This window comes from Luteimonas soli (assembly GCF_042648865.1).
GTDB classification, from domain to species: Bacteria; Pseudomonadota; Gammaproteobacteria; order Xanthomonadales; family Xanthomonadaceae; genus Luteimonas; species Luteimonas soli.
The window spans coordinates 527,808-585,031 of sequence record NZ_JBHRYA010000003.1 but is presented as its reverse complement, the minus strand read 5'-3'; the positions used below and the strand labels follow the sequence as shown (position 1 = coordinate 585,031).

The 57,224-nt window shown below is 68.5% G+C and carries 44 protein-coding genes (2 of these 44 cut by a window edge); 16 read left to right on the top strand and 28 right to left on the bottom strand.

What is annotated here, in order from left to right:
* Window positions 1–337, bottom strand: partial view of an arsenate reductase (glutaredoxin) gene (arsC, locus tag ACFONC_RS05895; RefSeq protein WP_386742783.1) — the 5' portion only. The gene continues 32 nt to the left of window position 1, outside the view; the window shows 337 of its 369 coding nt (coding positions 1–337); its start codon is at window positions 335–337; its stop codon lies off the left edge, out of view.
* A 177-nt stretch (window positions 338–514) separates the two neighbouring features.
* On the opposite strand from arsC, the gene ACFONC_RS05890 reads away from it, so the two are divergent.
* Both ACFONC_RS05890 and ACFONC_RS05885 read left to right on the top strand, forming a co-directional pair.
* Entirely contained in the window at window positions 515–871 is a 357-nt protein-coding gene (locus tag ACFONC_RS05890; protein ID WP_386742782.1) for a DUF1428 domain-containing protein, read from the top strand.
* 13 nt (window positions 872–884) lie between these two features.
* Window positions 885–1,502: a YceI family protein gene (locus ACFONC_RS05885; RefSeq protein WP_386742781.1), complete on the top strand. Its 618-nt coding sequence runs from the start codon at window positions 885–887 to the stop codon at window positions 1,500–1,502.
* Window positions 1,503–1,556: 54 nt separating this feature from the next.
* Here the strand turns inward: ACFONC_RS05885 and ACFONC_RS05880 are convergent, their stop codons facing one another.
* The 12 genes from ACFONC_RS05880 to purB all read right to left on the bottom strand — a co-directional run bounded on the left by ACFONC_RS05880 (window position 1,557) and on the right by purB (window position 18,530).
* Window positions 1,557–2,816: an RNA polymerase sigma factor gene (locus ACFONC_RS05880; RefSeq protein ID WP_386742780.1), complete on the bottom strand. Its 1,260-nt coding sequence runs from the start codon at window positions 2,814–2,816 to the stop codon at window positions 1,557–1,559.
* A gap of 494 nt (window positions 2,817–3,310) precedes the next feature.
* Window positions 3,311–3,496 carry a hypothetical protein gene (locus ACFONC_RS05875; protein WP_386742779.1) on the bottom strand — a complete coding sequence of 62 codons (186 nt, stop codon included), beginning with the start codon at window positions 3,494–3,496 and terminating at the stop codon, window positions 3,311–3,313.
* A gap of 178 nt (window positions 3,497–3,674) precedes the next feature.
* Window positions 3,675–4,916, bottom strand: coding sequence for a TCR/Tet family MFS transporter (locus ACFONC_RS05870; RefSeq protein ID WP_386742778.1), 1,242 nt, complete (start codon window positions 4,914–4,916; stop codon window positions 3,675–3,677).
* 246 nt (window positions 4,917–5,162) lie between these two features.
* Window positions 5,163–5,756 (bottom strand): LOG family protein, encoded by a 594-nt coding sequence (locus ACFONC_RS05865; RefSeq protein ID WP_386742777.1) that lies wholly within the window; start codon window positions 5,754–5,756, stop codon window positions 5,163–5,165.
* A gap of 405 nt (window positions 5,757–6,161) precedes the next feature.
* Complete coding sequence (gene lpdA / locus ACFONC_RS05860) at window positions 6,162–7,604, bottom strand: dihydrolipoyl dehydrogenase (protein WP_386742776.1); 1,443 nt, start codon at window positions 7,602–7,604, stop codon at window positions 6,162–6,164.
* 192 nt (window positions 7,605–7,796) lie between these two features.
* Window positions 7,797–9,041 carry a dihydrolipoyllysine-residue succinyltransferase gene (sucB, locus tag ACFONC_RS05855; protein WP_386742775.1) on the bottom strand — a complete coding sequence of 415 codons (1,245 nt, stop codon included), beginning with the start codon at window positions 9,039–9,041 and terminating at the stop codon, window positions 7,797–7,799.
* A gap of 45 nt (window positions 9,042–9,086) precedes the next feature.
* Window positions 9,087–11,912, bottom strand: a complete 2,826-nt coding sequence (locus tag ACFONC_RS05850) for a 2-oxoglutarate dehydrogenase E1 component (RefSeq protein ID WP_386742774.1) — start codon at window positions 11,910–11,912, stop codon at window positions 9,087–9,089.
* 239 nt (window positions 11,913–12,151) lie between these two features.
* On the bottom strand, window positions 12,152–13,090 hold the full coding sequence (locus ACFONC_RS05845; protein WP_386742773.1) for a GNAT family N-acetyltransferase: 939 nt from the start codon (window positions 13,088–13,090) through the stop codon (window positions 12,152–12,154).
* A complete protein-coding gene (locus ACFONC_RS05840; protein WP_386742772.1) occupies window positions 13,087–14,298 on the bottom strand; it encodes a JmjC domain-containing protein in 1,212 nt (403 codons plus the stop codon). The genes ACFONC_RS05845 and ACFONC_RS05840 overlap by 4 nt, the downstream gene beginning before the upstream one ends.
* Window positions 14,299–14,467: 169 nt before the next feature.
* Window positions 14,468–15,457, bottom strand: coding sequence for an ankyrin repeat domain-containing protein (locus ACFONC_RS05835; RefSeq protein WP_386742771.1), 990 nt, complete (start codon window positions 15,455–15,457; stop codon window positions 14,468–14,470).
* Window positions 15,458–15,627: 170 nt separating this feature from the next.
* Complete coding sequence (locus ACFONC_RS05830; protein WP_386742770.1) at window positions 15,628–17,064, bottom strand: hypothetical protein; 1,437 nt, start codon at window positions 17,062–17,064, stop codon at window positions 15,628–15,630.
* 95 nt (window positions 17,065–17,159) lie between these two features.
* Window positions 17,160–18,530: an adenylosuccinate lyase gene (gene purB, locus ACFONC_RS05825; protein ID WP_386742769.1), complete on the bottom strand. Its 1,371-nt coding sequence runs from the start codon at window positions 18,528–18,530 to the stop codon at window positions 17,160–17,162.
* A gap of 344 nt (window positions 18,531–18,874) precedes the next feature.
* Between purB and ACFONC_RS05820 the strand changes: the two genes are divergently transcribed.
* A complete protein-coding gene (locus ACFONC_RS05820; protein ID WP_386742768.1) occupies window positions 18,875–20,266 on the top strand; it encodes a class II fumarate hydratase in 1,392 nt (463 codons plus the stop codon).
* Window positions 20,267–20,272: 6 nt separating this feature from the next.
* On the opposite strand, the gene ACFONC_RS05815 is transcribed toward ACFONC_RS05820, so the two are convergent.
* From ACFONC_RS05815 to ACFONC_RS05785, 7 genes are all read right to left on the bottom strand, one after another.
* Window positions 20,273–21,598: a metallophosphoesterase gene (locus tag ACFONC_RS05815; RefSeq protein ID WP_386742767.1), complete on the bottom strand. Its 1,326-nt coding sequence runs from the start codon at window positions 21,596–21,598 to the stop codon at window positions 20,273–20,275.
* A gap of 21 nt (window positions 21,599–21,619) precedes the next feature.
* On the bottom strand, window positions 21,620–22,237 hold the full coding sequence (locus ACFONC_RS05810; protein WP_386742766.1) for a DUF2884 family protein: 618 nt from the start codon (window positions 22,235–22,237) through the stop codon (window positions 21,620–21,622).
* A gap of 38 nt (window positions 22,238–22,275) precedes the next feature.
* Window positions 22,276–23,115, bottom strand: coding sequence for a DUF4097 family beta strand repeat-containing protein (locus tag ACFONC_RS05805; protein ID WP_386742765.1), 840 nt, complete (start codon window positions 23,113–23,115; stop codon window positions 22,276–22,278).
* A 68-nt stretch (window positions 23,116–23,183) separates the two neighbouring features.
* On the bottom strand, window positions 23,184–24,224 hold the full coding sequence (locus ACFONC_RS05800; protein ID WP_386742764.1) for a hypothetical protein: 1,041 nt from the start codon (window positions 24,222–24,224) through the stop codon (window positions 23,184–23,186).
* Window positions 24,221–25,102: an ABC transporter ATP-binding protein gene (locus ACFONC_RS05795; protein ID WP_386742763.1), complete on the bottom strand. Its 882-nt coding sequence runs from the start codon at window positions 25,100–25,102 to the stop codon at window positions 24,221–24,223. Before ACFONC_RS05795 ends, ACFONC_RS05800 begins: the two co-directional genes overlap by 4 nt.
* A complete protein-coding gene (locus ACFONC_RS05790) occupies window positions 25,099–25,470 on the bottom strand; it encodes a GntR family transcriptional regulator (RefSeq protein WP_386742762.1) in 372 nt (123 codons plus the stop codon). The genes ACFONC_RS05795 and ACFONC_RS05790 overlap by 4 nt, the downstream gene beginning before the upstream one ends.
* A gap of 3 nt (window positions 25,471–25,473) precedes the next feature.
* Entirely contained in the window at window positions 25,474–25,935 is a 462-nt protein-coding gene (locus ACFONC_RS05785) for a hypothetical protein (RefSeq protein ID WP_386742761.1), read from the bottom strand.
* 528 nt (window positions 25,936–26,463) lie between these two features.
* Between ACFONC_RS05785 and ACFONC_RS05780 the strand changes: the two genes are divergently transcribed.
* The 5 genes from ACFONC_RS05780 to ACFONC_RS05760 all read left to right on the top strand — a co-directional run bounded on the left by ACFONC_RS05780 (window position 26,464) and on the right by ACFONC_RS05760 (window position 30,621).
* On the top strand, window positions 26,464–27,405 hold the full coding sequence (locus tag ACFONC_RS05780) for an FKBP-type peptidyl-prolyl cis-trans isomerase N-terminal domain-containing protein (RefSeq protein WP_386742760.1): 942 nt from the start codon (window positions 26,464–26,466) through the stop codon (window positions 27,403–27,405).
* Between the two features lie 66 nt (window positions 27,406–27,471).
* Entirely contained in the window at window positions 27,472–28,284 is an 813-nt protein-coding gene (locus ACFONC_RS05775) for an FKBP-type peptidyl-prolyl cis-trans isomerase (protein WP_386742759.1), read from the top strand.
* A 14-nt stretch (window positions 28,285–28,298) separates the two neighbouring features.
* On the top strand, window positions 28,299–29,645 hold the full coding sequence (locus tag ACFONC_RS05770) for a UDP-glucose dehydrogenase family protein (protein ID WP_386742758.1): 1,347 nt from the start codon (window positions 28,299–28,301) through the stop codon (window positions 29,643–29,645).
* A gap of 5 nt (window positions 29,646–29,650) precedes the next feature.
* On the top strand, window positions 29,651–29,866 hold the full coding sequence (locus tag ACFONC_RS05765; protein WP_386742757.1) for a SlyX family protein: 216 nt from the start codon (window positions 29,651–29,653) through the stop codon (window positions 29,864–29,866).
* A gap of 146 nt (window positions 29,867–30,012) precedes the next feature.
* Window positions 30,013–30,621, top strand: a complete 609-nt coding sequence (locus tag ACFONC_RS05760) for a DUF2058 domain-containing protein (protein WP_386742756.1) — start codon at window positions 30,013–30,015, stop codon at window positions 30,619–30,621.
* Between the two features lie 89 nt (window positions 30,622–30,710).
* Here ACFONC_RS05760 and metH read toward each other — a convergent pair whose 3' ends face one another.
* The 3 genes from metH to ACFONC_RS05745 all read right to left on the bottom strand — a co-directional run bounded on the left by metH (window position 30,711) and on the right by ACFONC_RS05745 (window position 35,642).
* Complete coding sequence (gene metH / locus ACFONC_RS05755) at window positions 30,711–33,410, bottom strand: methionine synthase (protein ID WP_386742755.1); 2,700 nt, start codon at window positions 33,408–33,410, stop codon at window positions 30,711–30,713.
* A complete protein-coding gene (locus tag ACFONC_RS05750) occupies window positions 33,407–34,486 on the bottom strand; it encodes a homocysteine S-methyltransferase family protein (protein WP_386742754.1) in 1,080 nt (359 codons plus the stop codon). Before ACFONC_RS05750 ends, metH begins: the two co-directional genes overlap by 4 nt.
* Before the next feature lie 226 nt (window positions 34,487–34,712).
* Window positions 34,713–35,642: an ArsR/SmtB family transcription factor gene (locus ACFONC_RS05745; RefSeq protein WP_386742753.1), complete on the bottom strand. Its 930-nt coding sequence runs from the start codon at window positions 35,640–35,642 to the stop codon at window positions 34,713–34,715.
* A 183-nt stretch (window positions 35,643–35,825) separates the two neighbouring features.
* Between ACFONC_RS05745 and ACFONC_RS05740 the strand changes: the two genes are divergently transcribed.
* The 3 genes from ACFONC_RS05740 (at window position 35,826) to ACFONC_RS05730 (ending at window position 43,069) form a co-directional block, all read left to right on the top strand.
* The gene (locus ACFONC_RS05740) at window positions 35,826–36,974 is read left to right on the top strand and encodes an acyl-CoA dehydrogenase family protein (RefSeq protein ID WP_386742752.1); all 1,149 of its coding nucleotides are present in this window, start codon (window positions 35,826–35,828) and stop codon (window positions 36,972–36,974) included.
* Between the two features lie 226 nt (window positions 36,975–37,200).
* Window positions 37,201–42,171: an NAD-glutamate dehydrogenase gene (locus ACFONC_RS05735; RefSeq protein ID WP_386742751.1), complete on the top strand. Its 4,971-nt coding sequence runs from the start codon at window positions 37,201–37,203 to the stop codon at window positions 42,169–42,171.
* Window positions 42,172–42,286: 115 nt separating this feature from the next.
* Entirely contained in the window at window positions 42,287–43,069 is a 783-nt protein-coding gene (locus ACFONC_RS05730; protein WP_386742750.1) for an NAD kinase, read from the top strand.
* A gap of 122 nt (window positions 43,070–43,191) precedes the next feature.
* Here the strand turns inward: ACFONC_RS05730 and ACFONC_RS05725 are convergent, their stop codons facing one another.
* Window positions 43,192–43,533, bottom strand: a complete 342-nt coding sequence (locus ACFONC_RS05725; protein WP_386742749.1) for a 4a-hydroxytetrahydrobiopterin dehydratase — start codon at window positions 43,531–43,533, stop codon at window positions 43,192–43,194.
* A gap of 189 nt (window positions 43,534–43,722) precedes the next feature.
* Here ACFONC_RS05725 and ACFONC_RS05720 point away from each other — a divergent pair, with 189 nt between their 5' ends.
* A complete protein-coding gene (locus ACFONC_RS05720) occupies window positions 43,723–44,316 on the top strand; it encodes an NfuA family Fe-S biogenesis protein (protein WP_386742748.1) in 594 nt (197 codons plus the stop codon).
* A gap of 27 nt (window positions 44,317–44,343) precedes the next feature.
* Window positions 44,344–46,098: a hypothetical protein gene (locus ACFONC_RS05715; protein WP_386742747.1), complete on the top strand. Its 1,755-nt coding sequence runs from the start codon at window positions 44,344–44,346 to the stop codon at window positions 46,096–46,098.
* A gap of 236 nt (window positions 46,099–46,334) precedes the next feature.
* Here the strand turns inward: ACFONC_RS05715 and ACFONC_RS05710 are convergent, their stop codons facing one another.
* Together ACFONC_RS05710 and ACFONC_RS05705 are read right to left on the bottom strand one after the other, a co-directional pair.
* Window positions 46,335–46,778, bottom strand: a complete 444-nt coding sequence (locus ACFONC_RS05710) for a c-type cytochrome (RefSeq protein ID WP_386742746.1) — start codon at window positions 46,776–46,778, stop codon at window positions 46,335–46,337.
* A gap of 8 nt (window positions 46,779–46,786) precedes the next feature.
* Window positions 46,787–47,194 carry a c-type cytochrome gene (locus tag ACFONC_RS05705; protein ID WP_386742745.1) on the bottom strand — a complete coding sequence of 136 codons (408 nt, stop codon included), beginning with the start codon at window positions 47,192–47,194 and terminating at the stop codon, window positions 46,787–46,789.
* A 230-nt stretch (window positions 47,195–47,424) separates the two neighbouring features.
* Here ACFONC_RS05705 and ACFONC_RS05700 point away from each other — a divergent pair, with 230 nt between their 5' ends.
* Genes ACFONC_RS05700 through ACFONC_RS05690 form a run of 3 tightly spaced genes read left to right on the top strand, consistent with a single transcriptional unit; the run spans window position 47,425 to window position 55,129 of the window.
* Window positions 47,425–48,564, top strand: a complete 1,140-nt coding sequence (locus ACFONC_RS05700) for an efflux RND transporter periplasmic adaptor subunit (protein ID WP_386742744.1) — start codon at window positions 47,425–47,427, stop codon at window positions 48,562–48,564.
* Window positions 48,564–52,052 carry an efflux RND transporter permease subunit gene (locus ACFONC_RS05695; protein WP_386742743.1) on the top strand — a complete coding sequence of 1,163 codons (3,489 nt, stop codon included), beginning with the start codon at window positions 48,564–48,566 and terminating at the stop codon, window positions 52,050–52,052. Before ACFONC_RS05700 ends, ACFONC_RS05695 begins: the two co-directional genes overlap by 1 nt.
* Window positions 52,049–55,129, top strand: coding sequence for an efflux RND transporter permease subunit (locus ACFONC_RS05690; protein ID WP_386742742.1), 3,081 nt, complete (start codon window positions 52,049–52,051; stop codon window positions 55,127–55,129). Before ACFONC_RS05695 ends, ACFONC_RS05690 begins: the two co-directional genes overlap by 4 nt.
* 81 nt (window positions 55,130–55,210) lie before the next feature.
* Here the strand turns inward: ACFONC_RS05690 and ACFONC_RS05685 are convergent, their stop codons facing one another.
* Both ACFONC_RS05685 and ACFONC_RS05680 read right to left on the bottom strand, forming a co-directional pair.
* Window positions 55,211–56,431, bottom strand: coding sequence for a TraB/GumN family protein (locus tag ACFONC_RS05685; protein WP_386742741.1), 1,221 nt, complete (start codon window positions 56,429–56,431; stop codon window positions 55,211–55,213).
* Between the two features lie 100 nt (window positions 56,432–56,531).
* A protein-coding gene (locus ACFONC_RS05680) for an alpha/beta hydrolase (RefSeq protein ID WP_386742740.1) crosses the window boundary here: on the bottom strand, window positions 56,532–57,224 show its 3' portion. 234 nt of this gene lie beyond the right edge of the window; only the last 693 of its 927 coding nucleotides appear in the window; its start codon lies beyond the right edge, outside the window; it ends in the stop codon at window positions 56,532–56,534.

Genomic DNA, 57,224 nt, shown 5'->3' with positions numbered 1-57,224 from the left:
TGTCCGCCGGCCGGCACAGGCGCGCGCCAAGCGGAGTCACCACGATTGGCCGGTTGATCAGGATCGGGTGCGCCAGCATCGCGTCGATCAGCGCGTCGTCGCCCAGGGCCGGGTCGTCGAGGCCGAGTTCGGCATAGGGTTCGGCCTTGGTCCGCAGCACCTCACGCACCGGCACGCCCATCTTGGCGATCAGGCCGGTAAGGGTGGCCCGGTCGGGCGGATCCTTGAGGTACTCGATCACCCGCGGCTCTATGCCGGCGTCGCGAATCAGGCCAAGCGTGGTGCGCGAAGTGCCGCAGGCGGGGTTGTGGTAGATGGTGATGTCGGGCGTCGCCATGGATTTTCGCCTCTCGTGGTCGGGGAGCAGGAGATAGTGTCGGACGGGATGGTGATGAATGCGAGCCGTCGTGGTCGAGAAGTGTCGATTTCCGCCCGCCACGCTCGTCGTCCAGTGGAATCCGGGCAATCCGGCGGTCATCGCCGGCACCCGCCAACCCGCAGAGAGGAGCCAAACATGAGTTACGTCGACGGTTTCGTAGTTCCCGTTCCGGAGCAGAACCTGGCTGCCTACCGCCGCCTGGCCCGCAAGGCCGGGGCGATCTGGAAGGAGTACGGTGCGCTGGAGTACGTCGAGTGCGTCGCCGATGACGTCCAGCCGGGCAAGCACACCTCGTTCCCGCAGAGCGTCAAGCTCAAGCCCGGCGAAGTCGTGGTGTTCTCCTGGATCGTCTACAAGTCGCGCGCGCAGCGTGACCGCATCAACAAGCAGGTGATGGCCGACCCGCGCCTCGCCGGGATGGACCCGAAGAGCATGCCGTTCGATGGCAAGCGCATGATCTGGGGCGGGTTCAAGACTTTCGTGGAACTGTAGGGAGGATAAGGCAATGGCCATTCGATTCCGCTTCGTTCCCGGGCTGTCGGTGCTTGCGGCGCTGCTTGCTGTTGGCGGTACCGCCGCGGCGGCCACGGTCCACTACGACATCGATCCCGAACACACCTTTCCCAGCTTCGAGGCCGACCACCTGGCGGGACTGTCCGTGTGGCGCGGCAAGTTCAACCACAGCAGTGGCAAGGTAGCGCTCGACAGGGCTGCGGGTACCGGGTCGGTGGAGGTGGCCATCGACACGGCAAGCATCGACTTCGGCCACGACGCGCTCAATGAGCACGCGCGGGGCGCGGAGCTGTTCGATGTAGCGAAGTATCCGCAGGCGACCTACAGCGGCCGGCTGGAAGGCTTCGTCGACGGCAAGCCCACGCGGGTGGTCGGCGAACTGACGCTTCACGGGGTGACCCGCCCGGTCGAACTGAAGATCAACAGTTTCAAGTGCATGCCGCATCCGGTGCTCAAGCGCGAGCTGTGCGGCGCGGATGCGCTGGCGACGATCCAGCGCGACGAGTTCGGCATGCCTGCCGGCAAGGACTACGGTTTCAGCATGGCGGTAACGTTGCGGATCCAGGTTGAGGCGATCGCGCAGGAGACGACGGCCGCGCCCGCACGGTAGCCGCGGCTGCCGGTGGGGGAGGGCCCGTCCAGCTTGCCGGACGCGGGGCGCCTTCTAGGCGCAGTCGCGCGCCTTGGCCAGCAGTAGCTCGCGTTCGCGTGCGTTGCGCGTCATCCCGGCGGCGCGCTCGAACTCGATGCGCGCCTCGGCACGGCGGTCGAGCTTGTGCAGCAGTTCCCCGCGTACGCTCGGCAGCAGGTGGTAATGCTGCAACGCGCGCTCGCCGGCCAGCGCGTCCACCGCGGCGAGTCCGGCGGCGGGGCCGGATGCCATGGATACCGCCACCGCGCGGTTGAGTTCCACCACCGGCGACGGCATCGTTTCGGCGAGCGTGTCGTAGAGCGCGACGATGCGCGGCCAGTCGGTCGTTTCGACGCTGGCGGCGCGGGCATGGCACGCGGCGATCGCGGCCTGCAACGCATAGGGTCCGCGAGCACCGCCGAGCTTCGATGCCTGTTCGAGCGCGGCCAGTCCGCGGCGGATCAGCAACTGGTCCCAGCGGGCGCGGTTCTGGTCCGACAGCAGCACCGGTTCACCGTTCGGCCCGACGCGCGCCCTGCTGCGCGAGGCCTGCAGCTCCATCAGCGCCAGCAGTCCGTGTACCTCCGGTTCGCGCGGCATCAGTCCGGCGAGGATGCGGCCCAGGCGCAACGCTTCATCGCACAGGCCAGGACGGAGCCAGTCGTCGCCGGCGGTCGCCGCATAGCCTTCGTTGAAGACGAGGTAGATCACTTCGAGCACCGAGGCCAGGCGTTCGAAACGGTCATCGCCGCGCGGCACCTCGAACGGCACCTGCTTGTCCGACAGCGTGCGCTTGGCGCGCACGATGCGCTGGGCCATGGTCGGCTCCGGCACCAGGAAAGCGCGCGCGATCTCGTCGGTGGACAGGCCCCCAAGCAGGCGCAGCGTCAGCGCGACGCGCGCTTCCCGTGGCAGCACCGGATGGCAGGCGGTGAACACCAGCCGCAGCAGGTCGTCGCCGATGTCGTCGTCGAGCTTGTCGTCGAGTCCGGACGCGGCCATGTCCTGCTGTTCCTCCAGTTCGCGGGCGATCTCCGCGTGCTTGCTCCACTGCAGCTTGCTGCGGCGCAGCCGATCGATGGCGCGGCGCTTGGCGGTGGTCATCAGCCAGGCGGCCGGGTTGTCGGGCACGCCCGTTTCCGGCCAGCGCTCCAGCGCGGCGACCAGCGCGTCCTGGGCGAGTTCCTCGGCCAGACCTACGTCGTGGACCATGCGCGCGAGCGCGGCGATCAGCTTGGCCGATTCGATGCGCCACACCGCCTCGATCGTGCGATGGATGTCGGTTGTCGTCATGGCGAAGGATCAAAGCACCCCCGCTTTTGCGGCGCAAGGCCCGCATGGCCCGCGTCGATTCCGCCATTCCGCTCAGGGATCGGCTACGGCCAGGCGGCGGTCCGCGAGCGCATGCGCCCTTCCTGCTTGTCGGTTCACATGTCGGTTTCCCAAGGGCGCGGGTGGTCGCGCTTCAATGGACATGACGAAACAGGGTTTCCGGAATCGACATAACAGCGGCACGGTGAACACCGGCTGGGCGCAAGAAATTGCGTGGCAACTTTCGAGGCGCTGGAACCGCGAACGGCCCGGTCAACGTTCACTGGTGTCGTTGGCGTTCGGTTCGCCGTCGGAAGCGCAGGCTTCGCGCGCCTCCCGGGCGAGGTCGGCGGAGCGCGCGAATTTCTCCGGCTTCTTCATGGAGACCTCATCGGTGGCGATGCGCGATTGCGCAGGCGGCCGCGGCTCATCCTCACGTGTTGCCCATCACCGGAAACACGATGTCGTTGACGTGCTCAGTCGGACGTCTTGGCGGGAACGAACGGCGAAATCGGATCGCTGGCCGGGAAGGTCTCGTCCAGCGCCTCGTCCTGGTTGTCGCTTTCGTGCTGCTTGCGGTGCTGGCGGTGTTCGGGCGTTTCGGGAGGACAGTTCCTGTCTTCCCCGGTCGGAAGATCCTTGCGATCGCGGTGGTTGCTCATTGCGGTGCTCCGGTATTCTCGTGCCCGGTCCGGGAGCCCGGCCCATGCCCGGACGCTTGCTGCGATCCGTGGCATCAACGTGTACCCGGACGAGGTGGCGCCAATATCCGCCGCCGCCCGTTGCTTCGACGTCAAGGCGCGCACCGGAAACGGTACGCATCTTGAACCGCGGTGAAGCTCAGGGCGCGGTCGCCGTCGCCACGCGCGTGCGCAGCGCCACGCGCCAGCCGATGATTGCTGCGCCGAACAGCACCAGCGACGCGATCAGGAACGCGGTGCCGGGGTGCGGGAACCACGCCTCCGGCCCTATCGAGATGGAGTACACGGCGCCGAAGAACAGCGGCGACAACACGCCGGCGATCGCGCCGACGCTGTTGTTGGCGCCCTGCAGCTGGCCCTGCTCGGACTCGGACACGCGTCGGGTCATCAGCGACTGGATGGTCGGCATCGCCAGGCCCCACAGCGCGTTGGGCAGCATGGCCAGCGTGAACAGCAGCCCGGTCGGCGCCAGGCCCATGCAGGCGATGCCGACCGCGCCGAAGCACAGTCCGGTGATCATCACCCGGCGATCGCCGAAGCGCTTGACCAGCGGCCCGACCAGCGTGCCCTGCACGATCATGTCGAGCACGCCGACCATCGCCAGCAGCACGCCGACCTGCCAGGGGCTCCAGCCGTAACGATAGCCGGCATAGAGCACGAATACCGCCGAGAACACGTGGTGGGCGAAGTAGAGCAGGAAGTTGACGCCGGCAAGTCCGGTCAGTTCCGGGTGCGAACGCAGCAGGCGCAGTGCGCCGAGCGGGTTGGCGCGCTTCCACGAGAAGGCCATGCGTCGTTCCGGCGGCAACGATTCGGGCAGCACGAATGCACCGTACAGGAACGCGATGCCACTGAGGGCCGCTGCCGCCCAGAACGGCGCGCGCGGCGACCATTCGCCCAGCACGCCGCCCAGCAAGGGGCCTGCGACGAAGCCGGCGCTGAACGCCGCGCCGATCAGGCCATAGCCGCGCGCGCGGTGTTCGGGGTCGGTGATGTCGGCCATGTAGGCGAACGCCGTGGTGAAGCTGGCCGAGGTGACGCCGGCGATGATCCGGCCCAGCGCCAGCCACCACAGGTCCGGCGCCAGGGCCATGAGCACGTAGTCGATCGCCAGGCCGGCGGTGGAGATCAGGATGACGGGGCGCCGGCCATGTTGGTCGGACAGCGAGCCGATCACCGGCGAGGCGAGGAACTGCATCAGCGCCCACAGGGCGACGAACAAGCCGTTGATGACGCCGGCGCGGGCGTTGGAGCCGGTGAACTGTTCGATCAGCGTCGGCAGGACGGGGATGACGATGCCCATCGACAGGACGTCGAGCATCGCGGTGACAAGGATGAACGCGATCGCGGCCTTGCTGGCGCGGAAGGCGACAGGGGGCATGGAATGGTTTCCGGGGAATGCGCCGGCTTGCCGACGCGGGGTGCGGATGCACGGAAGATCCCGGGCGATGGCCGGGACGATGGAAACGAACCCGGCCCGTGGGGCAGGGGAAGCGCGAGGCTTCAGGTGCTGGCGACAATCCGCATGGTTGCTGCCCCTCGGCGAACAAGGGGCGCGATGCTACACGATGGCGTGCAGCCTGCGCCAGCGCCGCATGCGGCGGCGTTCATGCGGGGAAGGTGCGCGTCAGCGCAGTTCGCGGCGATGCTTGGCGTCCAGCCACTTGGAGGCCTGCGCCGGCGTGTAGTCGCGCAGCCAGGCGAACAGGCCGTCGATGTCGTCGCCGTGCCACAGGTCGGCGCGCTGGTCCGGGTGCAGGAAGCGCTCGGCGACCATGCGGTCGATCATCGCCAGCAGCGGGTCGTAGAAGTCGTCGACGTCGAGGAAGGCGCAGGGCTTGTTGCCCAAGCCGAGCTGGCGCCAGGTCAGCATCTCGAACATCTCGTCGAGCGTGCCGAAGCCGCCGGGCAGGGCGACGAAGGCGTCGGACAGGTCGAACATGCGCGCCTTGCGTTCGTGCATCGAGCCGACGACCTCCAGCTTGGTCACCCCGCGATGCGCGACCTCCCAGTCGACCAGCTGCTGCGGGATCACGCCAATGACCTCGCCGCCACCTTCGAGCACCGCGTCGGCGACGATGCCCATCAATCCTACGTTGCCGCCGCCGTAGACCAGCGCCAGCCCATCCTTTGCGATCCGCGTGCCCAGCGCTTTCGCGCGCTCGGCGTAAGTCGGGCGGAGGCCGGCGTTGGAACCGCAGTAGACGCAGATGCTTTTCATGGGACGGGATCAGGGGCTAGGGGCTAGGGGCTGGGGGCTAGGGGCTGGGAGTGTTGCGCTTGCTGAAGTTGCGATCGCAATGAGGTGTGTGCACCAGAGCAGTGCCGACGGGGAAACAACCCTCCGGCGTCATCCCCGCGAAGGCGGGACAAGCGCGAAGCGCGCAGAACGGCCGCAGGCCAGCCCGCAGGGCGAGCGAAGCGAGTCATCCAGCGCCTCGAATGCGTGTGGGGCAAAGACGCCGGGTTCCCGCTTCCGCGGGAATGACGATCAAAGGCAAGCGTGTGCTTTTGCCCCAGCCCCCAAGGTGGGGGCGGTTCGCGCCGAAGGCGCGAAGGGGCGGGGATGGCGGCATGCTTTGGGGCCCGTGGCTTGCGCAGCAAATCATGGGCGCAAGGCGAACAATCAGTTCGCTTTGTGGATCGCCCGCTTGTCCACCGCCATCGCCGCGTCGTGGATCGACTCGGACAGCGTCGGGTGGGCGTGGCAGATGCGGGCCAGGTCGTCGGCGGAGCCCTTGAACTCCATCGTCAGCACGCCTTCGTGGACCAGCTCCGACACGCCCACGCCGACCAGGTGCAGGCCGAGTACGCGGTCGGTTTCGGCGTGTGCGATCACCTTCACGAAGCCGGCCGGTTCGGCCATGGCCACGGCGCGGCCAAGCGCGGCGAACGGGAAGCTGCCGGTCTTGTACGGCGTGCCGTCTTCCTTCAGCTGCTGCTCGGTCTTGCCGACCCAGGCGACTTCCGGTTCGGTGTAGATCACGTTGGGGATGGTGTCGTAGTTGACGTGGCCGGGCAGGCCGGCGATCAGCTCGGCGACCGCGATGCCTTCCTCGAAGCCCTTGTGCGCCAGCATCGGGCCGCGCACGCAGTCGCCGACCGCCCAGACGCCGTCGACGCCGGCGTGGCAATGCTCGTCGACCTCGATCACGCCGCGCTGGTCGAGCTTGACGCCGGTGCCTTCGGCCAGCAGCCCCTTGCTCGCGGCGCGGCGGCCGACGGCGACCAGCAGCTTGTCGAAGGTGATCGTCTGCTCGCCGTCCTTGTCGGTGTAGGTGACGACCACTTCCTTCTTCTTGCCCTTGCCGGTGACCTCGGTCTTGCTGACCTTGGCGCCCAGGCGGATGTCCAGGCCCTGCTTCTTGAACTCGCGCGCTGCGGTCTTGGCGACCTCGGCGTCGGCGACGGCCAGGAAGTCGGGCAGGGCTTCGAGCACGGTGACCTCGGCGCCCAGCCGTTTCCACACGCTGCCCAGTTCGAGCCCGATCACGCCGGCGCCGATCACGCCCAGGCGCTTGGGCACCTCGGCGAAGTCGAGCGCACCGACGTTGTCGACGATGTACTCGCCGTCGAACTTGGCGAACGGCAGCTCGATCGAATCCGAGCCGGCGGCGAGCACCACGTTCGCGGCCTTGAGCTCGACTTCCGAACCGTCGTGCTGCTTGACCTTGACCACGTTGCCTGGCTGCAGCTGGCCGAAGCCGTAGAACGGCGTGACCTTGTTGGCCTTGAACAGCATCGCGATGCCGCCGGTGAACTGCTTCACGATGGCGTCCTTGCGGCCGACCATCTTGGCCACGTCCATCTTCGCGTCCTTGAACGTGATGCCGTGCTGGTCAAACAGGTGGCCCATGTTCCAGTACTGGCGCGAGGAATCGAGCAGCGCCTTGGACGGGATGCAGCCCACGCGCAGGCAGGTGCCGCCCAGCGCGGGCTTGCCGTCCTTGCCCAGCGCGGCGTCGATGCAGGCGACCTTCATGCCCAGCTGCGCGGCGCGGATGGCGGCGTGGTAGCCGGCGGGGCCGGCGCCGATGACGATGACGTCGAATTGCTGTTGTTCGCTCATGGTCTCGTTCCTTTTGCTTTTCCTTCTCCCGCCGGGAGAAGGTGCCCGGAGGGCGGATGAGGGTTCGGCGGAGTGGCGTCGGCGCCGGTGGCGGTGTGGATGGTCGGCCGATGGCGGTCGGCACCGTTCGCCATCGCGACTTCGCCGGCCCTCACCCCAACCCCTCTCCCGACGGGAGAGGGGCTCGAAGCACTACATGCCCAGCAGCATCCGGTGCGGATTCTCGAGCTGGTTCTTGATGTCGACCAGGAACAGCACCGCGTCCTTGCCGTCGATGATGCGGTGGTCGTAGCTCAGGGCGATGTACATCATCGGCGCGGCGATCACCTGGCCGTTCTCGACGATGGCGCGCTCCTTGATGGTGTGCATGCCGAGGATCGCCGACTGCGGCGGGTTGACGATCGGCGTCGACATCAGCGAGCCGAAGGTGCCGCCGTTGGTGATGGTGAACGTGCCGCCCTGCAGGTCCTCGAGCTTCAGGCCGCCTTCGCGCGCGGCGCGGGCGTAGCCGTCGATGCCCTTCTCGACGTCGGCGAAGCTCATCCGCTCGACGTTGCGCAGCACCGGCGTGACCAGGCCGCGGTCGGTGGAGACGGCGATCGAGATGTCGGCGTAGCCGTGGTAGATGATGTCGTCGCCGTCGACCGAGGCGTTGACCGCCGGGTACTTGGCCAGCGAGTTGGCCGCGGCCTTGGCGAAGAAGCTCATGAAGCCGAGCTTGATGCCGTTGGCCTTCGTGAAGTCGTCCTGCAGCGCCTTGCGCATCGCCATCACCTTGCCCAGGTTGACCTCGTTGAACGAGGTGAGCATGGCGATGGACTCCTTCGACTGCATCAGGCGCTCGGCGATGCGCTTGCGGATGCGGGTCATCGGCACGCGCTCTTCCGGGCGGGCGCCACCGGACACGCCGGCGGTCTTGCCGCTGGCATAGTTGACCAGGTCTTCCTTGGTCACCGCGCCGCGGCGGCCGGTGCCTTCGACCTGGGACGGGTCGATGCCTTCCTTCACCGCGGTGAAGCGCGCGCCCGGGGGCAGGTCGTCGGTCTTCGAAGGCGTGCCCGTCTTGCCGGCAGCAGCCTTGGGCTGCACTTCCTCGGCGCCTGCCGCCGGCTTCTGCGGCGTGGTCGTGGGTGCGTCGGTCTTCTTGTCGTTGGCGGGCTTCTCGGCCTTGGCGTCTTCCTTCGGTGCTTCGGCGGTGGCGCCTTCCTCGATCACCGCGATCACCTGCTGGCTGGTGACGGTGGCGCCTTCCTCGAACTTGAGCTCCTTGATCACGCCGTCGACGGTGGACGGGACTTCAAGCACGACCTTGTCGGTTTCGAGGTCGACGAGGTTTTCGTCGCGCTTGACCGCATCCCCGACCTTCTTGTGCCACGACGCGATGGTGGCGTCGGTAACGGATTCGGGAAGGACCGGGACTTTGATTTCGGTGGCCATGGTGGGCGGCGTCCTGATGGAAACGTGGAAGGAGGGCGGGGCGGATTATTCGCTGGCGGCTTCGCCGTCGAGCGGATTGACCAGGGCATCGGCGACCAGCTGCTTCTGCTCGGCGACGTGGTCGTTGAAGTGGCCGACGGCCGGGGCCGGCGAGCGTGCGCGGCCGGCGTAGTGCAGCGACTGCTTCGGGGCCAGGCACGCGACCAGGTGGTGGCGGATCTGGTACCACGCGCCCTGGTTGTGCGGCTCTTCCTGGCACCAGACCACGTCGGTGGCCTTGGTGTAGCGCTTGAGCTGCGCGGCCAGCAGTTCGCGCGGGAACGGGTACAGCTGTTCGATGCGGATCAGCGCCACGTCATCGGCGCCGCGCTTGTGCATGTCCTCGAGCAGGTCGTAGTAGACCTTGCCCGCGCACAGCACGACGCGCTTTGCCTTTTTCGGGTCGCTGGTGGTGTCCGCGATCAGGTGCTGGAAGCTGCCGTCGGCCAGTTCGTCCAGCGTCGACACCGCCAGCTTGTGGCGCAGCAACGATTTTGGCGTCATCACCACCAGCGGCTTGCGGGTGTCCATGCACAGCTGGCGGCGGATCATGTGGAAGGCCTGCGCCGGCGTGGTCGGGACGCAGACCAGCATGTTGTCCAGTGCGCATAGCTGCAGGAAGCGCTCCAGGCGCGCCGAGCTGTGCTCCGGGCCCTGGCCCTCGTAGCCGTGCGGCAGGAACAGCGCCATCCCGCACAGGCGATTCCACTTGGCCTCGCCCGAGCTGATGAACTGGTCGATCACCACCTGTGCGCCGTTGGCGAAGTCGCCGAACTGGCCTTCCCAGATGTCGAGCGTGTCGGGGTCGGCGGTGGAATAGCCGTACTCGAATGCCATCACCGCTTCCTCGCTGAGCAACGAGTCGATGATGGTGGCGTCCTCGGGGTTCTTCACCAGCTGCTGCAGCGGCAGGTAGTCGGTGTCACTGTTCTGGTCGTGCAGCACCGCGTGGCGGTGGAAGAAGGTGCCGCGGCCGCTGTCCTGGCCGACCAGGCGCAGCTTGTGGCCCTGGTCGAGCAGGGTGGCGTAGGCCAGGTTCTCGGCGAAGCCCCAGTCGCCCGGCTGTTCGCCGGCGGCCATCTTGCGGCGGTCGTCGTAGATCTTGGCCACGCGCGGGTGCAGCGTGACCTCGTCGGGGATGGTGTTGATCGCCTTGGCCAGCTTGTCGAGCGTGGCGCGCTTGACCGTGGTGTCGACCGGGTCGGACAACTTGCCCGACAGGTACGTCGACCAGTCGATGGTGAACTCGTCGGGCTTCACTTCGGCCAGTTCGGTGGTGACCTCACCCGCGTCGAGCTTGTCGCGGTAGCCGTCGACCAGCTTCTGCGCGTCCTCGCCGGTGACCACGCCGTCGGCCGCCAGGCGCTCGGCGTAGAGTTCGCGCGTGGTCTTGTGCGCGCGGATGGTCTTGTACATCAACGGTTGGGTGGCGGCCGGCTCGTCGGCCTCGTTGTGGCCGTGGCGGCGGTAGCAGACCAGGTCGATGACCACGTCCTTGCCGAAGCGCTGGCGGAAGTCGAATGCCAGCTCGGCGCAGAACACCACGGCCTCGGGATTGTCGCCGTTCACGTGCAGCACCGGCGCGCCGACCATCTTGGCAACGTCGGTGCAGTACAGCGTGGAGCGCGCATCCTCGGCGGCGCTGGTGGTGAAGCCGACCTGGTTGTTGATGACGATGTGCACGGTGCCGCCGACGCGGAAACCGCGTGCCTGCGACATCTGGAACAGCTCCATCACCACGCCCTGGCCGGCGAACGCGGCGTCGCCGTGCAGCAGCACCGGCAGCACCTGCTTGTGCTCGTCGTCGCCGCGGCGATGCTGGCGCGAGCGCACCGAGCCGGCGACCACCGGGTCGACGATCTCCAGGTGCGAGGGGTTGAAGGCCAGCGCCAGGTGCACCGGGCCACCCGGGGTGGCGATGTCGGCCGAGAAGCCCATGTGGTACTTCACGTCGCCGGTGTGGGCGCGGTCGTCGTGGGCGTGCTCGAACTTGCCCTCGAACTCGTCGAACAGCTTGCGCGGCGACTTGCCGAGCGTGTTGACCAGCACGTTGAGGCGGCCGCGGTGGGCCATGCCGATGACGATGTCCTTGACCCCGTCCACGCCGGCGCGGCGGACGACGCTGTCGAGCAGCGGGATCATCGAATCGCCGCCTTCGAGCGAGAAGCGCTTCTGGCCGACGTACTTGGTGTGCAGGTAGCGCTCCAGGCCCTCGGCCGCGGTCAGGCGCTCGAGGATCCGGTGCTTGTCGTCGGCGCTGCGGCCGAAGTCGCCGCCGGCGGCCTCCAGGCGCTCGTAGATCCAGCGCCGCTGCTCGGCGTCGGTGATGTGCATGAACTCGGCGCCGATCGGGCCGGTATAGGTGGCCTTGAGACGGGCGAGCAGGTCGCCCAGCTTCATCCGCGCGTTGCCGCCGACGCCGCCGGTGCTGAACTCGGCCGACAGGTCGCTCTCCGACAGCCGGTGGAAGGCCAGTCCGAGGTCCGGCGCCTCCGGCTTGTCCTGCATCGCCAGCGGGTCGAGGTTCGCGCCCAGGTGGCCGCGCGAGCGATAGGCGGTGATCAGGCGGCCGACGTGGCGTTCGCGCTCGTCGCCGGCGCCCTGCGCGACCACGCCGCGCGAGGCCTGGCGGCCGGCCGCAGCGACGTTTTCCATGATCGCCGAATGGGGGATGTCGCCTGCCTCGCGGCCCTTGAACCCGTCGAACCAGGCCTTCCATTGCGGCCCGACGCTGTCCGGGGTGACCAGGTACTGCTCGTACAGGTCCTCGATGTAGGCGGCGTTGGAGCCGAGTTGGGAGGACTGCGCAAACTGCTTCAGGAGACTGTCCACGTCTGGCGTAATGGGCTCGAAGAGGGGAGGGCAAACGCCTGATTCAACGGGAAATCCACTGGCCCGTGGAATGGCGCGTGAAAGAACATCGATTATAGCCCGCCGCCTTGTCGCGGCGCATCATGGGCGGCTTCATGCGGCAGGGATGCATCATTCCATTCACGTCCCGGGGGCAGGAACGCCCCGCGGGGCACGGCGCTTCCGGATTCCGGAGAAGAAGTCGCGCCCATGGGGCGCTTCTACAGGCCCAGCGTGCGGTATTCGGTGCAGGGGCGAGAGCGTTCCCAGACCGGGCGGAAATGCTCGGCCAGCTGGCGCGCGAGGCCGGGTGCGCCGGTTTCGGCTTCGCCGTCGAGCCGGTGGCCGAGGGCGCGGAAGTAGTAGCCGCCATCGTCGTTGGCCAGGTAGGCGGACGGGTAGGCGCGGTCGACCGGGTCGGCGATTTCGCGGAATGCGATCACGCTCGGCAGCCGCTGCGCCAGCGCCAGCAGCGGCGCCAGCGCGCGTTGCGGCGCGGCCGCATCCTGCAGCAGCACCTGGACCTGGATGCCGTCGCCGCGGGTGCACAGCTCGCGCATCGCATCGAGGACGCGCGGCGCGTCGAGCAGGCCCGGGTCGAGTTCGCGGCTGTAGACGTGCAGCCTGCGCCGGGCATGGCGGACGATGGCGGCCGTCGCGGCCACCGCGGCGTCGGTGCCTTCGATGGCCTGTGGCCGGTCGATCCGGCGCCGCATCGCCTGGTGCTCGATCCCGGCCTCGATGAAGCGCTCGCCGACCGGAACGAATCCGTGGCGCGCGTAGAACGACTGCGCGGATACCTGGGCGTTGAGGACGATGTCGTTCCAGCCACGCTCGCGTGCCTGCCGCAGCAGCGCGTGCAGCAGCGCGTCGCCGACACCGGCGCCGCGCCAGTCGCGCAGCACCGCCATGCGGCCAACGTGTGCCGGCGCGTCGGCCGCGGTGGGCGGCACCAGGCGACCGGTGCCGATCGGTTTTCCGGCGCGGTCGCGCGCGATCGCATGCAGGCATCGAGGGTCGTGCGCGTCGCGTTCTTCCTCGACCGGAACGTTCTGCTCCACCACGAATACCGCTTCGCGCACGGCGAGCAGTTCGCTGCAGGCATCGGCGAAGGCGGCCGTTTCCACCCGGAACGGCCCGTACGGCCGTGCGGCGTTCACGACGCCCCGCTGCCGGGCTCGACGAGATGGTAGTGGCCGCCGAGCAGCAGATCGTAAACTGCGTCGCGGCCCTGGTCCGACAGCCCGGCGTAGGCCGCGCCATCGAAGGCCGCTGCGGCGGCGATGGCGCGCGCATCGCGCGCGGGCAGGGCGTACGCCTGGCCGCCTGCGTACAAGCGGGCGCCCTTGCTGGCACGTCGCCAGGCCATGCGCGTCCAGGGATGGCGATGCAGCACGTGTCCCTGCTGCAGGTCCCATTCGATCTCGATCCGCGAACGGCTTTCGTCGGCCGGCACCGCCTGGCCCGCGCTGCGGTACAGGGTGATGAAGCGGCCGAACCAGTCGCCGAGGCGGTCGGGATCGTTCATTCGCAGCGCGTTGAGCGCCTGGAGCACGCGCTGCATCGCCGCGGCGTCGATTTCGTTGGCGTCCTTCGCCGGCGCCAGGTCCGGGTCCACGTAGCGCAGGCCGTCGTCCGACTCGGCCGCCAGGGTGTCGACGAAATCGCCCAGCAGCTCCGCCGCCGACGGGGCGCGCATGCCGACGGAGAAGGTCAGGCACGGATCCTCGGCCACGCCGTGGTGCGGCACGCCCGGCGGCAGGTAAAGCATGTCGCCGGGGGCAAGCACCCAGTCGTGGGTCGGGGCGAAGCGCTGCAGCAGCTTGATCTCGGCATCCTTGCGGAAGTGCAGCGGCGGATCATCCTGCGTGTCGACCTGCCAGCGCCGGTGGCCGAGCGCCTGCAGCAGGAACACGTCGTACTGGTCGACGTGCGCACCGACGGAGCCGCCGGTGGCCGCGAAACTGACCATGATGTCGTCGATGCGCCAGCGCGGCAGGAAGTCGAACTTCGGCAGCAGCGCGGCGATATCGGCGTCCCACTTGTCGACATCCTGCACCAGCAGCGTCCAGTCGCGGTCGCCGAGGCCGGGGAATTCCTCCTCACGGAACGGGCCGTGGCGGACCGTCCAGGCATCGCGTTCGCGATCGTGCCGGATCAGGCGGGACAGCGCCGCGTCCTCACAGGCCAGGCCGGCGAGGTCTTCCGGCTCGATCGGCGAGACGAAGCCGGGGAATGCGTTGCGGATCAGCAGCGGCTTCTTCTGCCAGTAGTCGCGCAGGAAGTCGGCCGCGGGCATGCCCAGCGGCTGCTTCGCGGAGCCTTCGACCTCGATGGGCGTTTCCGCCGGCTTGGGCTTCCTGGTCATGCGGCAGGGATCGCGTCGTGGCGGGCGTGACCGCGCCTTGCAACGCCGGCTTCCGGGGCGCGTGGATTCCTTGCGGCCGCAAGAATGGGCGCTTCGATGTGGGGCAGCAGTTCCATCGCGCCATTATCCACGCCGACGCGGACCCGGCGTGAGCCTGGCGGGCGCGGGTTCAGCCTTCGCCCAGCCTCTGCCGGAGTCCGGCTTCGTGCTCGCGGATTTCGGCATCGAGGTCGCGCGTCGTGCCGGCGTTGCCGCCGTCGCCGCCCTGCGACGCGCGCAGGCGCGCCAGGTGCGGCGGTTCCGCGGGCACGGACAGCCCGCGTGCGGCCAGCAGCGACTGGCAGCGCTGCTGCCACTGCGCCAGCTGCGGGAAGCGGCCGGCCTGTACCGGCCACCAGTAGATGTTCTCGACGATGGGCTGCGCGCCAACGCGGTCTTCGGACGGTGCGGTCTCGATCCTGTAGCCGGGGTCGGCACCGTGTTCGAGCAGCCAGTGCGCCTTGTCGAACTGGCCGGCGCTGTAGTACGCAAGCAGGCTGGTGTTCGGCTGGCCGTGGGCGGTGGCGTCGATGTCGGCGCCGTGTTCGACCAGCAGCTTGACGTTGTCCCAGCGCCCGGCCAGCGCGGCGACCCGGGTGAGCGGTTCGCCGTTGTTGTCGATTGCATTGGCGTTGCCGCCGTGCTCCAGGAAGACCTGCAGCACGGCGGGGTCGCCGGCCTTCGCCGCCCAGGTCATCACCGTGCCTGCCGCGGGCGCGGCGCGATTGGCGTCGGCGCCGTGTTCGAGCAGGGCGCGCACGCCCGCGGCGCTGCCCTGCAGCACCGGCCAGGCGATCAGCGGCAGGCCGCCCGGCGAGACCGCGTTGGGATCGGCGTGGTCCTCGCCGACCAGGCGCGCGACCTGCGCGGCGTCTCCCGCCGCGCTCGCCTGCGCGAGTTCGAGTTCGGGGCCGTTGAAGTGCTGTTCGATGCGCAACGTCTGGGTCACCGTGGATCCTTGCCTGGGTTGCTGGGCGCCGTCACCGGCATGGTCCGGGGTTTGCACGGTGCAGCCCGGGAGCACGGACCACATCGTGCACAGCGCGACGGTTGCGGCCGCGGCGGCACGCAGCGGTACGCGCTTCGCCGACACGATACGCCGGTCGGGGGGGTGGGTCATTGCAGGTGCATCGCCAGGAGCGGACGCGAGGAGCATGCCACCTGCGTGGGAAAAGGTCGTGAACCTTTCATCGTCGATCCGCTGGCGGCGCTGGCTTGCTCCGTGGGAGTGCGCCTGGACGCAATGAGGCTTGCCCGGTAATGCCGGTCGCGCCCAGGTGGGCTCCTATATCAGCCCAGCTGGTCCTGCAGGGCCTGTTCCTGGTCGTTGATCGTGCTTTCCATCGCACCGTCGAAGACGCCGAAGCTGTGGCGATCGACCATCTCCATCACGCTGTCGCGCACGTCGCCGTCGGCGGCTTCGACCGCGATCGAGCCCGCGGTCTCCAGGCCCTCGGCGATGTCAAGGGTGATGTCGCCGCCCTTTTCGATGTAGTCGCCCATCGTGGCGACCACGTCGCCGCCGCCCGAGATCAGGTCGCCGGCACCGCCCAGCAGGCCGAAGTCGGGCAGGAAGTCGCTGGCCGTGTTGAGGGCGTCGCCGGCGCCGTTGGCCAGGCCGCCGAGGAAGCCGGTCACGTCATCCACGATGTCGGTGCCATCCTCGACCAGGCCGGCGAAGTCATCGACCGGCATCCGCTCCACGCGAGCGTTGATGTCATCGATGATCGTGTCCAGCGAGGTGATGTCGGGCCGGTCCGAACCGTCGGCGTTGCGCGCCTGGAGCGTGGTCACGTCGCCGACCGCGTCGGGCAGGTCACTGACCTGCTGGCCGGTGACGTTGGTCGGGAAGGTCACGTCGTCCTGGTAGATGTTCAGCCCGTGGCCCACGCCGTTGAGGATCGCGGCCAGCGAATCGGCATTCTGGCCGCTGAGCCCGGCGGTGGCGTCCTGCAGTTCGGTGAGCAGGTCGCCGTCGACGGCATAGGTGCTGATGTTGCCGTCGGCGTCGTCGAACGACAGCCCGCGGTCGGCGAGGGCATCGGCGACGGTGTCGGGATGGACGCCAGCGGGGTTGGAGACGACGGTTTCGGCGCCAGTCGCAAGGCCCGCCGCTGTGGCCAGGCCGCCGCCCAGCGAGTGGCCGCTGAAGATGATGTCGCCGCCGCTGGCCTGGTTCACGCGGGTGGCGATGTCGATCGCGCGGTTGTAGTAGGCCTCGTCGTTGCCCATGGCCTGGGCCACGTCGGCGTTGACGTCGCGCATGTCGCCGAAGTCCGTGCCCTCGAACTGCAGGACCGGCTTGGCGTCGGGTCCGAAGACCTTCGGGTCGGGGATGAACAGCTCGGCGTTGAAGCCGGAGCCGTCCGGGCGCAGGTCGGCCGGGCTCAGGCCGTAGGCCTCGAGCTGTGCTGGCGTCGCGCGGCTCCAGCCCTCGGGAACGGTGTCGTCGGGGCCGATGGAACGGCTCAGCGCGAGGATTTCGCGGTCGCGGTAGAGCGTGGCGAGGTCTTCGGTCTGCTGCCAGAGCGCGCCGTCGCCCTGTTGCTGGGCCTGCGTGTAGCCCTGGGTCAGGAGTTCACGCTGTGCGGGATCGGATGTGGCGGCGTTGACCCGGGCCTCGATTTGTTCCGCGGTCTGCGCCGGTGGGGGAGGCGGCGGCTCGGCGACGGCCTGGACCACCGTCTGGATGGTGTCCTTGATGGTGTCGATGATGTCGAAGGACATGGCCGCGCTCCGGCTGGCTGTGGATGCCTTCGTGATACCCCACCGCCGCCGCCCGCGCCATTGGGGCTGACCCTAGGAAACGGGCATGGATTCGTTCAGATGTCCTTCGCCAAGCGGTCGGCGAGGCCGGTATAACTGGCAGGCGTCATTTCCAGCAGCCGCTGCTTCTCGCCCTGGGGCAGGTCGAGCGAGGCGATGAACTCGCGCATCGAGGCTTCCGTGATGCCCTGGCCGCGGGTCAGCGCCTTGAGTTGTTCGTAGGGGTTGGGCAGGCCGTGGCGACGCATGACGGTCTGCACGGCTTCGGCCAGCACTTCCCACGAAGCGTCGAGGTCGGCGGCCAAGCGTTCGGGGTTGGCCGAAAGCTTGCCCAGGCCGCGCAACAGGGCGTCGTAGCCGATCAGGGCGTGGCCGAATGCGGTGCCCAGCGCGCGCAGCACAGTAGAGTCGGTGAGGTCGCGCTGCCAGCGGCTGACCGGCAGCTTGACCGCGAAATGGTCGAACAGCGCGCTGGCGATGCCGAAGTTGCCTTCGGCGTTCTCGAAGTCGATCGGGTTCACCTTGTGCGGCATGGTCGAGCTGCCCACTTCGCCGGCCTTGACCGCCTGCTTGAAGTAGCCCAGCGAGATGTAGCCCCAGATGTCGCGGCACAGGTCGATGCAGATGGTGTCGATGCGCCGCTGTGCGTCGCAGATCTCGGCCACGCAGTCGTGCGGCTCGATCTGGGTGGTGTAGGGATTGAAGTCCAGGTCCAGCGATTCGACGAAGCGCTGCGCGAACGCGGGCCAGTCCACGTCAGGGTAGGCCACGACATGGGCGTTGTAGTTGCCGACGGCGCCGTTGATCTTGCCGCTCAGCGACACCGCGGCGAGCTGTTCGCCCTGCCGCTGTAGGCGCGCGACGACGTTGGCGATTTCCTTGCCGACTGTGGTGGGCGAGGCGGTCTGCCCGTGGGTGCGCGAGAGCATCGGCAGCGCGGCGTGCTCGTGCGCCATCGTGCGCAGCGCCTCGATCAGCGCGTCGAGCCTGGGCAGCAGTACCTCCTGCCGCGCCTGGCTGAGCATCAGCGCGTAGGACAGGTTGTTGATGTCCTCGCTGGTGCAGGCGAAGTGGACGAACTCCAGCGCCGGGCCGAGCTCGGCGTCATCCTTCAATCGCTCCTTGATGAAGTACTCGACGGCCTTGACGTCGTGGTTGGTGGTGCGCTCGATCTCCTTGACCCGGGCCGCGTCAGCGACGGAAAAATCGTCGGCCAGCGCGCGCAGGCGTGCGGCGGCGGCATCGCCGAAGGGCGCGAGCTCGGCGATGCCCGGCTCGGCCGCCAGCGCCAGCAGCCACTCCACCTCGACCCGCACGCGTGCCTTGAGCAGGCCGTACTCGGAGAAGATCGGTCGCAGCGCGTCGACCTTGCTGGCGTAGCGGCCGTCGAGAGGGGACAGGGCGAGCAGTTGCGATTCGACGGGCATGGCGGCGGGACGTGGCGGAAACCGCGCATTCTACTGCGGCTTGCCTGGGGAGGCCTTTCGCTTTACTCCCTCCCCTGCGAAGGCAGGGGGTGAGGAGGGCCGTTTGCGAACCACGGGTTCGCGGCCTGACGAACGCCATCGAGCTGTGCTCGATGGCCGGGCGGGTTGGGGAAGGGTGTCGTTGCCAATCGCCGCGAACCGTGGGCACCCCCTCCCAGCCTCCCCCTGCCTTCGCAGGGGGAGGGGCCAAGGCAAAAGCTCGCGGCTGAAGCCACTCCTGCAGAACAGGCAGGAGCATTCGGGGCGGCGGCGTATCCTTGGTTGCATCGCATCAGGAGAACACCATGGCCACGCAGCGCTACCGGATCGAACACGACAGCATGGGCGAACTGCAGGTGCCCGCCGAGGCACTGTGGGGCGCGCAGACGCAGCGCGCGGTGCAGAACTTCCCGGTGTCTGGCCGGCCGATGCCGCGCGGCTTCATCCGCGCGCTGGGGCTGGTGAAGGCATCCGCCGCCACCGTCAACGCCGAGCTTGGCCTTCTGCCCAAGGGCGTGTCCCGGGCGATCCACGCGGCCGCGCTGCAGGTCGCCGCGGGCGTGCACGACGCGCAGTTTCCGATCGACATCTACCAGACCGGCTCTGGCACTTCGTCGAACATGAACGCCAACGAGGTGATCGCCACGCTGGCTTCGCGCGCCGGGAAGAAGGCCGTCCACCCGAACGACCACGTCAACCTCGGCCAGAGCTCCAACGACGTCATCCCGACCGCGATCCGGGTCAGCGCGCAGCTGGCGGTGGTCGAAGACCTGCTGCCTGCGCTGAAGCACCTGCGCAAGACGATCGACGGCCGCGCGCGCGCCTTCGGCAAGGTGGTCAAGACCGGGCGCACCCACCTGATGGACGCGATGCCGATGACCTTCGCCCAGGAACTGGGTGCGTGGTCCTCGCAGCTGGCCTCGGCGCAGGCACGGATCGAGGACGCGCTGAAACGCCTGCGGCGGCTGCCGATCGGCGGCACCGCGATCGGCACCGGCATCAACGCCGATCCGCGCTTCGGCAAGGCGATGGCGAAGACGCTGTCGACGCTGGCGAAGACGAAGTTCGAGTCGGCAGCCGACAAGTTCGAGGGCCTGGCTTCGCAGGACGACGCGGTGGAGCTGTCCGGCCAGCTCAACGCGCTGGCGGTGGCGCTGATGAAGATCGCCAACGACCTGCGCTGGATGAACTCCGGGCCGCTGGCAGGGATCGGCGAGGTGGAACTGCCGGCGCTGCAGCCGGGCAGCTCGATCATGCCCGGCAAGGTCAACCCGGTGGTGCCCGAGGCAACGGTGATGGTCTGCGCCCAGGTGATGGGCCACCACGTGGCGATCACGGTCGCCGGGCAGACCGGCAACTTCCAGCTCAACGTCACGCTGCCGCTGATCGCCGCCAACCTGCTCGACTCGATCGGCCTGCTGGCCAACGTCTCTCGCCTGCTCGCCGACACGACCATTGCCGGGATGAAGGTGCGCCGCGACAACGTGTCCGCCGCGCTCGACCGCAATCCGATCCTGGTCACCGCGCTCAACCCGATCATCGGTTACGAGAAGGCGGCCGCGATCGCCAAGCGCGCCTACAAGGAGGGGCGCCCGGTCTTCGACGTGGCGCTGGAAGACAGCGGCCTGCCCGCCGCGCGGCTGAAGAAGCTGCTGGACCCCGCCGCACTCACGCGCGGCGGAATCCAGGGCGGCTGAGCGCGTTCAGTACGGGTAGGGCAGCGCCGACAGCCGGCGCAGGTCGCGGACCATGTCGAACAGCAGCCTGCGGTCGTTCGCGTCCAGCAGGCTGAACCCGCGGAACGCCGGTTGCCCGTCGACGAGGTTGCGCGCCACGCCGATATCGACCACGCGCGGCTCGCCGTCTTCGAACACCAGCACCTCGGACGCGGACTCGTCGCTGTTGACGTCGACCGCGTAGACGCGGCCGTTCCGCATGGGTTCCACGCCGGGCACGATGGTGTGCCCGACGACCGCCATGCTGGCGCCAAAGTGTTCCAGCGCCTCGGCGACCTGGGCATCGCTGGCCATCGGGTAGCGGCCTTCGAGCGCCCTGAACCAGCCGCGGTACTGGGTGACGCCGGCGTGGCCGAGCACGGCATCGAGTCCGGGCGATGGCGGGTGCGGGCCGGCGTCGTTCCAGTAGTCCTGCATCGCCGCGTTGAGCTGCCCGACGTCGAGCCCGGTGCGCGCGACCTGCGGGCTGATGCCGCCGTGCACGAACAGCACCTTGCCCAGCTTCAGCGCCACCGGCTGCTGGCGCAGCCATTGCCCGATCATCGTGTCGGCCGCGAAGGCATTGCGATAGCCACCCATGGCATTCAACGCATGGAGGTGGTCGGCGTTCGCGCGCGAAGGATTGGTGCGCAGCATGTACTGCTCGTGGTTGCCGAGCAGCACGTGCACCGCGCCGCCTGACAGCGCCGCCTGCCCGGACAGGCCATGCAGCCGCCACAGCACCGCGAAGACGTCGCGCCCGCGGTCGACCGAATCCCCCAGCACCACCAGGTGGCCGCCGCCGTAGGCCCACTTGCCGTCGGCGCCGACGACGCCGAGCCGGCGCAGTGCCTGTTCGAGGAAGGCGGCGTTGCCTTCCAGGTCGCTGAGTACCGCCACCCGCGTTGGCATCGGCGCGACTGACTGCGGCACCTGCGGCGTGTACAGCGGGAACGCGTGCTGCGTGCCGGTGCATTCGACATGCAGCGACAGCGCCGAAGCGGGAAGGGCGGAGCGATGCGGCCGGTCCTCGCAGAACCAGGTTGCCGACCAGTTGCCGTTGGTGCCGCGGCGGACGATCGGCCCGTCGAGGAACCCGGGGATCCGCACCTGCCTGCCCGACGCCACGTAGACCGGGATCGCGATGTCGCGTCCACCCGGCAGGTGCAGGCGCAGGCGCGTCGGCGCGCCGTGGGCGGTGGTTTCAACCGATGCGCGCGAGAGCAGGACCAGGATCGCCAGCGCGGCTGCGACGATCGCGGCGAGGAGCAGGATGATGCCCCATTTGACCAGTTTGCGGGTTGTTGCCTGCATTCCGTTGCGCTCCCGCGTCGCCTAAGCGGCCGCTGCGGTAGCCGCGCCCTGAGTGTCTTCCCGGCAGTCGTCGATGTCCGACTGGTCCATCGTCGCGTAAGGCTTGAACTCGGGCAGCTTCTCGACGAGCTTCTGCTGGGTTTCGAGCATCGGCGCCAGGTGCTCGCAGATCTTGCGCGCTTGCGCTTCGAACTCGCGCGCGTCGGCCTCGATTTCCGCCTCGACCTGGTCGCCATTGCCGGAGAAGACTCCGCGCAGTGCTTTCCCCGCGGTGCGCAGGCCGAAGTCCGCGCCCTTCATCCCGATGTCGGTGCCGGCCGCGGCAACGGCGATGATCCCGGCCCGGTACTCGAGCAGCAGCTCGCGCTGGGCTTCATCGGTCTCGACCTTCTTGCCCGCGATCAGCAGGTCGCCCTGCGGAGTGATCTCGGCCTTGGCGTCCGCCTTGCTGCTGGACAGGGTGATGTTCTGGTTCTCCAGCTTCGTCCGTACTTTCTCCGCGACCTTGCCGAGGGTGCGGCCAAGCGCCGTATCCGCGCCGCTGCCCGGCGCCTGCGCGGCTGGCGGCGGCTCGTTGCGGTTGCAGCCGCCGAGCAAGGCAAGGCAGGCGATCAGGGTGATGGCGTGGATCCTGGTCATGGCCGGTGGACTCCGTGGATGGTGGCGTCGGGGGCGCGTCAGCGCTTGCGCGGCAGGTCGACGCGGCCGGTGACGCCGCGGTGGTTGACGTCGCCGCTTCCGGCCGAGCGCACGGTGAGGTCGCCTCGTGCGCCGTCGACATCGATGTCGCCCGAGCCGATCGAGCCGACCGTGATGTTGCCGCCGATGTCGTCGAGGTCGAGATCGCCTGAGCCGATCGAGCCGACGTCCACCGAACCGCGGGTGGAGTGGATCGATACGTCGCCGGAGCCGATGCTGCCGATCCTCGAAGCGCCGCCGACGTTGCGGATGGTGGCGTCTCCCGAGCCGACCGAGTCCAGGTCCAGCGAGCCGATGTCGCTGGCTTCCAGGTCGCCGGAGCCGAGCGACGCGGCAAGTTCGCCGCGGATGCGGGTGGCCCGCACGTCGCCAGAACCGGTATCGATGCGGGCGCTGCGCGCGCCATCGACACTGGCGTCGCCCGAGCCGACCTCGAGCTGCACCGCGATGTCGTCGGGCACGCTGGCCTGCAGCTTCATGTAGGCGTAGCGGTCGCCGAACAGGGAGATGCCGCCGAACTTGCCCTTGCGTTCCGCGGTGACGACCAGCCGGTCGCCGGACTTGTGCTGGGTGAGGACCAGGCGCGACAGGTCGTCCTCGTTCGATGCGCACGCGCGTCCCTGGACCGTGTTGCCAGGTGCGGTGGTAGCGCGCACGTCCAGGTCGTTGGCGCCGATCTCGAAGACGACCGTCTTCACGCCGGCCATGTCGAGCTGCAGGTTGCGGGGCTGGCTGTGCCTGCAGTGGTCGTCGTCGTCGGCCTGTGCGGCCAGGGGCAGCAGGAGCAGGGCGCCGAGGATCAGGGCTTGTTTGCGCATGGGAATTCCTTGGTGGCTTCGTAAAGGGGGCGGCGACCCGCGGGGCCGCCGCCTGGAGGCGTGATGGCTCAGTCGGCCAGTTCGCGCCTGCGGCGCAGCTGGATCGCGCCGTAGATCATCAGCGCCCCGGCGACCGCGCCGATCCAGATCTGCGGCGTGGCCAGGCTGGCCAGCTGGCCGGCGGGCGAGACGGTCGCGAGGATGTCCTGCAGGTCCTGCTCGCTGCCGCTGATGCCCTCGCGGTAGAGCAGGTCCATGCCCGGCACCGTGCCCAGCAGCAGGCGGCCGACGATGTTGCTCCAGAACCAGGAGCTGTCGAGGTTGAACATCTCCATCAGGTCGAACCAGCTGACGAAGATGCCGGTGAACAGCGGCACCATGATTGCCCACAGGAACGGCTTGCTGTGCGACCACGCCGAGCACAGCATCAGCCAGCCGACGGTCGGCAGCGCCCACAGTGCGTAGACCGGGATCCAGGCCAGGCTGCCGGAGGCGATCGTCAGCGGACTGGCCGGACCCCACAGCAGGGTCCACGGGTTGCCGCCATGGACCAGCACCACGATGCTGAGCATGACCATGAAACCGATCATGGTGACCAGCGAAGCGATGACCGCCAGCACCGGCGCGACCACGACCGCGCTTGCGACCTTCGACAGTACGGTCTGCGCGTCCGACACCGGCAGCGACTTCCAGAACAGCACGCTGCGGTCCTTGCGCTCGTCGTACAGCGCGCCGAGGCAGTAGAAGAACACCACGAACGCCAGCACGATGAACGGCCAGGACGAGCTCAGGAACAGCGTCAGGTCGATGCCGCGGGCGAACTCGGCCATGTCCGTGGCATTCATCCGGCTGGTGAGCTCGCCGATGTCCAGTCCGTTGACGGTCATCCCGTCGATCTGGATGTCGCCGCTGGCGCGACGCGCGGCGACCAGGCCGAAGATGATCATCATCCCCGTCAGCAGCAGCGAGATGCCGCCGGCGATCAGCGGCGCCCAGAGGAAGCCGCCCTTGTGCTCCCAGTATTCGCGCTGCAGCAGCAGCTTGAACTTGTGCGTGGGATGGACCGGCGTGGCGGCGCGCGGCACGGCGGCGGTGTCGGGGGCGTTCATGCGTAGGTTCCCTTCATGGTGGCGACGAACAGGTCGGCCAGGCCGGGCGTCCGGGTTTCGCCGAACACTGCGAGCTGCGACTGCGGCAGGCCGTCGAACAGCATCATGGTCTTGCCGAACGGCAGGGCGCGTTCGTCGATCGGGCCGAGGGCGCGGGCATCATCGAGCCTGTTGCCGTCGACCAGGACCTCGACGAAACGCTCGCCGACCGCGTCCATCGGCGCATCAAGCACGATCTTGCCGGCGCGGATGAACATCACGTCGGTCAGGATGTGCTCGACTTCCTCGACCTGGTGGGTGGTGATGATGATGGTCTTCTGTTCGTCGAAGTAGTCCTCCAGCAGGCGCTGGTAGAACTGCTTGCGATACAGGATGTCCAGGCCCAGCGTGGGCTCGTCGAGCACCAGCAGCTTCGCGTCGATGGCCATCACCAGGGCCAGGTGCAACTGCACGATCATGCCCTTGGACAGCTCGCGCACGCGCTGGCGCGGCTTGAGCTGGGTGTTGGCGAGGAAGCGCTCGCAGCGGGCGCGATCGAAGCGCGGATGCACGCCGGCGACGAAGTCGATGGCTTCCTTGACCCGGATCCAGCGCGGCAGCACCGCGACGTCTGCGATGAAGCAGACATCGTTCATCAGCTCGTCGCGCTGCGTGCGCGGGTCGCGGCCGAGGACCTTGAGGTCGCCCTCGAACGGGGTCAGCCCGAGCATCGCCTTGAGCGCGGTGGTCTTGCCGGCGCCGTTGGGGCCGATCAGGCCGATGATCTTGCCGCTGTCGATGCGGAAACCGGTGTTGTCGAGCGCGACCGTGGCCTTGTAGGCCTTGCGCAGGTTGCGCGCGGAAACGACGTGGTCGGACATGGCGGTCGCGGCGGTCATGCGGCACCCCCGTTGCGCACCGGCTTGAGCAGGTCTTCCATCGACAGGCCCAGGCGCTGGATGCGCTCGAGCACCAGCGGCCATTCCTCGGTGAGGAAGCGTTCGCGTTCGTTCGACAGCAGTTTCTTCGATGCCTCTTCGGTGACGTACATTCCCAGGCCTCTGCGTTTTTCGACGAGTGCTTCGTCCGCGAGCTCCTGATAGGCGCGCGAAACGGTGATCGGGTTGAGCTGGTATTCGGCGGCGACCTGGCGCACGGAGGGCAGGGCATCACCGGGCTTGAGCACGCCATCGAGCATCATCGCGATGACGCGCTCCTTGAGCTGGCGATAGATGGGTGCCCCATCGTTCCACTGGACTGCACTCATGGCTCAGCTCCGGCTGCCGCGGCGCAGGCCCTGCGCGAACGAGAAATAGGGGACGGCCAGCGTGCCGCGGACCTTGCGCGCGTGGCGCCGCTTTTCCCTGGCCGCTTCCTGCTTGCGCGTGCTTTCGTCGGCCGTGGCCTCGAATGCCGCGTTCAGTGCAGCCTCGGTCGACACCGCGGCGGCGAAGCTCACGGCGCTGGCGATGGTGTCGCCGAGCGAGGCGCTTGCGTCCAGATCGCTTTCGAGTTGCCGGGCGCGGGCGTCGATCTCCCGGACACGGGCTTCGATGGCCTTGCTGTTTTCCCGCAGCTCGGCATTGAGTTCGACTGCGGGCGTGGAGGCCAGCGCGACGGGCGTGGTGACGTCCTGGCCGGGCAACACGGGAGAGGCGGCGATCAGCGCGAACACCAGCGTGAGGCCGGTGGCGGAGAAGGCGAGCATCGAGTTGTGGAGCTTGCGGTTCATGGTGAACGTCCTGCTCTGGGTGATCGGTGTTGTATGTAACTATAACACCATGACACGGCATGTCAACGAGTTTCTGCATGCCAGAGACCCAACTGAAGTCATGGTTGGATGCACGCCGACGAGAATACTTAAAATACAGTAAAATCAATACTTTATGAGAGTAAATGAATCTGGTTTCTGCAAGTCGATGTTTGATCGGTCGCGAATCATCTGCCGGCAAGGCCGTGTCCAGGACGTGGGGAAGGCCGGGATGGCGCAGTGCCGCCTGGGAACCGACCCAGTTCACGCACTCTGCGAGCTTGTCCACGGTGTCGGCGGGGCCGTCCGCGCAGGCCGAACCGGCGGACCTTGAACTGGAGGGGAAGTGTCATCGGGAGCCGACCCGTCGATGGCAGGCACGTCCCCGGCGTCCCATGCCTTCAGGCGCCAGCGGCCATGACCGCCGCGGCGATTGCCCGGTTTGCCCGCGCCCGCGACAATAGGCGACTTCGCGCCTGATCCGCAGGCGCCGCACAGGAGTCGTTCCGGATGAAGCCCTTGCTGCGCGGAGTTGCCGCGCTGTTGATCGCCTTTGCCAGCCTGCCGGCCGCCAACGTCCACGCCCAGGACAAGCAGGCGCTCGCGAGTGAGCGTGACAAGGCCAGCTACATGGTCGGCATGGACGTGGCCAAGTCGCTTGCGCCGGCCGCGGAAGACCTGGACCTCAAGGCGTTCGAACGTGCCGTGCGAAACGCCTTCGACGGCGGCGAGCCGCTGATCGAGGAGAAGGAAGCGATGGAAACCGGGCAGGCGCTGATGGTCCGCGTCGCCGCGCGCAGCGGCCGGCCGGTGCCGGGCATGCCGCCGGGCACGCCGCCGCCGTCGGTGGACAAGGCCAAGGTGGGCCTGCTCATCGGTGCGGATATCGGGCGGTCCCTGGTCCCGGTGAAGGGCGAGATCGACCTGCCGGTCGTGATGCAGGCGCTGCGCACATCCCTCGCCGGCGGCAAGACGCTGCTCAGCGACGCCGAGGCCGATGCGGTCCGCCAGTCGTTCGGCGCGCGCGTGCAGGCCACGCAGAAAGCCGCGGCGGCCGAAGCCGCGACCCGCAACGCCGCCGAGGGCGAGCGCTTCCTCGCCGAAAACAAGTCGGCCAAGGGCGTGTTCACCACGCCGTCCGGACTGCAGTACATGGTGCTGCGCCAGGGCGCCGGCCCGCGCCCGAAGCCCAGCGACCGGGTGCGCGTGAACTATCGCGGCACCCTGCTCGACGGCACCGTGTTCGACAGTTCCGAACAGCATGGCGGCGCCGCCGAGTTCGGCCTCAACCAGGTGATCGCCGGCTGGACCGAAGGCGTGTCGATGATGCCCGTAGGCGCCAAGTACCGGTTCTGGATTCCCAGCGAGTTGGCCTATGGCGAGTCCGGCAATCCCGCGATCGAGCCGAACTCGACCCTGGTCTTCGATGTCGAACTGCTCGACATCCTCTGATTCGCCCCCTCGTCCCCCCTTTGCCGGCGCGGCCGGCATCCGACGCACAACCGGAGCTGCCCTGACATGACATCCCCAATCCGTTTCGCCACCGCCAGCCTGCTCGCCGCGTCGCTGGCGTTCGGCTTCGCCGCCTGCAAGCCGATCGACAAGGACGCGAAGAAGGAAGGCAAGGCCGACACCGCGGCCGGCAACGACGACATCGCCAAGAGCACTGGCTTGAAGACCGAGAAGGAACAGGCCAGCTACATGGTCGGCATGTCGGTCGGCAAGTCGCTGGAACCGATCAAGGACGAGGTGGACGTCGATACCCTGGTCAAGGCGATGAAGACCGTGATCTCGGGCGGCGAACCGCTGCTCAACGACGAACAGGCCCAGCAGGTGGCGCAGGCTTTCGACAAGCGCCTGCAGGCCAAGCAGCAGGAAGAGCAGGCCAAGCAGATGGCCGAGCGCGCGGCCCAGGCCGAGAAGAACGCCAGCGAAGGCAAGGCTTTCCTTGCCGCCAATGCAGGCAAGGAAGGCGTCAAGACGACCGAGTCCGGCCTGCAGTACCAGGTGCTGACGGAAGGCAAGGGGCCCAAGCCCACCGCCGAGGACATGGTGAAGGTGCACTACAAGGGCGAATTGCTCGACGGCACCCAGTTCGACAGTTCGCATGAACGCGGCGAGCCGGCCGTGTTCGCGCTGCAGCAGGTGGCGCCGGGCTGGGCCGAGGGCGTGCAGCTGATGCCGGTGGGCAGCAAGTACAAGCTGTGGATCCCGAGTGAGCTCGGCTACGGCGAGACCGGCACGCCCGGCGGCCCGATCCCGCCGAATGCCACGCTGGTGTTCGAAGTCGAGCTGCTCGACATCGTCAAACCGGACGCGAAGCAGGAATAAGGGAGCGGTACCGCATGCGAGTTGCGATCTTCGGAACCGGCTACGTCGGGCTCGTCACCGGAACCTGCCTGGCCGAAGTCGGGCACGAGGTGGTGTGCGTGGACATCGACCAGGCCAAGGTGGATGGCCTTGGCAAGGGCGTCATCCCGATCTACGAACCGGGCCTGGAGCCGATGGTCAAGGCCAACCACGCGGCGGGACGGCTGCGCTTCACCACGGATGCGGCGCAGGCGGTCGCGCACGGAGAAGTGATCTTCATCGCCGTCGGCACGCCGCCCGATGAGGATGGCAGTGCCGACCTGCAGTACGTGCTGGCGGTGGCCAGGACCATCGGCACGCACTTGCAGAAGCCCGCGGTGGTGGTGGACAAGTCGACCGTGCCGGTGGGCACGGCCGACAGGGTGCGCGAAACGATCGCGCGGACGCTGGCCGGGCGCGGTGCGCAGGTCAAGTTCGATGTCGTGTCCAACCCGGAATTCCTGAAGGAGGGCGCCGCGGTCGAGGACTGCATGCGCCCGGACCGCATCGTGATCGGTGCGGATAACCCGGAAGCGGTGGAGACACTGCGTCGGTTGTACGCACCGTTCAATCGCAACCACGAGCGCGTCGTCAGCATGGACGTGCGTTCGGCCGAGCTGACCAAGTACGCGGCCAACGCGATGCTGGCGACCAAGATCAGCTTCATGAACGAGATCGCCAACATCGCCGAGAAGGTCGGGGCAGACGTGGAGATGGTGCGCAAGGGTATCGGCTCGGACCCGCGGATCGGCTGGCACTTCATCTATCCCGGTGCCGGCTACGGCGGCTCCTGCTTCCCCAAGGACGTGCAGGCGCTGGCGCGTACGTCGCAGCAGCACGGGCACGCCCCGACCCTGCTCGACGCGGTCGAAGCGGTCAACGAACGCCAGAAGGGCCATCTGTTCGAACTGATGCTGCGCCACTACGGGGATGTCTCCGCGCTGCGCGGCAGGACCGTTGCGCTGTGGGGCCTGGCGTTCAAGCCCAACACGGACGACATGCGCGAGGCATCGAGCCGGCGCCTGCTGCAGCAACTCTGGGAGGCGGGTGCGAAGGTGCGCGCCTTCGATCCCGAGGCGATGGAGGAAACCCGCCGCATCTTCGGCGAGCGCACGGACCTGGTGCTGTGCGACAGCGCCGAGGAAGCGCTGCAGGGCGCCGATGCGCTGGTCGTGATCACCGAATGGAAGCAGTTCCGCAGCCCCGATTTCGACGAGCTGGGGAGGCGGCTTGCCGATGCGGTGATCTTTGATGGCCGCAACCTGTACGAGCCCGACGACGTCGAGGCCGCCGGCCTGGCGTACTACGGCATCGGTCGCGGCCGTTCCATCCGCCTCGACTGACCGTCATGTCCGCGGAACTCGAACAGCGCATCGTGGAACTGGAAACGCGCCTGGCGTTCCAGGAGCAGGCGCTGGCCGAGCTCAGTGACGCCCTGGCCGCCGCGCGCATCGAGGCGGCCGAGAACGCGGAATTGCTGCGGCGCACGCTCGATGCGATGAAGCAGTCGCGCGGCGAGTTCTATGCCGATCCTTCCGAGGAACCGCCGCCGCCGCACTACTGAGCGCCGGTTTGCCCTGTGGGAGCGGCTTCAGCCGCGAGTCCTGGATTCATCGGCTAGCCACCAAGAAGCTCGCGGCTGAAGCCGCTCCCACGGGTTCCCGCCGGGTCAGGCACAATTTCCCCGCCCTTTCCGCAACCGCACTCCCCATGAGCGACACACTGCGCGACCAACTCCTCGGCCTGGGTTTCAAGCAGGCTCCGAAGCCCGCGAAGCCGCCCCGCGACGGCAAGCAGAAGCCGGGCACGCGCGGCGGCAAGCCGGACGCGCAGCCGCGGCAGCCGGCGCACGGGAAGGCGAAGAAGCCGCATCCGCGCAACCCGGCCTCGCGCGAAGACATCGATCTCGCCAAGGCCTACGCGATCCGTGCCCAGCGCGAGAAGGACGAGCGCATCGCCGCAGAGCGCCTGAAGCAGGAGCAGGCGCGCCAGCGACGTGAAGCCAAGGCGAAACTCGCGGCGCTGCTCAAGGACAAGGCGCTCAACGATGCCAACGCAGACCTGGTGCGCCACTTCGACTACGGCGGCAAGATCAAGCGCATCCATGTCACCGCGGACCAACTCAAGGCGCTCAATGCCGGCGAGCTCGGCGTGGTCCAGCTGGATGGCCGCTACCTGCTGGTGACTGCGGATGTCCTGGCGCAAGCCGAGGCGACGTTTGCGCCGGCGGTTGCACTGAAGGTCGATCCGGACGCGCCGGCTGCGGATGACGAGTACGCCGATTCCCGTTTCCAGGTGCCGGACGACCTGGTCTGGTAGCGCTGCGCGATAGCCATGCAGGAGCGGCGGAAGCCGCGATGCTTCGCCGGTAATGCCAATCGCGGCTTCCGCCGCTCCTGCAAAGGCTCCTATTCCGGATCGTAGTCCAGGTTCGAAGCCAGCCAGCGTTCGGCCTGCTGCAGCGATGCGCCCTTGCGCTTTGCGTAGTCTGCGACCTGTTCCTTCGAGACCCGGCCGACGACGAAATACTGGCTCTTCGGGTGGCTGAAGTAATAGCCGGACACCGCGGCGGTCGGCAGCATCGCGAAGCCGTCGGTCAGGGTCATGCCGGCGTTGTTCCCGGCGTCTAGCAGCGCAAACAGCGTGCGCTTCTCGCTGTGCTCGGGGCAGGCGGGATAGCCGGGGGCCGGGCGGATGCCACGGTATTTCTCGGCGATCAGTTCCGCGTTGTCGAGCGACTCGTCGGGATCGAAACCCCAGAACTCCTTGCGCACGCGCCGGTGCAGGTGTTCGGCCAGCGCTTCGGCCAGGCGGTCGGCAAGCGCCTTGAGCAGGATGGCGTTGTAGTCGTCGTGGTCGGCGCGGAAACGCTCGAGGTGCGGCTCGATGCCGATCCCGGCGGTGACCGCGAACGCGCCGATCCAGTCCTGCCGGCCGCTGTCCTTCGGCGCGATGAAGTCGGCCAGGCAGAAGTCGGGGCGTTCGACCGGCTTGTCGACCTGCTGGCGGAGGAAGTGCAGGGTGGTGGGGCCGGTTTCGCCCGCCGGCGCGGCGTCGACGACCACGTCGTCGCCTGTCGAGTTCGCGGGCCACAGCCCGAAGACCGCCTTTGCGGTCAACCATTTCTCCGCGATGATCTTGTCGAGCATCGCGCGCGCGTCGCGATAGAGCTCGCTGGCGGACTGGCCGACCACTTCGTCCTCGAGGATCGCCGGGAACTTGCCGGCCAGCTCCCAGGCCTGGAAGAACGGCGTCCAGTCGATGACCTCCAGCAGGTCCTGCAGCGGATAGTCGTCGAAGACAGTGATGCCGGTTTTCTTCGGCTCGGGCGGTGCGTAGTCGTCCCAGCCGCCGTCGAACCGCTGTGCGCGCGCCTTGTCCAGCGACACCAGCCGCTTGGCGTCGCCGCGGTTGCGGTGGCGTTCGCGGATTTCGGCGTAGTCGGCGTCGTTGGCGGCGACGAACGCGTCCCTCAATTCGCTGGAGATCAGCGACTGTGCCACGCCGACCGCACGCGAGGCGTCTTTCACCCACACCGTCGGCGACTTGTAGAACGGGTCGATCTTCAGCGCGGTATGCGCACGTGAAGTCGTGGCGCCGCCGATCAGCAGCGGGATGGTCAGGCCCTGGCGCTGCATCTCGCGCGCCACGTTGCCCATTTCTTCCAGCGACGGGGTGATCAGGCCAGAGACGCCGATGATGTCGGCGTTCTCGGCGACGGCCGTGTCGAGGATCTTCTGCGCCGGCACCATCACGCCCAGGTCGACCACGTCGAAGTTGTTGCAGGCCAGCACCACGCCGACGATGTTCTTGCCGATGTCGTGCACGTCGCCCTTGACGGTCGCCATCACGATCTTGCCGTTGGATTTGCCGGTGTCGCCGGTCTTCTCCTTCTCCGCTTCGATGAAGGGCAGCAGGTAGGCAACCGCCTTCTTCATCACCCGCGCCGACTTGACCACTTGCGGCAGGAACATCTTGCCGGCGCCGAACAGGTCGCCGACCACGTTCATGCCGTCCATCAGCGGGCCTTCGATCACGTCCAGCGGACGCGTGGCCTGCTGCCGCGCTTCCTCGGTGTCCTCGACCACGTACTGGTCGATGCCGTGGACCAGCGCGTGGCTCAGGCGCGCGCGCACGTCCTTCTCGCGCCAGGACAGGTCTTCGGCCTGCGACTTGCCCTTGCTGCCCTTGTAGCGCTCGGCGAGTGTGAGCAGGCGCTCGGTGGCGTCAGGGCGGCGGTTGAGGACCACGTCCTCGACGTACTCGCGCAGCTCGGGGTCGAGCTCGTCGTAGATCGACATCGCACCGGCGTTGACGATGCCCATGTCCATGCCCGCCTTGATGGCGTGGTACAGGAACACCGAGTGGATCGCCTGGCGCACCACCTCGTTGCCGCGGAACGAGAACGAGACGTTGGAGACGCCGCCCGAGATATGGCAGTGGGGCAGGGTCTTGCGGATGATGCGCGCGGCCTCGATGAAGTCGACCGCGTAGTTGTTGTGCTCCTCCATGCCGGTGGCGATGGCGAAGATGTTGGGGTCGAAGATGATGTCCTCGGGCGGGAAGCCGACTTCGTCCACCAGGATGCGGTAGGCGCGCGTGCAGATCTCGACCTTGCGTTTGCAGGTGTCGGCCTGGCCCTGTTCGTCGAAGGCCATCACCACCGCGGCCGCGCCGTAGCGCAGCACCGTGCGCGCCTGCTCGATGAAGGCGTCCTCGCCTTCCTTCATCGAGATCGAGTTGACCACGCCCTTGCCCTGCAGGCACTTGAGGCCGGCCTCGATCACGCTCCACTTCGACGAGTCGACCATCACCGGGATGCGGGCTATGTCGGGCTCCGACGCGATCAGGGTCAGGAAGCGGACCATCGCCTTCTCGGAATCGATCATCCCCTCGTCCATGTTGACGTCGAGGATCTGCGCGCCGTTGGCTACCTGCTGCCGCGCGACCTCGACCGCCTCGTCGAAGCGGTCTTCCTTGATCAGCTTCTTGAACTTCGCGCTGCCGGTGACGTTGGTGCGCTCGCCGACGTTGACGAACAGCAGTTCGGGCGTGATGACCAGCGGCTCGAGGCCGGACAGGCGGGTATGGCGGACAGCCGTGTTCATGCGGCCGCCTCCAGCGCCCGGGGCAAGCGGCGTGGCGCGACGCCATCGACGGCTTCGGCAATCGCGCGGATGTGGTCCGGCGTGGTGCCGCAGCAGCCGCCGACGAAGTTGAGCAGGCCGGATTCGGCGAACTCCTTCAGCGTGGCGGCCATCTCCTCCGGCGTCTCGTCGTACTCGGCGAAGGCGTTCGGCAGGCCGGCGTTGGGGTGGGCGCTGACGTAGCCCTCGGCGATCCGCGCCAGCGTCTCGACGTGCGGGCGCAGGTCCTTCGCGCCGAGCGCGCAGTTGAGCCCGATGGACAAGGGCTTGCCGTGTGCGACCGATGCGTAGAACGCCTCGGCCGTCTGCCCGGACAGCGTGCGTCCGGAAGCGTCGGTGATGGTGCCGGAGATCATCACCGGCAGGCGCCCGCCGCGGTCCTCGAACACTTCCTCGATCGCGAACAGCGCGGCCTTCGCATTGAGCGTGTCGAAGATGGTCTCGACCATCAGCACGTCGGCACCGCCGTCGACCAGGCCTTCGGCGGCTTCGCGGTAGGTCTCGCGCAGCTGGTCGAAGCTGGTGTTGCGGAAGCCCGGGTCGTTGACATCGGGGCTGATCGATGCGGTACGGCTGGTCGGGCCGAGCACGCCGATCACGAAGCGCGGCTTGCCGGGCGTCTTCCTGCCGGCGGCGTCGCAGCATTCGCGGGCGATGCGCGCGCCTTCCCGGTTGAGTTCGTGGACCAGGTGCTGCAGGTGGTAGTCGGCCTGGCTGATCGCGGTGGCGTTGAAGGTGTTGGTTTCGACCAGGTCCGCGCCGGCGTCCAGGTAATCGGCGTGGACCTGCGCGATCACGTCCGGGCGCGTCAGCGTCAGCAGGTCGTTGTTGCCCTTGAGGTCGTGGCTGTCGCGCGGCCCGTCGGCCCGCAGGCTGTCGAAGCCTCCGGCGAAGCGTTCGCCGCGGTAGTCGGCCTCCTCGAGGCGGTGGCGCTGGATCATCGTGCCCATCGCGCCGTCGATCACGAGGATGCGTTCGGCGAGCGCGGCTTCGAGTGCGGCGACACGGTCGGGGCGGAGCCAGGGAAGTTGTTTCATCTTGTTACTCCGAAACGCGCTTGTTCTTCTCCTTCCCCTTCAAGGGGGTGAGGAGGGCTGTTTGCGAGCCATTGGCTCGCGGCCCGACGAACGCCCGAAGGCTGTGCTTTAGGACCGGACAGGCCGGGATGGGGATGGGTTTTGGCGCAGCGGACGGGAAACCCATCCCCACCCAACCCTCCCCTTGAAGGGGAGGGCTTCACGGCCGCGCCGGCAGCCAGTGCCGTCACGGCTTCTTCGCGATCAGCGAGATCACTTCGAAGTGCGGCGGCCGCTTCTCGCGCGTCACCGTTTCCGAGGTCTGCACGGCGAGGCCGGCCTTGTCGGCGAACTTGCGCAGGTCCTTCTCGCTGAAGCCGAGGTTGGCGTGGCCGTAGGCTTCGACCACGCTGCGGTGCTCGTGGCGGGCCAGGCTCGACAGCAGCAGGCGGCCGCCCGGGCGCAGCACGCGCGCGGCTTCGGCGACGGCCTGGGCGGGCTTGGCGGCGTAAGTCAGGGCGTGCATCAGTACGACCAGGTCGAAGCTGGCGGCCTCGAAGGGCAGGGCATGCATGTCGGCCTCGCGCACCTCGACGTTGCGGTACTGGCGCAGCCGTTCGCTGGCCGCGGATACCACGCGCTGGCTGCTGTCGATGCAGACGTAGCGGTGCGCGTGCGGTGCCAGCAGTTCGGCCAGGACGCCGTCGCCCGAGGCGATGTCGAGCACGTCGCCGGTCTCGAACAACGGCAGCACCGAGCGTGCCAGCGCCTCCCAGGTGCGGCCGGGCGAGTAGTGGCGCTCCATGTCGCCGGCGACCGAGTCGGCCCAGTTCTGGTCTGCCGCGCGCATTGCCAGCACGCCGGCCACGCGCATCGCGTCCTGGCGCAGCAGCGGGTCGTCGCTGCCGGCGCTCAGGGCCTGCCACAGGCTGCGCTGGGCGGGGTCGAGGGTGGCTTCGTCGAAGCGGTAGTAGGCCGACACGCCTGAGCGGCGGTCGCGGACCAGGCCGGCTTCCTTGAGCCGCGCCAGGTGGGTGGATACGCGCGGCTGGGCCAGCTGGGTGATCGCCGACAGTTCGGCGACGGTCAGTTCCTCGCCCTCCAGCAGTGCCAGCAGGCGCACACGCGTTGCGTCGGCGAGCACCTTCAGGCGGGCCGACCAGCCTTCGAGGTCCATTGATATCTTCCTATCGCGATATAGAGATAAGTTTCCTCTCCGTGGCGGTGAAGGTCAAGGCCGCGGCCACGGACCTCGGGGTTTGCAGCCCTCCGTCCGGCGACGTGGTGGACCTTCCGTCCTTCGGTTCCGCCCGCCGCGCGGCTACAATTCCGCATCTGACTTCAACGCGGAGCGCGCAACGTGGATTTTGGGTTCACCGAAGAACAGTTGATGATCCAGGACGTGGCGCGCCGCATCGCGCAGGAGAAGGTCGGCCCCAGCGCAGAACAGTTCGACAAGAGCGGTGAATTCCCGCTCGAGAACATCCGCCTGCTGGGCGAGAACGGGCTGATGGGCATCGAGGTGCCGGCCGAGTACGGCGGCGCGGGGATGGATCCGGTGGCGTACGTGTTGGCGATGGTGGAGATCGCCGCGGCCGACGCCGCGCACTCGACCATCATGTCGGTCAACAACTCGCTGTTCTGCAACGGCATCCTGACCCACGGCACCGAGGCGCAGAAGCAGAAGTACGTGCGCGCGATCGCCGAGGGCGCGGAAATCGGCGCCTTCGCGCTGACCGAGCCGCAGTCCGGCTCCGACGCCACCGCGATGCGCTGCCGCGCGGTGAAGCAGGCCGACGGCACGTTCGTGGTCAACGGCAAGAAGAGCTGGATCACTTCCGGCCCGGTGGCGAAGTACATCGTGCTGTTCGCGATGACCGACCCGGACAAGGCCGCGCGCGGGATCACCGCGTTCCTCATCGACACCACGCGCGAGGGGTTCCATCGCGGCAAGACCGAGCCCAAGCTGGGCATCCGCGCGTCGGCCACCTGCGAGATCGAGTTCGCCGACTACGTCGTGCAGGCCGACGAGGTGCTGGGCGAGGAGGGCCACGGCTTCAAGATCGCCATGGGCGTGCTCGACGCCGGCCGCATCGGCATCGCCTCGCAGGCCATCGGCATCGCCCGCGCGGCCTACGAGGCCAGCCTGGAATACGTACGCGAGCGCAAGGCGTTCGGGCAGCCGATCGGTGCCTTCCAGATGATCCAGGCCAAGATCGCCGACATGAAGTGCAAGCTCGACGCGTCGCTGCTGCTGACGCTGCGCGCGGCATGGCTGAAGGGGCAGGGCAAGCGCTTCACCACCGAGGCCGCGGTGGCCAAGCTGACCGCCTCGGAAGCGGCGATGTGGATCACGCACCAGGCGGTGCAGATCCACGCCGGCATGGGGTATTCGAAGGAAATGCCGATCGAGCGCTACTTCCGCGACGCCAAGATCACCGAGATCTACGAGGGCACCAGCGAGATCCAGCGCCTGGTCATCGCCCGCCACGAAACCGGGCTGCGCTGAGCGATGCAAGCCGCCCGCCTGACGTCGAGGTCGGACAGAACCGCCTGTCCGGTCGTGCGCGGCCACGATCGCCGCGAAAACAGGATCGTCGTGACCGGCAAGGCCCCCGTTTCTCCATCCCGGCCCGCTCCTTCCTGAGCCCGGCACGCCCCGCAACGCCTGATTGGTGAACCCCCACCCCGGGCCCGGCATGCGCACGGGCTCTACATCATCGGACCCTCATCCCATGAGCACGCAACGCAAAACCGCTGCCTCGCGCCCGACCGGACGCAAGGCCGCTGCCGCCCGCCAGAATCGCAAGGCCGACCGTGCCGAGCTCGCCCTGCTGGACCCCATCTTCCAGGCAATCCGCAAGCACGCGGGCAAGGGCGGCCAGGACCACGCGGTCGCCTTCGCCGACGCTTTCTACCATCGCCTGACGCCTGACGAGCTGCCGTTGCACGATCCAGCCGGATGGGCCGCGCTGGCGAGCGATTTCCTCGACTTCGCCCGGACCCGCAAGCGCGGCACCGCCAACGTGCGCCTGTTCAACCCGAACATGAAGCAGCACGGCTGGGAGTCGCCGCACACGGTGCTGCAGATCGTCAATGACGACATGCCGTTCCTGGTCGACTCGGTGACCATGGCGCTGGCCGAGCAGGGCATCGGCGTGTACGTGCTCGGGCACCCGGTGGTGCCGATCACCCGCGACCGCGCCGGCAAGCTGCTGGAAGTGGGCGAGGGCAACCCCGAATCACTGATGCACATGGAGATCGACCGCCTGACCGGCGAGGCGATCGACACCGTCCGCACCACGTTGCAGGGAGTCCTGGCGGAGGTGCGCGGGATCGTCGCCGACTGGGGCGCGATGCGCGAGAAGATGCTGCAGGTGGCCGACGACATCGCCACGCGCAGGCTGCCCATCGACGAGGCCGGCCGGCGCGAGGCGCAGGAGTTCCTGCGCTGGACCGCGGACGACCACTTCACCCTGTTCGGCTATCGCGAGTACGAGGTGAAGAAGAAGGGCAAGGAGGAAATCCTGTGCGCCGTCGAAGGCAGCGGCCTGGGGCTGCTGCGCGCGAAGGAAGTGGGCAAGCCGCGGCTGCTCAAGTCGCTCGCGGCGCACTACATGCCGCAGTCGGGCGCGGTCGACGCGCTGATCCTGACCAAGACCAACGCGCGCTCGACGGTGCACCGTCCCGGCTACATGGACTACATCGGCGTGCTCGAGTTCGACGACGAGGGCAAGCCGACCGGCGAGGAGCGCTTCCTTGGCCTGTACACCTCCAGCGCCTACAACCGGCGCCCGTGGGACATCCCGCTGGTGCGCGAGCGCTTCGAGTACGTGATGCGCGAGTCCGGCCTCAAGCCCAACAGCCACAGCGGCAAGGCGCTCAAGCACATCCTCGAGACGCTTCCGCGCGACGAGCTGTTCCAGTCCAGCGAGGACGAACTGCTGAAGCTGGCCACCGGCATCCTCGGCCTCCAGGAGCGCGTGCGCAGCAAGCTGTTCCTGCGCCGCGACCGCTACGGTCGTTTCTATTCGGCGCTCGTGTACCTGCCGCGCGACCGTTACAACACCGACCTGCGCATGCGCGTCGAGGCGCTGCTCAAGCGCGAGCTGCACGCCGACCACGTCGACACCAACATGCAGGTTGGCGAATCGCCGCTGGCGCAGCTGCACATGATCGTGCGCCCGCGCGCGGGCGAGGCGTTCGAGCTCGACCAGGCGGCGCTCGAGGCTGAGCTGGCCGACATCGTGCGCAACTGGCATGACGACCTGCGCGACGCACTGGTTGCCGTGCACGGCGAGCGCGAAGGCCTGGCGCTTGCTTCGCGCTACGGCCGCGCGCTGTCGACGCCGTACCTGCAGGAGGCCGGCACCGATGTCGCCGTCGACGATGTCCGCCACCTCGCCATGCTGCAAGGCCCGGACGACCTGGCGCTGAGCCTGCACCGGTACCACGCCGGCGCCGGCGGCCTGCGCTTGAAGTTCTATCGCCAGACCGACGACATCCCGCTGTCCGACGCGCTGCCGATGATGGAAAACATGGGCCTGCGCGTGATCACCGAGCACCCCTACCAGCTGCGGATCGACGACGGCGTCACCTTCCTGCAGGACTTCGAGGTCGAGGCGACGCGCGAGTTCGACATCGCCGCGACCGGTTCCGCGTTCGAGGACGCCTTCCTGCAGGTCTGGCGCGGCAACGCCGAGAACGACGGTTTCAACCGCCTCGTGCTCGGCGCCGGGCTGACCTGGCGCCAGGTCGCGATGCTGCGCGGCTACTGCAAGTACCTGCTGCAGGTGGGCGTGCCGTTCTCGCAGAGCTACGTCGAGGAGACGTTCTCGCGCTACCCGCTGCTGGCCAGGCTGCTGGTGGAGCTGTTCGAGGCGCGCTTCGACCCGCGCCGTGAGAAGCCCGGCAAGACCGAACTCGCCGAGGGTCGCGAGCGGTTTGCGAGCCAGCTCGGGATGCTCTGCGGTGACGACGCCGAGGCGCTCAAGACCCTGCAGCCGCTCATCGACGCTCGCGCCAAGGGGCGCGACGCGCAGTACGACGCCGCGCGCGCCGGCCTCAAGGCGCTGCTCGACCGCGTCGCCAGCCTCGACGAGGACCGCATCATGCGCAGCTTCATGGGCGTGATCGACGCCACGCTGCGCACCGGCTACTACCAGGTCAACGACGACGGCAGCGACAAGGACTACATCGGGTTCAAGTTCGACTCCGCCCGGGTGCCTGACCTGCCCAAGCCGCGACCGTACCGCGAGATCTTCGTCTACGGCCCGCGCGTGGAAGGCACGCATCTGCGCTTCGGCCCGGTTGCGCGTGGCGGCCTTCGCTGGTCGGATCGTCGCGAAGACTTCCGCACCGAGGTGCTGGGCCTGGTCAAGGCGCAGATGGTGAAGAACACCGTGATCGTGCCGGTCGGCTCGAAGGGCGGATTCTTCGTCAAGCAGCCTCCGGCCGACCGCGATGCGCTGCAGGCCGAGGGCGTGGCCTGCTACAAGATGTTCATCAACAGCATGCTCGACGTCACCGACAACCTGGTCGACGGCAAGGTCGTGCACCCGCGCAACGTCGTCCGACACGACGACGACGACCCGTACCTGGTCGTCGCCGCCGACAAGGGCACCGCGCGCTTCTCCGACATCGCCAACGGCATCGCCCGCGAGCACGGCTACTGGCTGGACGACGCGTTCGCCTCCGGTGGCTCGGTCGGCTACGACCACAAGGGCATGGGCATCACCGCCCGCGGCGGCTGGGAGTCGGTCAAGCGCCACTTCCGTGCGCTCGGGCGCGACAGCCAGAAGCAGGATTTCACCTGCGTGGGCGTCGGCGACATGTCCGGCGACGTGTTCGGCAACGGCATGCTGCTGTCGAAGCACATCCGCCTGGTCGCGGCGATGGACCACCGCCACATCTTCGTCGACCCGGATCCGGATTCGGCCAGGTCGTACAAGGAGCGCCAGCGCCTGTTCAAGCTGCCTCGCTCGAGCTGGGAGGACTACGACAAGGCGCTGATCAGCAAGGGCGGCGGCGTGTTCCCGCGCTCGGCCAAGTCGATCCCGGTGTCGGCGGAAATACGCGATGCGCTCGGGCTCGGCGACGACGTGACGGCGATGAGTCCCAACGAGCTGATGAGCGCGGTGCTAAAGGCGCCGGTCGACCTGCTGTGGAACGGCGGCATCGGCACCTACGTCAAGGGCAGCGGCGAATCCAACGCCGACGTCGGTGATCGCGCCAACAACGCGATCCGCATCAACGGCGGCGAGCTGCGCTGCAAGGTCGTGGGCGAGGGCGGCAACCTGGGCTTCACCCAGTGCGGCCGCATCGAGGCGGCGCAGAACGGCGTGCTGATCAACACCGACTTCATCGACAACTCGGCCGGCGTGGACACCTCGGACCACGAGGTCAACATCAAGATCCTGCTCAACGGCCAGGTGCAGGCAGGCAAGCTCAAGGTCGAGGAGCGCAACAAGCTGCTCAAGTCGATGACCGACGAGGTCGCCGAACTGGTGCTCAACGACAACTACCGCCAGAACCAGGCCCTGAGCCTGATGGAGCGGATGAGCGTGTCGCGGCTGGGCTCCAAGCAGCACTTCATCCAGACGCTCGAGTCGCAGGGGCTGCTGGACCGCCAGATCGAGTACCTGCCGTCCGATGCCGAGATCGCCGAGCGCAAGGCGCGCGGCCTGGGCCTGACGCGGCCGGAACTGGCGGTACTGCTGTCGTACTCGAAGCTGGTGGTGTTCCAGCAGCTGGTCGATTCCGACGTGCCCGAGGATCCGTACCTGTCCAAGGAACTGGTGCGCTACTTCCCCGAGCCGCTGCAGAAGAAGTACGCCAAGGCGATGGAACAGCACCGCCTGAAGCGCGAGATCATCGCCACCGCGGTCACCAACTCCACGATCAACCGGATGGGCGCGACCTTCCTGCTGCGGATGCAGGAAGACAGCGGCCGCAGCCCGGGCGAGGTGGCCAAGGCCTTCACCATCAGCCGCGAGACGCTCGATGCGCGTGCGCTGTGGGCGCAGATCGATGCGCTCGACGGCAAGGTGCCCGAGTCGGTGCAGATCGATGCGCTGCAGGTGATCTGGTCGCTGCAGCGCTCGATGACGCGCTGGCTGCTGGCGCGGCCGGGCGCGATCCCCGACATCGCCACCGCGGTCGACCGCTACCACGACGGCTTCCGCGACATCCGCGCGGGCGAGGCGATCCTGCCGGATTCGCAGCGCCCCGAGTACGAGGCGAGCCTGGCTGAATGGAAGGCCCGCGGCGTGCCGGACGACCTCGGCCAGCAGTTGGCGGCGCTGCCTTACCTGGAGCCGTGCTGCGACATCATCGAGGTTGCGCGCGAGCGCAAGCTCAAGCCGGTGGACGTGGCCAGGGTGCACTTCCGCCTCGGCGACGCGCTGCGCCTGCCGTGGCTGGTGCGGCAGATCGACCAGCTGCCGGTGGAGGGCCGCTGGCATGCGGTCGCCCGCGGCGTGCTGCGCGACGAACTGGCCGCGCAGCAGCGCGCGCTGGTCGGACAGGCGCTGTCGACGGCGGGCTCCGGCCCCGACGGCAAGGTGCGCAACTGGATCGGTCGCGACGATCCGGCGCTGCGCTTCACGCTCTCGATGCTCGGTGAACTGGCCGCGCAGAAGACGCTCGACTATCCGACCGCGTCGGTGGCCGTGCGCAGGCTTGCGCAGCTGACGGTAAGCAGCTGAGGCCGAGGTCTTGCCGGCGGCCCGCCCCGGGCCTGCCGGCGGGGCGCCCACGATGGACGATCCGGGCCGCATCCGCGGCCCGGGTTATGCTCGCGGCACGTCCATGGAGCCGCCGATGACCGCGAACCCACGCATCGCTTTCCTCGCCAGCCAGACCGATGACGCACAGGCTGCGCTGGCCGACCTGTCGCGCGTGCACGGCCAGTGCGCGCCGGAAGAAGCCGACGTGCTGTGCCCGCTGGGCGGCGACGGGTTCATGCTGCAGACGCTGCACCGCCACGGCGGGCTCGGCAAGCCGGTCTATGGCATGAAGCTGGGCGGCGTCGGCTTCCTGATGAACCACGATCGCGCGGACGATGCCGGCAGCAACCTGCTCGACCGCATCGCCGCGGCCCAGCCGGCCGTGCTCAGGCCGCTGGAAATGCTCGCGCAGACCGAGTCGGGCGCCAGCGTCGGATCGCTGGCCTACAACGAAGTGTCGCTGCTGCGGCAGACGCGGCAGGCCGCGCACCTGCGGATCGAGCTCAACGGCCAGCGGCGGCTGGAAGAACTGATCTGCGACGGCGTGCTGGTCGCGACGCCGGCGGGCAGCACCGCCTACAACTTCTCCGCGCACGGACCGATCCTGCCGCTCGGGTCGAACGTCGTCGCGCTGACCCCGATCGCCGCGTTCCGGCCGCGGCGCTGGCGCGGTGCCGTGCTCAAGGCCGAAACGGAGATCCGCTTCCACGTGCTCGATCCGTACAAGCGGCCGGTCAGCGCGACCGCCGACTCGCACGAGGTGCGCGACGTGACGGAAGTGGTCATCCGCGAGTCGCGCGACCGCACGGTGACGCTGCTGTTCGATCCCGAGCACAACCTCGAGGAGCGGATGCTGGCGGAGCAGTTCAGCAGCTGAGCCGGGGCGGCCTGGTTTCGCGCCGCGAAGGCGGGAGTCCCCGGGCTTGGCGTCGGTGGGAGAAGGTCGCGGCTGGAGCCACTCCCGCGGGGTGCCGAAGGAATCCGCGAGCCGTGCCGGCGTCAGTCGGCCAGCAGGTCGGCTTTCGCGGCGCAGATGAAGTCGTTTTCGCTCAGGCCGCCGACGTCGTGGGTCGAGTAGCGCACCACGCAGCGGTCGTAGTGCACGCCCAGGTCGGGGTGGTGGTCTTCGCGGTTGGCCATGTGCGCCAGGGCGTTCACGAACGACATCGTGCGGTAGTAGTCCTTGAAGCGATAGGTCCGGCCCAGCGCATGGCCGTCCTCGAGCAGTTCCCAGCCCGGAACCTGCGGCAGCAGCTCCTGGATGCGAGCCCGGCTGAGTTTGTGTTCGCTGCCGCTGCGTGGCGCGCAACGGGCCTGGGCGAGGGGGATCAGGTCGGGCATGACGGCTCCTGTCGGGGCGGGCCGCGCTGGCGGCGTGCTGAACGGAAAATGGTCGCGGCGCCGGTTTCACGGAACCGGAACGAACGCGAATCGGCAGGGCCGCTAGAATACGCTCCACGGCCGGCAACTTCCGAATCCGTGCGGCAAAACGGCCGCGCGCGCCGGCGGCAACAGGCAGGCAGCAGGGCAATGATCGACATTTCCGAATCCGCGCAGACGCATTTCCGCAAGCTGATCGAGCGCGAAGCCGTGCCCGGGATGGGCGTGCGGCTGGCCGCGCGCGACCCCGGCACCGCGCGCGCCGACGTGCGGCTCGAGTTTGCCGAGCCAGCCGACCTGCGCGGCGACGAATGGGCGATCGACTGCGAAGGCTTCACCCTGTGGCTGGACGCCGACAGCGCCCCGTTCCTCGACGGCGCGCAGATCGACTACGCCAGCCAGGCAACGGGCGGCCAGTTGCAAATCCGCGCCCCCAAGATCAAGGGCGAAGTGCCGCCCGAGTCGGCGTCGCTGGTCGAGCGCGTTCGCTGGCTGGTCGAGCACGAGATCAACCCGCAGCTGGCCCAGCACCGCGGCAACGTGGCCCTCGAGGAGGTCACGGCCGACGGCGTGGTGGTGCTGCGCTTCGGCGGCGGTTGCCACGGCTGCGGCATGGTCGACGTCACCCTCAAGCAGGGGATCGAGAAGACCCTGCGCGAAAAGGTGCCCGGCGTGACCGCGGTGCGCGACGCGACCGACCACGACACCGGGTCGGCGCCCTACATCGCACGTGGTTCGGCGTGACGCCGTAGCGTCGCCAACGGCCGCTGGATGACGTTCTCCTCCGCCGAACTGATCGACGCGCTGCGGCGGCGCCGGCGGCGGTCGCTGCGACCCGAACGCCCCGCGGGTGAATTCCCGCCCGGCTGGGCGGCCTGGTTCGCCGCGATGAAGGTGCGCACGGGCGCCGTGACCGGCGCCACGGCCGAGGCGATCATGGCGATCTTCCTGGCGCGCGAACCGCGCCTGCCGCCGCGTGCGCTGGCCGCTCTCAACCGCTGGCAGGCATTCAACACGCTGTGGCGGCAGCAGTGGCACCCCGCGAGCGAGGACGAGCGCAGCACCCGCATCGTCGCCATCGTGGTGTCGCTGGTCACGCACCTGTTCTTCGCCGCGTTCCTGCTGTACGTGGCGTACGTGCGCATCATGGCCTTGCCGGAGGAGGCCGCCAGCGCGGGCGAGGACGTGATCCAGGTCGAATACATCGGCGAAGGCACGCCGGACGAGGAGGGCGGTGGACCGCCGCAGGGTGAGGAAGTCGCCGAGCAGGCGCCTGCCGCCGCGGCCGCCGCGAGTCCGCAGACCGTCCCGCAGCCAGTTCCACCGCGGCCGCAGACGCAGGAGCGCCAGGCCGAAGCGCAACCGACGCCGCCGGCCATCACGCGCCCCGAAGCCGCGCCGCCCCGGCTGGCCCCTGTTCCGGAGCCGCTGGTGCAGGTACCGCCGGTCGACCAGCCGCTGCAGGTCACGGAAACCCCCGCGCCGGATTCCGTCTTCGTCGTCCCCCCGGTGCGCATCGCCGAAATAACCCGGCCGGAACGGGTGCCCGAACTCGGTGCGCCGGCGCCGCAGCTCGAGGTGGTCGATGTGCCCGAGCCGGTGACGGCGCCGGAACTGCAGCGCGAGGTTGAGCCCGCGATCCGGGCGCCTGCCGTCCCGCGGCGGGCTGCCGAGGTTGCGGTGCGGGATATTCCGGCGCCGCTGTCCACGGTCGAGGTGCCCGCCGTGCCTGCGCGCCCGGTCGCTGCGCCCGACCTGAGGACGGAGCAGGCACCTTCGGTGGCGATTCGCGACATTCCCGCGCCAACGCCTGCTGAGGTGCCGACGTCCGAGGCGGCGGGTTCGACTGTCTCGTCGCAGGCCACGGTGCAGGAAACCGGCGCGGCGACGCAGCCGTCGAGCGCCCGACAGTCCTCCGGTACCGAGACCCGGCCGCAGCCCGCCGGGGGGCGCGAGAACGCAAGCCAGGGCACGCAGCAGGCATCCACCGCTGCGGGCAGTGGCACGCAGCCGTCGCCGCGGCCGGGCGCGCTGCCTTCGCCCAAGCCGGGCGACGACTGGGGGCTGTCGGACCGGAATCGTCCCGGCGGGCAGGCCGGCACGCCGGGATTGTTCAATGCCGACGGCACGCCGAAGCTCGCCTCCGGCGACGGCAAGGTCGGCGGTGGCCTGCCGCCGGGCACGATCACCGAGGATTTCGAGAAGATCGACCGCAACGGCACCTGGCTCAAGCGCCCGCCGTTCGACTACACGCCGACGGCGTTCGACAGGTTCTGGGTACCCAACGAAACGCTGCTGCAGGAATGGGTGCGCCGGAGCATCAAGGAAGTGTTGATCCCGATCCCCGGCACGTCCAAGTCGATCAAGTGCTCGGTCGTGCTGCTGGCACTCGGCGGCGCCTGCGGCATCACCGACCCGAACATGCAGGACGTGGAAGCCGAAGCGCGCAAGCCACCGGACGTGCCGTTCAAGCCGGAGCTGCAGGAGAACCAGGACGCGCTGGGGAAGCCGCCGGGATCGCGTTGATCACAGTCACTCGGCCCGCGATCGCGGAGGCCCCGTGGATCCCGTGGGAGCGGATTCAGCCGCGAACTTTTCCATCGTGATCTGCCGCCACCTCAAAGGCTCGCGGCTGAAGCCGCTCCCGCAAGGCGGTGGGCGGTTGGGGCTTTTCCGATCACGATGCCCGCAACGACGAAGGCCCGCGCATGGCGGGCCTTCGGTGCGGCTGGCGCGGCCTTGCCGCGTCGGCGTGGCTCAACCTAGTCGTTGACGCCGTGCAGGTCGCGCAGGTGGCTGGGGCGCGAACCGAAGTAGGCCGCCAGGTCGGCGATCTGCTGGTCGGTCAGGTCCTTGGCCTGCTGTGACATCAGCGCGTGCTCGCGATTGCCGTTGCGATACTCCTGCAGCGAGTGCGCGAGGTAGTCGTGGTACTGGCCACCAAGCTTCGGATAGCTGGCGTCGATGGGCGCGTTGCCCTCTTCGCCGTGGCAGTCCACGCAGGACTGGCCGGTGGCCTTGCCCTTGGCGTGGGCGAGCTGCTCCCCGGCATCGACGTGGCCCTTGGGCAGCCCGGCGGACGAGGTGGTGTGGCCTTCGGCGCGGTCCGAGGACGAATGCCCGGCGGGCGTGTCGCTGCCGGAGCACCCGGCAAGCACGAGCGCGGAAGCCAGGGCGATGGCAAGGAGGGTGGCGGATCGGGTCATGTCGCGGCTCACGGCTTCAGCTCCGAAAGATAGGCCGCGATGTCGGCAATGTCCTGCTCCGAGAAACTCATCGCCTGTGCCTGCATGGTGGGGTGCTTGCGGGCGCCCTTCTGGTATTCGGTCAGTGCGTTGGCCAGGTAGGTGGCCGACTGTCCGCCGATGCGCGGCACGTGGAAGTTCGGGTAGGCGTTCTTGTAGCCGGTCACGCCGTGGCAGCCCTGGCAGGTGAAGGCGAGCTGCTTGCCGCGCTCGGCAGAGCCGGTCGGCGCGGCAGGAGGCGCGGTTGCCGGTGCCGGCGCGGGCTCGCTGGTGGCGGGCGGCGGCGCGGTCTCGGTTCCGGCTTCGGTCTGGGCAAACGCCGCGAAGGACAGTGCGGCAAGGACAAGGCTGGCAGCGATCGGCAACGGTCGCGTCATATCGGGTATCCGCAATCTTGGATGGCTGGAATGTAACTGGCTGGTCACGCAATCGCGAATCGCCCCTGCGTAACTGCAACAGTATAGCGACTGCTTGAGATCAACCGAAAGCGGACGCACCTGCCGATGTCCGGCGGGCATCCGCCGCCAGTCACCATGACCTCTGGCGCATGTTGCCGGGAAGGCAGGTGATATACCTTGCTACAACACCGTAGGGGCTACCTCAGAAGATGGACAAGAACACCGTATTTCAGGGCTTCGCAAGGACGTTGCTGGCCATCGTGCTGGTGGCCGGCGTGGCCTCGGTGAGTGCCTGCAAGGCAGATGGAGAGGGCAACGCCCAGGCCAAGGAACCGGACGCCGGGAAGGCTGCCGACGCGATCCCGGTCGAAGTCGCCAAGGCCTCGCGCCGCGCGGTCGCGGCCAGCTACACGGGCACCGGCACGCTGGAGGCGCGTGCCGAGGCGCAGGTGGTGGCCAAGACCTCGGGCATCGCGATGGAGGTGTTCGCCGAGGAAGGCCAGCGGGTGAAGGCAGGCCAGGTACTGGTACGACTGGATGCCGATCGCGCACGCCTGCAGGTGGCGCAGGGTGTCGCGCAGGTGCGCAAGCTGGAGGCCAACTACAAGCGCGCCGTGCAGCTGGCAGCGCAGCAGATGGTCAGCGCCAACGACCTGGACCAGCTCAAGTACGACCTGGCCAACGCACGCGCCGCCTACGACATGGCCAGGCTGGAGCTGTCCTACACCAATGTCGTCGCGCCGATCTCCGGCGTGGTGGCGGCGCGTGACATCAAGCCGGGCAACTTCGTCCAGATCAACTCGCCGATCTTCCGCATCGTGGACAGCAGCCGCCTGGAGGTCACGCTCAACGTGCCGGAGCGCGAGTTGGCCAAGCTGCAGCCGGGGCAGGCGGTCACGCTGGCGGCCGATGCGCTGCCCGGGCGCACCTTCGCCGGCAAGGTGGACCGCGTTTCGCCGGTCGTGGACACGGGCACGGGCACGTTCCGCGTTGTCGCCGCGTTCCCCGGCGAGGGCGAACTGCACGCGGGCATGTTCAGCCGCCTGAGCATCAACTACGACCAGCGCGCCGACGCCCTGGTGATCCCGCGCGCGGCGCTGCTGGAAGACGGTGGCGAACCTGCGGTCTACGTGGCCCGCGACGGCAAGGCGACGCGCACCGTGCTCAAGCTGGGTTACGACGATTCGGGCTGGGTCGAGGTCCGCGAGGGCCTGGAGGAAGGCGACGCCGTGGTCGTGGCCGGCAAGGCCGCACTGCGCGAGGGCAGCATGGTCCAGGTCATCGACCGCGACCAGCCCGCGAAGGACGTGGAGAAGGCGAAGGCGCCGGTCGCGAAGGCGCCGCGCTGATGGCGGCGCACGACGCCGACCCCGGCGCGCGCGGGTTCGACCTGGTCGAATTCGCCACCCGCCGCCGCGTCACCATCGCGATGATGACGCTGACCCTGGTGCTGTTCGGCCTGATCTCGCTGTCCGGGCTCAAGGTCGAGTTGCTGCCGGACCTGAGCTATCCCACGCTGACCGTGCGCACCGACTTCGAAGGCGCCGCGCCGGCAGAGGTCGAGACCCTCATCTCGCAGCCGGCCGAGGAAGCACTGGGCGTCGTCAAGGGCCTGCGCAAGCTCAAGTCGATCTCGCGCACCGGGCAGAGCGACGTGGTGCTCGAGTTCGCCTGGGGCACGGACATGCAGCAGGCCGGGCTGGACGTGCGCGACAAGATGGAAACGCTGCAGTTGCCGCTGGATGCCGATCCGCCGGTACTGCTTCGCTTCAACCCTTCCACGCAGCCGATCATGCGCCTGGCGCTCTCGTCGAAGAACGAGTCGGGCGACGAAGCCGACGCGGTGCGCCGCCTGATGGAGCTGCGCCGCTACGCCGACGAGGACCTCAAGCGCAAGCTGGAGCCGGTCACCGGCGTGGCCGCGGTCAAGGTCGGCGGCGGACTGGAGGACGAGATCCAGGTCGACATCGACCAGCGCAAGCTGGCCCAGCTGGGCCTGTCGCTGGACACGGTGATCCAGCGCCTGCAGCAGGAGAACGTGAACCTCTCCGGCGGCCGCCTGGAAGAGGGCACCCGGCGCTACCTGGTGCGCACGGTCAACCAGTTCGCCTCGGTCGAGCAGATGCGCGAGATGCTGCTGACCACGGCCGGTGGTTCCAGCAGCGGATCGTCGTCGTCGACCGGCGACAACAGCCAGCTGATGTCGGCGATCCTCGGCAGCCGCGACCCGACGGTGATCGCCGCGCTGCGTGGCGACAGCAGCGGCGCGATCGGCGCCCAGGTGCGCCTGAAGGACGTCGCCAGCGTGACCCAGGGCTACAAGGAGCGAGAGGCGGTGATCCGCGCCGGTGGCCACGAGGCGGTGGAACTGGCCGTCTACAAGGAAGGCGACGCCAATACCGTGGCCACGGCGGACGCGCTTGAGGCGCGGCTGAAGATGATCCGCGACCAGATTCCGGGCGACATCGAGCTGAGCGTGGTCGAGGACCAGTCGGTCTTCATCCGCAACGCGATCAGCGACGTCAAGCTCGACGCGGTGATCGGCGGCCTGCTGTCGGTGCTGATCATCTTCCTGTTCCTGCGCGACGGCTGGAGCACGTTCGTCATTTCGCTGTCGCTGCCGATCTCGATCATCACCACGTTCTTCTTCATGGGCCAGCTGGGGCTGAGCCTCAACGTGATGTCGCTGGGCGGCCTGGCGCTGGCCACCGGCCTGGTGGTGGACGACTCGATCGTGGTGCTCGAATCGATCGCCAAGGCGCGCGAGCGCGGGCTGGGCGTGCTGGAGTCGGCAATCGCCGGCACCCGCGAAGTGTTCATGGCGGTGGTCGCCTCCACGCTGACGACCATCGCGGTGTTCCTGCCGTTGGTGTTCGTCGAAGGCATCGCCGGGCAGCTGTTCCGCGACCAGGCGTTGACGGTGGCGATCGCCATCGCGGTGTCGCTGGTGGTGTCGATGACGCTGATCCCGATGCTCAGCGCGCTCAAAGGCCGGCCGCCGATGCAGTTCCCCGACGAACCGCGGCGCGAGGCGTGGCAGCCGCAAAGCCGCTGGCAGAAGCCGGCGGCGCTGGCCGGGCGCGGCGTGGGCGCGGTGTTCCGCTACGGCTTCTTCGCCATCGTGTGGGCGGTGGTGCGCCTGTTCCGCGGCATCGCCGCGGTGGTCGGCCCGGTGATGCGCAAGGCCAGCGACCTGGCGATGGCGCCGTACCACAAGGCCGAGAGGGGCTACCTGCGGATGCTGCCGGCGGCGCTGTCGCGACCGTGGCCGGTGCTGGGCGTGGCCGCGGTCGCCTTCGCCGCGACCCTTGCGGTGGTGCCGCTGCTGGGCGCGGACCTGATCCCGCAGCTGGCGCAGGACCGCTTCGAGATGACCGCGCGCCTGCCGCCGGGCACGCCGCTGGCGCGCACCGACGCGCTGGTGCGCGAAGTGCAGCGCCAGCACGCAGGCGACGAGGGCGTGCGCCTGCTGTACGGCGTGTCCGGCACCGGCACCCGGCTCGACGCGAGTCCGACCGAGAGCGGCGAGAACATCGGCAAGTTGACCGTGGTGATGGACGAGGCCAACCGCGAACAGCAGCTGGTCGAAGGCCTGCGCAAGACCATGCAGGCCTGGCCAGAGGCGCAGGTCGACTTCGCCCGGCCGGAACTGTTCGCGCTGTCGCCGCCGCTTGAAGTGGAGATCGAGGGCAACGACCTCGACGCGATTCGCGTGGCCGGCAACCGCCTGGCCGACATGCTGCGGCAGAACGGGCACTACGCCGACGTCAAGTCGTCGGTGGAGCAGGGCTTCCCCGAGATCCAGGTGGTGTTCGACCAGGACCGCGCCGCCGCGCTCGGCCTGACCACGCGCCAGATCGCCGACGCCGTGGTCAACAAGGTCAAGGGCAATGTCGCCACCCGCTACAGCTTCCGCGACCGCAAGATCGACGTGCTGGTGCGCCTGCGCGAGTCCGAGCGTTCGTCGGTCGACGATATCCGCCACCTGATCGTCAACCCGACCGGCAGCAAGCCGGTGGAGCTGGCATCGGTCGCCGACATCGTCGCCACCACCGGCCCGAGCGAGATCCACCGTTCCGACCAGCGCCGCGTGGCGATCGTGTCAGCCAACCTGCGCGACATCGACCTGGGCACCGCGATCACCGAGGTGCAGGACATGGTGGCGAAGAACCCGCTCGGCACCGATGTCGGCATGCACATCGGCGGCCAGGGCGAGGAACTGGGCGAATCGATCCGTTCGCTGCTGTTCGCCTTCGCGCTGGCGGTGTTCCTGGTCTACCTGGTGATGGCCTCGCAGTTCGAATCGCTGCTGCATCCGTTCGTGATCCTGTTCACCATCCCGCTGGCGCTGGTGGGCGCGGTCGCCTCGCTGCTGCTCACGCGCTCGCCGGTGTCGGTGGTGGTGTTCATCGGCCTGATCCTGCTGGTGGGCCTGGTGGTGAAGAACGCGATCATCCTGATCGACAAGGTCAACCAGCTGCGCGAGGCCGGCGTGGCCAAGCGCGAGGCGCTGGTGGAAGGCGCGCGTTCGCGCCTGCGGCCGATCATGATGACCACGCTGTGCGCGGTGTTCGGCTTCCTGCCGCTGGCGCTGGCCTTCGGCGAGGGCGCCGAGGTGCGTTCGCCGATGGCGATCACGGTGATCGGCGGCCTGCTGGTGTCCACGCTGCTGACGCTGCTGGTGATCCCGGTGGTCTACGACCTGCTGGACCGCACGCCGGACGCCCGCTACGTCGAGCGTGGCCGCCGTGCACGCCGCGACGCCGAGCAGGTCGCGCAGGTGCTGGCCGAAGAGCAGGACGCGCTGGACGGCGGCAGCGGGGAACCGGCCCGATGAACATCACCGAGCTGTCGATCCACCGCCCGGTCACCACCATCATGCTGTTCGTTTCGATGGTGGCGATCGGGCTGATCGCAGCGTTCCGGCTGCCGATGGAGGCCGAGCCGGAGGCCACCATCCCGTTCTTCTTCGTCTCGCTGCCATATCCGGGTTCGACGCCGGAGGAAGTGGAGCGCAACCTGCTGCGGCCGGTGGAGGAAGCGCTGGCGACGATGCCGGGCATCCGCTCGATGAACTCGCGCGCCAACGCCGAGGGCGCGTCGATCCAGGTGGAATTCAGCGACTGGAACCAGGACATCGCCATCGCCGCGTCCGAGGCGCGCGAGCGCATCGACGCGGTCCGCGACCAGCTGCCGGACGACTTCCGCCGCTACTACGTGCAGCGTTGGAGCACCAGCGACCGCGAGGCGATCAGCCTGCGCCTGACCAGCAAGGAGGACCTGACCGCGCGCGCGGACCTGATCGAACGCAGCATCAAGCAGCGACTGGAACGACTGCCGGGCGTGGCCCGCGTCGAGGTGGAGGGCGTGGCCAACCAGGAAGTACTGGTGGCGCTGGACAAGGACCGGATCAGCGCGCATGGCGTCGTGCTCAGCGACCTGGTGCAGCGCCTGCAGGCGGCGAACTTCTCGGTCTCGGCCGGCCAGATCACCGAAGCCGGACGGCGGCTGCGCGTGCAGCCCAGGGGCGAGCTGCAGCACCTGCAGGCGCTGCGCGACCTGCCGGTGAACGGCACCGGCACGCGCCTGTCGGACATCGCCGACGTCAGCCTGCAGCCGCAGCGCATGAGCTACGTGCGGCAGATGGACGGCAAGCCCAGCGTCGGCGTGGACATCTACAAGGAACGCTCGGCGAACCTGGTCGACCTCTCGCGCGCGGTGCGCGCGGAAATGCAGGTGCTGGAGCAGGATCCCGCGATGCGCGGCATCGGTTTCGAAATCACCGACGACCAGGGCGAGGCGGTGGTCAGCTCGCTGGCGGCGCTGGCCGAGGCCGGCGCGATCGGCCTGCTGCTGTCGGTGATCGTGCTGTACGGCTTCCTGCGCCACTGGCCATCGACGCTGATGGTCAGCCTGGCGATTCCGATCTGCTTCATCATGACCCTGGGCTTCATGTACTTCGCCGGCATCACCCTCAACATCATCTCGATGATGGGCCTGCTGCTGGCGGTGGGCATGCTGGTGGACAACGCGGTGGTGGTGGTCGAGAGCATCTACCAGGAGCGCGAGAAATTCCCGGGCCGGCCCTCGCTGGCCTCGATCGTCGGCACCCGGCACGTCGCCATCGCGCTGTCGGCAGGCACGCTGTGCCACTGCGTGGTGTTCCTGCCGATGATCTTCGGCGAGAAGAACATCATCACCGTCTATCTGTCGCAACTGGCGGTGACCATCTCGGTCTCGCTGCTGGCGTCGTGGCTGGTCGCGGTCAGCCTGATCCCGATGCTGTCGGCGCGCATGAAGACGCCGCCGGCGGTGAAGTCGCCGCTGATCGGTCGCCTGCAGGACCGTTACGCGCGCGCCCTGCGCTGGACCCTGCAGCACCGCGGCTGGAGCGTGGCCGGCATCCTGGCCATTTCCATGGTCAGCATCTGGCCGATGACCCATACCCAGGGCAGCACCGACAACAACGACCCCGACGAGATCAACATCTTCTACCAGTGGCGCGGCGCCTACTCCAAGGAGGAGATGGGCAACGAGGTGGCGAAGGTCGAAGCCTTCGTCAACGCCCACCGCGAGGAGTTCCACGTCGAGCGCGTCTACAGCCGTTACTCGGAGCAGGGCTGGGCGATGACGCGCCTGTTCCTGGACATCGACGACCGCGACCTGAACAAGCAGATCGAAGAGAAGGTGCGCGAGGGCTTGCCGCAGTCGGCGCGGGCCAAGACCGGCATCGGCTGGCCGGGCAGCGCCGACAACCAGGGCGAGGGCATCAAGTTCAGCCTGGTCGGCGACTCCTCGCAGGTCCTGAAGGAACTATCCGACGACATCGTGCCGATGCTGGCGCTCGACCCGAACCTGCGCGACGTGCGCGTGGATACCGGCGACGCCAATACCGAGCTGTCGGTGCGAGTGGACCGCGAGCGCGCCGCCGCTTATGGCTTCAACGCGCAGCAGGTAGCGCAGTTCGTCGGCATGGCGCTGCGCGGCTCGTCGCTGCGTGACTTCCACCGCGGCGAGCTGGAGATCCCGGTCAACGTGCGCTTCGCCGGCTCCGAGGAATACGGCTTCGAGGACCTGTCCGGGTTCATGGTCCGCGCGCCGGACGGCACCGAGGTTCCGCTGGGGGCGCTGGTGCAGGTCGACTTCAATCCATCGGCCACGTCGATCCAGCGCCTGAACCGGCAGACCATGCTGCGCGTGGAGGCCGGTCTTGCCAAGGACGTGGCCGTGGACCAGGCGCGCAAGTCGATCGAGGCCACGCTCGACGGCGTGGAGTTCCCGCCCGGCTACGGCTACACCTTTGACAGCGGCAGCTTCAACATCAACTTCGACGGCATGGACCAGATGAAGAACGCGATCCTGATCGCGCTGGTGCTGATGCTGGTGATCATGGCCGCGGTGTTCGAGTCGCTGCTGTTCCCGGTGGCGATCATGTCCTGCGTGCTGTTCTCGATCTTCGGCGTGTACTGGCTGTTCTGGATCACCGGCACCGAGATGAACATCATGGCCGTGATCGGCATCCTGGTGCTGATGGGCGTGGTGGTGAACAACGGCATCGTGATGATCGAGCACATCAACAACCTGCGCCGGCGCGGCATGGGGCGCACCGATGCGCTGGTGGAAGGCAGCCGCGAGCGCCTGCGCCCGATCATGATGACGATGGGCACGGCGATCCTGGCGATGATCCCGATCGCCCTGCAGACCGACACCGCCGACAACATGCCGCCGTACTACCCGATGGCGCGCGCGATCGCCGGTGGCCTGGCGTTCTCGACCGTGGTCAGCCTGCTGTTCCTGCCGACGATCTACGCGATGCTCGACGACCTGCGCCACGGCACCGCGCGCCTGGTGCGGCGCGCGAGGGGGAAGTCAGATGCGCTGCCCGCTGCGGCCGCCACTCCCAAGACCGGATAGCCGGTCGGAGTCGTTGCGGGAGAGGCTTCGATCCCGGCTTGCGCCCGGGCATGTCGCGGCTGGAGCCGCTCCCGCAAGCGCTTAACCGAACAACGCCCCCAGCATCTTCGCGCCGCCGGTCCAGACGCCGACCGCGGTGCCCAGGCTGGTCAGGAAGAAGTTCAGCAGCACCCGTGCCACGCGGTTGCGCCACCAGCCGCGCATGGTCTGCACGTCGTTGCGCAGGGCCATGAAATCGGCGTGGGTGGGTTTGCGCACCCAGGCTTCGATCAATGCGCTGACCGTGCCCGAGGCCAGCGCCGGGTGCAGCGGCGTGACCGGCGAGGCGACGAAGGCGCCGAGGATGCTGAGCGGATGCCCGCCGGCGATCGCGCAGCCCAGCGCGCCGAGGCCGCCGGTCCACAGCACCCAGTACAGCACCAGGTCGGTGCCGACGTCCGCGCCGCCGCGCCAGAATCCCCAGGCGAAACCGCCGAGCACGAACAGCGTCAGCGCGATCGTGAACCACGGGATCGAGGATTTCTCCGGCAGCGCCTGCAGCCTTTCGACGATGGCGGCCGGTGCCTCGGTGTCCTCGCGCAGGTGCTGCGCCAGGCCCTTCAGGTGCCCGGCGCCGACGACTGCCAGCAGGTTGCGCGCATCGCCGGCAGTTTCGCGCAGGCGCGCGGCCATGTACTGGTCGCGCTCGGCGATCAGGGTGTCGTACAGGGCGGGGCTCTGTTGCGCGAACTCGCCGAAGCTCGCCTCCAGCATGTCGCCCTGTTTCAGTTTTTCGATCTCGGTTTCACCGACCTCGTCGTCGACGAACAGCCCCGCCAGCAGCCCGCTGACGAAGCGGATCCGGCCGAAGAAGCCGAGCCTTGCGGAGATCCGCTTGAAGGTGACACCGACATCGCGGTCGACCAGGTGCATCGGCAGGCCGCGTGCGCGCGCGTCGTCGGCAGCGGCCTTCAATTCCGCGCCGGGCTCGATCCCGAGCTGCTCGGCGAGCCGTCGCTGGTACGCGGCAAGGCCGAGATTCGCCGCAAACAGCGCGGTCTTGCCTTCGCGGATCACCCTGACGAGGTCGAGATTCGCCAGCGTCTCCGGGTTGCCCAGTGCCTGCAGGCGCTGCGCATCGAGCTCCACCGCCACCGCGTCGAAGTCGTCGGACGCGATCGCCGCGCGCACCGCGGAGACACTGTCCTTCGACACGTGCGCGGTGCCGAGCAGGGTATAGCGCACGCCGTCGCGCTCGACGATGGCATGCGGCTGGTTGGCGAAGGGATCTGCAGCGGCTGACGGAACGGTTTCGGTGGTCATCAAGGGCGAACTGGGCAATTGGTCGCCACGGCATCGCCACGACGGGGCGGGCAGCATAGTCGTTCGCCGGCACCGGCCGCAAAGGCCGGGTTGGCACGGTTCAGGCGATGCCGTAGGGCAGGTCGGGCGTGGACACCACGCGCTCGCCGACCGGCGAACCGCCCAGGAAGCGCAGGGTGGCGTCGATCACGCCCGGGTCGTCGACGATCCGGTTATGGCCGAGGCCCTGCGTGCTCAGCAGGCGCGAGCCATGCCAGAAACGCGCGTAGCGCTCGCCTTCCTCCCAGGGCACTTCGCGGTCGGCGAGGTCGTGCACGATCAGCGCCGGACGACCGATCCGCGGTGCGTTGTGTTGCGCCTGGAACTCGTCGAACGAGGTGTCGACCATGGATTCGAACATCGCGACCATGCGTCGGCACAGCCGCATCGGCAGGCCGACCAGGCGCGCGAAGCGCATCGCGGCATCGACCGGGTCTGCGGCCGGGGCGATCAGCACCGCGCGCTCTGCGGCCAGCCCGCGGGCCATCGCCACGGCGGCGGCGGCCCCGCCCAGCGAATGCCCGACCACGGCGGCCGCAGGCCCGTAATGCCGGCCGACGACGGCCAGCGTGCGCGCGAACTCCGGCAGGGTGCTGCGCCGGCCGTCGCTGCGACCGTGGGCCGGCTGGTCGAACGCGACCACCGCGTAGCCGTTGCCGCGCAGGTGTTCGACCCAGGGCAGGAAACGCGTGCCGTGGCTGGACCAGCCGTGCGCGAACAGCACGTAGGGCTGGCCCTGCGCGTCGCCCCAGAC

What these genes read in the sequence shown, in the direction of transcription:
- ACFONC_RS05890 (WP_386742782.1), top strand. Translation starts at nt 515, where the DNA reads ATGAGTTACGTCGACGGTTTCGTAGTTCCCGTTCCGGAGCAGAACCTG.
- ACFONC_RS05885 (WP_386742781.1), top strand. Translation starts at nt 885, where the DNA reads ATGGCCATTCGATTCCGCTTCGTTCCCGGGCTGTCGGTGCTTGCGGCG.
- ACFONC_RS05880 (WP_386742780.1), bottom strand. Translation starts at nt 2,816, where the DNA reads ATGACGACAACCGACATCCATCGCACGATCGAGGCGGTGTGGCGCATC.
- ACFONC_RS05875 (WP_386742779.1), bottom strand. Translation starts at nt 3,496, where the DNA reads ATGAGCAACCACCGCGATCGCAAGGATCTTCCGACCGGGGAAGACAGG.
- ACFONC_RS05870 (WP_386742778.1), bottom strand. Translation starts at nt 4,916, where the DNA reads ATGCCCCCTGTCGCCTTCCGCGCCAGCAAGGCCGCGATCGCGTTCATC.
- ACFONC_RS05865 (WP_386742777.1), bottom strand. Translation starts at nt 5,756, where the DNA reads ATGAAAAGCATCTGCGTCTACTGCGGTTCCAACGCCGGCCTCCGCCCG.
- lpdA (WP_386742776.1), bottom strand. Translation starts at nt 7,604, where the DNA reads ATGAGCGAACAACAGCAATTCGACGTCATCGTCATCGGCGCCGGCCCC.
- sucB (WP_386742775.1), bottom strand. Translation starts at nt 9,041, where the DNA reads ATGGCCACCGAAATCAAAGTCCCGGTCCTTCCCGAATCCGTTACCGAC.
- ACFONC_RS05840 (WP_386742772.1), bottom strand. Translation starts at nt 14,298, where the DNA reads ATGACCAGGAAGCCCAAGCCGGCGGAAACGCCCATCGAGGTCGAAGGC.
- ACFONC_RS05835 (WP_386742771.1), bottom strand. Translation starts at nt 15,457, where the DNA reads ATGACCCACCCCCCCGACCGGCGTATCGTGTCGGCGAAGCGCGTACCG.
- ACFONC_RS05830 (WP_386742770.1), bottom strand. Translation starts at nt 17,064, where the DNA reads ATGTCCTTCGACATCATCGACACCATCAAGGACACCATCCAGACGGTG.
- purB (WP_386742769.1), bottom strand. Translation starts at nt 18,530, where the DNA reads ATGCCCGTCGAATCGCAACTGCTCGCCCTGTCCCCTCTCGACGGCCGC.
- ACFONC_RS05820 (WP_386742768.1), top strand. Translation starts at nt 18,875, where the DNA reads ATGGCCACGCAGCGCTACCGGATCGAACACGACAGCATGGGCGAACTG.
- ACFONC_RS05815 (WP_386742767.1), bottom strand. Translation starts at nt 21,598, where the DNA reads ATGCAGGCAACAACCCGCAAACTGGTCAAATGGGGCATCATCCTGCTC.
- ACFONC_RS05810 (WP_386742766.1), bottom strand. Translation starts at nt 22,237, where the DNA reads ATGACCAGGATCCACGCCATCACCCTGATCGCCTGCCTTGCCTTGCTC.
- ACFONC_RS05805 (WP_386742765.1), bottom strand. Translation starts at nt 23,115, where the DNA reads ATGCGCAAACAAGCCCTGATCCTCGGCGCCCTGCTCCTGCTGCCCCTG.
- ACFONC_RS05800 (WP_386742764.1), bottom strand. Translation starts at nt 24,224, where the DNA reads ATGAACGCCCCCGACACCGCCGCCGTGCCGCGCGCCGCCACGCCGGTC.
- ACFONC_RS05795 (WP_386742763.1), bottom strand. Translation starts at nt 25,102, where the DNA reads ATGACCGCCGCGACCGCCATGTCCGACCACGTCGTTTCCGCGCGCAAC.
- ACFONC_RS05790 (WP_386742762.1), bottom strand. Translation starts at nt 25,470, where the DNA reads ATGAGTGCAGTCCAGTGGAACGATGGGGCACCCATCTATCGCCAGCTC.
- ACFONC_RS05785 (WP_386742761.1), bottom strand. Translation starts at nt 25,935, where the DNA reads ATGAACCGCAAGCTCCACAACTCGATGCTCGCCTTCTCCGCCACCGGC.
- ACFONC_RS05780 (WP_386742760.1), top strand. Translation starts at nt 26,464, where the DNA reads ATGAAGCCCTTGCTGCGCGGAGTTGCCGCGCTGTTGATCGCCTTTGCC.
- ACFONC_RS05775 (WP_386742759.1), top strand. Translation starts at nt 27,472, where the DNA reads ATGACATCCCCAATCCGTTTCGCCACCGCCAGCCTGCTCGCCGCGTCG.
- ACFONC_RS05770 (WP_386742758.1), top strand. Translation starts at nt 28,299, where the DNA reads ATGCGAGTTGCGATCTTCGGAACCGGCTACGTCGGGCTCGTCACCGGA.
- ACFONC_RS05765 (WP_386742757.1), top strand. Translation starts at nt 29,651, where the DNA reads ATGTCCGCGGAACTCGAACAGCGCATCGTGGAACTGGAAACGCGCCTG.
- ACFONC_RS05760 (WP_386742756.1), top strand. Translation starts at nt 30,013, where the DNA reads ATGAGCGACACACTGCGCGACCAACTCCTCGGCCTGGGTTTCAAGCAG.
- metH (WP_386742755.1), bottom strand. Translation starts at nt 33,410, where the DNA reads ATGAACACGGCTGTCCGCCATACCCGCCTGTCCGGCCTCGAGCCGCTG.
- ACFONC_RS05750 (WP_386742754.1), bottom strand. Translation starts at nt 34,486, where the DNA reads ATGAAACAACTTCCCTGGCTCCGCCCCGACCGTGTCGCCGCACTCGAA.
- ACFONC_RS05745 (WP_386742753.1), bottom strand. Translation starts at nt 35,642, where the DNA reads ATGGACCTCGAAGGCTGGTCGGCCCGCCTGAAGGTGCTCGCCGACGCA.
- ACFONC_RS05735 (WP_386742751.1), top strand. Translation starts at nt 37,201, where the DNA reads ATGAGCACGCAACGCAAAACCGCTGCCTCGCGCCCGACCGGACGCAAG.
- ACFONC_RS05730 (WP_386742750.1), top strand. Translation starts at nt 42,287, where the DNA reads ATGACCGCGAACCCACGCATCGCTTTCCTCGCCAGCCAGACCGATGAC.
- ACFONC_RS05725 (WP_386742749.1), bottom strand. Translation starts at nt 43,533, where the DNA reads ATGCCCGACCTGATCCCCCTCGCCCAGGCCCGTTGCGCGCCACGCAGC.
- ACFONC_RS05720 (WP_386742748.1), top strand. Translation starts at nt 43,723, where the DNA reads ATGATCGACATTTCCGAATCCGCGCAGACGCATTTCCGCAAGCTGATC.
- ACFONC_RS05715 (WP_386742747.1), top strand. Translation starts at nt 44,344, where the DNA reads ATGACGTTCTCCTCCGCCGAACTGATCGACGCGCTGCGGCGGCGCCGG.
- ACFONC_RS05710 (WP_386742746.1), bottom strand. Translation starts at nt 46,778, where the DNA reads ATGACCCGATCCGCCACCCTCCTTGCCATCGCCCTGGCTTCCGCGCTC.
- ACFONC_RS05705 (WP_386742745.1), bottom strand. Translation starts at nt 47,194, where the DNA reads ATGACGCGACCGTTGCCGATCGCTGCCAGCCTTGTCCTTGCCGCACTG.
- ACFONC_RS05700 (WP_386742744.1), top strand. Translation starts at nt 47,425, where the DNA reads ATGGACAAGAACACCGTATTTCAGGGCTTCGCAAGGACGTTGCTGGCC.
- ACFONC_RS05695 (WP_386742743.1), top strand. Translation starts at nt 48,564, where the DNA reads ATGGCGGCGCACGACGCCGACCCCGGCGCGCGCGGGTTCGACCTGGTC.
- ACFONC_RS05690 (WP_386742742.1), top strand. Translation starts at nt 52,049, where the DNA reads ATGAACATCACCGAGCTGTCGATCCACCGCCCGGTCACCACCATCATG.
- ACFONC_RS05685 (WP_386742741.1), bottom strand. Translation starts at nt 56,431, where the DNA reads ATGACCACCGAAACCGTTCCGTCAGCCGCTGCAGATCCCTTCGCCAAC.